This is a genomic window from Pseudomonas sp. NFPP07 (assembly GCF_900115645.1).
GTDB lineage: Bacteria > Pseudomonadota > Gammaproteobacteria > Pseudomonadales > Pseudomonadaceae > Aquipseudomonas > Aquipseudomonas chlororaphis.
Window position 1 is genome coordinate 569,286 of sequence record NZ_FOXG01000003.1, and the last position, 51,474, is coordinate 620,759.

At 57.7% G+C, this 51,474-nt stretch carries 65 protein-coding genes, 5 tRNA genes and 2 pseudogenes (1 of these 72 cut by a window edge); 37 read left to right on the forward strand and 35 right to left on the reverse strand.

The window, feature by feature from the left end; translation table 11 throughout:
* From folC to BM019_RS10765, 9 genes are all read left to right on the forward strand, one after another.
* Window positions 1-1,282 carry the 3' portion of a bifunctional tetrahydrofolate synthase/dihydrofolate synthase gene (gene folC, locus BM019_RS10725; RefSeq protein WP_092418219.1) on the forward strand. 26 nt of this gene lie to the left of the window's left edge, so the window shows 1,282 of its 1,308 coding nt (coding positions 27-1,308); its start codon lies beyond the left edge, outside the window; it ends in the stop codon at window positions 1,280-1,282.
* The gene (locus BM019_RS10730; RefSeq protein ID WP_092418220.1) at window positions 1,266-1,943 is read left to right on the forward strand and encodes an SPOR domain-containing protein; all 678 of its coding nucleotides are present in this window, start codon (window positions 1,266-1,268) and stop codon (window positions 1,941-1,943) included. Before folC ends, BM019_RS10730 begins: the two co-directional genes overlap by 17 nt.
* Before the next feature lie 98 nt (window positions 1,944-2,041).
* Window positions 2,042-2,599 carry a CvpA family protein gene (locus BM019_RS10735; RefSeq protein WP_007921975.1) on the forward strand — a complete coding sequence of 186 codons (558 nt, stop codon included), beginning with the start codon at window positions 2,042-2,044 and terminating at the stop codon, window positions 2,597-2,599.
* Between the two features lie 41 nt (window positions 2,600-2,640).
* Window positions 2,641-4,146: an amidophosphoribosyltransferase gene (purF, locus tag BM019_RS10740; protein ID WP_007921973.1), complete on the forward strand. Its 1,506-nt coding sequence runs from the start codon at window positions 2,641-2,643 to the stop codon at window positions 4,144-4,146.
* A gap of 34 nt (window positions 4,147-4,180) precedes the next feature.
* On the forward strand, window positions 4,181-5,392 hold the full coding sequence (locus BM019_RS10745; RefSeq protein WP_092418221.1) for an O-succinylhomoserine sulfhydrylase: 1,212 nt from the start codon (window positions 4,181-4,183) through the stop codon (window positions 5,390-5,392).
* Window positions 5,389-6,165 carry an SDR family oxidoreductase gene (locus BM019_RS10750; RefSeq protein ID WP_007921969.1) on the forward strand — a complete coding sequence of 259 codons (777 nt, stop codon included), beginning with the start codon at window positions 5,389-5,391 and terminating at the stop codon, window positions 6,163-6,165. The genes BM019_RS10745 and BM019_RS10750 overlap by 4 nt, the downstream gene beginning before the upstream one ends.
* Window positions 6,166-6,324: 159 nt before the next feature.
* A tRNA-Val gene (locus tag BM019_RS10755) sits at window positions 6,325-6,400 on the forward strand.
* 59 nt (window positions 6,401-6,459) lie between these two features.
* A tRNA-Asp gene (locus tag BM019_RS10760) sits at window positions 6,460-6,536 on the forward strand.
* Between the two features lie 117 nt (window positions 6,537-6,653).
* Window positions 6,654-6,730 (forward strand) — tRNA-Asp (locus tag BM019_RS10765).
* A gap of 207 nt (window positions 6,731-6,937) precedes the next feature.
* Here the strand turns inward: BM019_RS10765 and BM019_RS10770 are convergent.
* Window positions 6,938-8,221 carry an NAD(P)/FAD-dependent oxidoreductase gene (locus BM019_RS10770; RefSeq protein ID WP_092418222.1) on the reverse strand — a complete coding sequence of 428 codons (1,284 nt, stop codon included), beginning with the start codon at window positions 8,219-8,221 and terminating at the stop codon, window positions 6,938-6,940.
* Window positions 8,222-8,404: 183 nt separating this feature from the next.
* Here BM019_RS10770 and BM019_RS10775 point away from each other — a divergent pair.
* Window positions 8,405-8,481, forward strand: a tRNA-Val gene (locus tag BM019_RS10775).
* 263 nt (window positions 8,482-8,744) lie between these two features.
* Here the strand turns inward: BM019_RS10775 and BM019_RS10780 are convergent.
* Entirely contained in the window at window positions 8,745-9,218 is a 474-nt protein-coding gene (locus tag BM019_RS10780) for a hypothetical protein (protein ID WP_239691058.1), read from the reverse strand.
* Between the two features lie 316 nt (window positions 9,219-9,534).
* Here BM019_RS10780 and BM019_RS10785 point away from each other — a divergent pair, with 316 nt between their 5' ends.
* Entirely contained in the window at window positions 9,535-10,572 is a 1,038-nt protein-coding gene (locus BM019_RS10785) for a hypothetical protein (RefSeq protein WP_092418223.1), read from the forward strand.
* 41 nt (window positions 10,573-10,613) lie between these two features.
* On the opposite strand, the gene BM019_RS10790 is transcribed toward BM019_RS10785, so the two are convergent.
* From BM019_RS10790 to BM019_RS10805, 4 genes and pseudogenes are all read right to left on the reverse strand, one after another.
* The gene (locus BM019_RS10790) at window positions 10,614-11,726 is read right to left on the reverse strand and encodes an acyltransferase family protein (protein WP_092418224.1); all 1,113 of its coding nucleotides are present in this window, start codon (window positions 11,724-11,726) and stop codon (window positions 10,614-10,616) included.
* A gap of 101 nt (window positions 11,727-11,827) precedes the next feature.
* Window positions 11,828-12,256: pseudogene (locus BM019_RS10795) on the reverse strand (SOS response-associated peptidase family protein); the annotation flags it as partial.
* 248 nt (window positions 12,257-12,504) lie between these two features.
* The gene (locus BM019_RS10800; protein ID WP_204840175.1) at window positions 12,505-13,254 is read right to left on the reverse strand and encodes a hypothetical protein; all 750 of its coding nucleotides are present in this window, start codon (window positions 13,252-13,254) and stop codon (window positions 12,505-12,507) included.
* Between the two features lie 484 nt (window positions 13,255-13,738).
* On the reverse strand, window positions 13,739-15,373 hold the full coding sequence (locus BM019_RS10805) for a glycosyl hydrolase family 28-related protein (RefSeq protein ID WP_092418225.1): 1,635 nt from the start codon (window positions 15,371-15,373) through the stop codon (window positions 13,739-13,741).
* A 444-nt stretch (window positions 15,374-15,817) separates the two neighbouring features.
* On the opposite strand from BM019_RS10805, the gene BM019_RS10810 reads away from it, so the two are divergent.
* The 6 genes from BM019_RS10810 to BM019_RS10835 all read left to right on the forward strand — a co-directional run bounded on the left by BM019_RS10810 (window position 15,818) and on the right by BM019_RS10835 (window position 20,407).
* On the forward strand, window positions 15,818-16,294 hold the full coding sequence (locus BM019_RS10810; RefSeq protein WP_175510614.1) for a DUF3757 domain-containing protein: 477 nt from the start codon (window positions 15,818-15,820) through the stop codon (window positions 16,292-16,294).
* A gap of 171 nt (window positions 16,295-16,465) precedes the next feature.
* A complete protein-coding gene (locus BM019_RS10815) occupies window positions 16,466-16,828 on the forward strand; it encodes an NUDIX hydrolase (RefSeq protein ID WP_092418226.1) in 363 nt (120 codons plus the stop codon).
* Window positions 16,829-16,983: 155 nt separating this feature from the next.
* Window positions 16,984-17,334, forward strand: a complete 351-nt coding sequence (locus BM019_RS10820) for a hypothetical protein (protein ID WP_007920558.1) — start codon at window positions 16,984-16,986, stop codon at window positions 17,332-17,334.
* Window positions 17,335-17,657: 323 nt separating this feature from the next.
* Complete coding sequence (locus BM019_RS10825; RefSeq protein ID WP_062823045.1) at window positions 17,658-18,287, forward strand: lytic polysaccharide monooxygenase auxiliary activity family 9 protein; 630 nt, start codon at window positions 17,658-17,660, stop codon at window positions 18,285-18,287.
* 60 nt (window positions 18,288-18,347) lie between these two features.
* The gene (locus BM019_RS10830; RefSeq protein WP_062823044.1) at window positions 18,348-19,811 is read left to right on the forward strand and encodes a carbohydrate-binding protein; all 1,464 of its coding nucleotides are present in this window, start codon (window positions 18,348-18,350) and stop codon (window positions 19,809-19,811) included.
* A 134-nt stretch (window positions 19,812-19,945) separates the two neighbouring features.
* Window positions 19,946-20,407, forward strand: a complete 462-nt coding sequence (locus BM019_RS10835; protein WP_009043048.1) for a DUF2214 family protein — start codon at window positions 19,946-19,948, stop codon at window positions 20,405-20,407.
* Window positions 20,408-20,482: 75 nt separating this feature from the next.
* Here BM019_RS10835 and BM019_RS10840 read toward each other — a convergent pair whose 3' ends face one another.
* Together BM019_RS10840 and csrA are read right to left on the reverse strand one after the other, a co-directional pair.
* Window positions 20,483-20,731 (reverse strand): hypothetical protein, encoded by a 249-nt coding sequence (locus tag BM019_RS10840; RefSeq protein ID WP_062823043.1) that lies wholly within the window; start codon window positions 20,729-20,731, stop codon window positions 20,483-20,485.
* A gap of 345 nt (window positions 20,732-21,076) precedes the next feature.
* Entirely contained in the window at window positions 21,077-21,271 is a 195-nt protein-coding gene (gene csrA / locus BM019_RS10845; protein ID WP_007920550.1) for a carbon storage regulator CsrA, read from the reverse strand.
* Window positions 21,272-21,538: 267 nt separating this feature from the next.
* Here csrA and BM019_RS10850 point away from each other — a divergent pair, with 267 nt between their 5' ends.
* A complete protein-coding gene (locus BM019_RS10850) occupies window positions 21,539-21,895 on the forward strand; it encodes an SPOR domain-containing protein (protein ID WP_009043049.1) in 357 nt (118 codons plus the stop codon).
* Between the two features lie 103 nt (window positions 21,896-21,998).
* Here BM019_RS10850 and BM019_RS10855 read toward each other — a convergent pair whose 3' ends face one another.
* The 3 genes from BM019_RS10855 to BM019_RS10865 form a co-directional block, all read right to left on the reverse strand.
* Window positions 21,999-22,688: an endonuclease gene (locus BM019_RS10855; protein ID WP_007920548.1), complete on the reverse strand. Its 690-nt coding sequence runs from the start codon at window positions 22,686-22,688 to the stop codon at window positions 21,999-22,001.
* A 4-nt stretch (window positions 22,689-22,692) separates the two neighbouring features.
* Window positions 22,693-22,929, reverse strand: a complete 237-nt coding sequence (locus tag BM019_RS10860) for a DUF1654 domain-containing protein (RefSeq protein WP_007920547.1) — start codon at window positions 22,927-22,929, stop codon at window positions 22,693-22,695.
* Window positions 22,930-23,164: 235 nt separating this feature from the next.
* Entirely contained in the window at window positions 23,165-24,253 is a 1,089-nt protein-coding gene (locus tag BM019_RS10865) for an asparaginase (RefSeq protein ID WP_062823040.1), read from the reverse strand.
* 323 nt (window positions 24,254-24,576) lie between these two features.
* Between BM019_RS10865 and BM019_RS10870 the strand changes: the two genes are divergently transcribed.
* The 8 genes from BM019_RS10870 (at window position 24,577) to BM019_RS10905 (ending at window position 32,255) form a co-directional block, all read left to right on the forward strand.
* Window positions 24,577-25,035, forward strand: a complete 459-nt coding sequence (locus BM019_RS10870; RefSeq protein ID WP_009043051.1) for a hypothetical protein — start codon at window positions 24,577-24,579, stop codon at window positions 25,033-25,035.
* Window positions 25,036-25,280: 245 nt separating this feature from the next.
* Window positions 25,281-26,237: a sugar ABC transporter substrate-binding protein gene (locus tag BM019_RS10875; RefSeq protein WP_009043052.1), complete on the forward strand. Its 957-nt coding sequence runs from the start codon at window positions 25,281-25,283 to the stop codon at window positions 26,235-26,237.
* A 57-nt stretch (window positions 26,238-26,294) separates the two neighbouring features.
* Entirely contained in the window at window positions 26,295-27,848 is a 1,554-nt protein-coding gene (locus BM019_RS10880; RefSeq protein ID WP_053260355.1) for a sugar ABC transporter ATP-binding protein, read from the forward strand.
* Window positions 27,845-28,822: an ABC transporter permease gene (locus tag BM019_RS10885; RefSeq protein WP_007920531.1), complete on the forward strand. Its 978-nt coding sequence runs from the start codon at window positions 27,845-27,847 to the stop codon at window positions 28,820-28,822. The genes BM019_RS10880 and BM019_RS10885 overlap by 4 nt, the downstream gene beginning before the upstream one ends.
* 3 nt (window positions 28,823-28,825) lie before the next feature.
* On the forward strand, window positions 28,826-29,845 hold the full coding sequence (locus BM019_RS10890; protein WP_009043054.1) for a LacI family DNA-binding transcriptional regulator: 1,020 nt from the start codon (window positions 28,826-28,828) through the stop codon (window positions 29,843-29,845).
* A gap of 22 nt (window positions 29,846-29,867) precedes the next feature.
* A complete protein-coding gene (gene rbsK / locus BM019_RS10895; protein ID WP_092418227.1) occupies window positions 29,868-30,785 on the forward strand; it encodes a ribokinase in 918 nt (305 codons plus the stop codon).
* Complete coding sequence (gene rbsD, locus BM019_RS10900) at window positions 30,782-31,186, forward strand: D-ribose pyranase (RefSeq protein WP_092418228.1); 405 nt, start codon at window positions 30,782-30,784, stop codon at window positions 31,184-31,186. The genes rbsK and rbsD overlap by 4 nt, the downstream gene beginning before the upstream one ends.
* A 40-nt stretch (window positions 31,187-31,226) precedes the next feature.
* Window positions 31,227-32,255, forward strand: a complete 1,029-nt coding sequence (locus BM019_RS10905) for a nucleoside hydrolase (RefSeq protein WP_007920524.1) — start codon at window positions 31,227-31,229, stop codon at window positions 32,253-32,255.
* Window positions 32,256-32,289: 34 nt separating this feature from the next.
* On the opposite strand, the gene BM019_RS10910 is transcribed toward BM019_RS10905, so the two are convergent.
* Window positions 32,290-32,502 carry a hypothetical protein gene (locus BM019_RS10910; RefSeq protein WP_092418229.1) on the reverse strand — a complete coding sequence of 71 codons (213 nt, stop codon included), beginning with the start codon at window positions 32,500-32,502 and terminating at the stop codon, window positions 32,290-32,292.
* 163 nt (window positions 32,503-32,665) lie between these two features.
* Between BM019_RS10910 and BM019_RS10915 the strand changes: the two genes are divergently transcribed.
* Together BM019_RS10915 and BM019_RS10920 are read left to right on the forward strand one after the other, a co-directional pair.
* A complete protein-coding gene (locus BM019_RS10915; protein ID WP_007920522.1) occupies window positions 32,666-32,971 on the forward strand; it encodes a hypothetical protein in 306 nt (101 codons plus the stop codon).
* A gap of 161 nt (window positions 32,972-33,132) precedes the next feature.
* On the forward strand, window positions 33,133-33,444 hold the full coding sequence (locus BM019_RS10920; RefSeq protein WP_092418230.1) for an I78 family peptidase inhibitor: 312 nt from the start codon (window positions 33,133-33,135) through the stop codon (window positions 33,442-33,444).
* A gap of 73 nt (window positions 33,445-33,517) precedes the next feature.
* Here the strand turns inward: BM019_RS10920 and BM019_RS10925 are convergent, their stop codons facing one another.
* On the reverse strand, window positions 33,518-33,730 hold the full coding sequence (locus BM019_RS10925) for a cold-shock protein (protein ID WP_003179963.1): 213 nt from the start codon (window positions 33,728-33,730) through the stop codon (window positions 33,518-33,520).
* 293 nt (window positions 33,731-34,023) lie between these two features.
* Window positions 34,024-34,323, reverse strand: coding sequence for a hypothetical protein (locus BM019_RS10930; RefSeq protein WP_009043058.1), 300 nt, complete (start codon window positions 34,321-34,323; stop codon window positions 34,024-34,026).
* Window positions 34,324-34,707: 384 nt separating this feature from the next.
* Here BM019_RS10930 and thrS point away from each other — a divergent pair, with 384 nt between their 5' ends.
* From thrS to BM019_RS10975, 9 genes are all read left to right on the forward strand, one after another.
* Window positions 34,708-36,630 carry a threonine--tRNA ligase gene (thrS, locus tag BM019_RS10935; protein WP_009043059.1) on the forward strand — a complete coding sequence of 641 codons (1,923 nt, stop codon included), beginning with the start codon at window positions 34,708-34,710 and terminating at the stop codon, window positions 36,628-36,630.
* Entirely contained in the window at window positions 36,630-37,181 is a 552-nt protein-coding gene (infC, locus tag BM019_RS10940) for a translation initiation factor IF-3 (protein ID WP_169914426.1), read from the forward strand. Before thrS ends, infC begins: the two co-directional genes overlap by 1 nt.
* Before the next feature lie 60 nt (window positions 37,182-37,241).
* On the forward strand, window positions 37,242-37,436 hold the full coding sequence (gene rpmI, locus BM019_RS10945; protein WP_002553160.1) for a 50S ribosomal protein L35: 195 nt from the start codon (window positions 37,242-37,244) through the stop codon (window positions 37,434-37,436).
* A 30-nt stretch (window positions 37,437-37,466) separates the two neighbouring features.
* Window positions 37,467-37,823: a 50S ribosomal protein L20 gene (gene rplT / locus BM019_RS10950; RefSeq protein ID WP_007905879.1), complete on the forward strand. Its 357-nt coding sequence runs from the start codon at window positions 37,467-37,469 to the stop codon at window positions 37,821-37,823.
* A gap of 109 nt (window positions 37,824-37,932) precedes the next feature.
* Window positions 37,933-38,949, forward strand: coding sequence for a phenylalanine--tRNA ligase subunit alpha (gene pheS, locus BM019_RS10955; protein ID WP_007920512.1), 1,017 nt, complete (start codon window positions 37,933-37,935; stop codon window positions 38,947-38,949).
* Between the two features lie 36 nt (window positions 38,950-38,985).
* Entirely contained in the window at window positions 38,986-41,364 is a 2,379-nt protein-coding gene (gene pheT / locus BM019_RS10960) for a phenylalanine--tRNA ligase subunit beta (protein WP_092418231.1), read from the forward strand.
* Window positions 41,365-41,367: 3 nt separating this feature from the next.
* Window positions 41,368-41,670, forward strand: coding sequence for an integration host factor subunit alpha (ihfA, locus tag BM019_RS10965; protein ID WP_002553164.1), 303 nt, complete (start codon window positions 41,368-41,370; stop codon window positions 41,668-41,670).
* Complete coding sequence (locus tag BM019_RS10970) at window positions 41,651-42,007, forward strand: MerR family transcriptional regulator (protein WP_007920509.1); 357 nt, start codon at window positions 41,651-41,653, stop codon at window positions 42,005-42,007. Before ihfA ends, BM019_RS10970 begins: the two co-directional genes overlap by 20 nt.
* A gap of 91 nt (window positions 42,008-42,098) precedes the next feature.
* Window positions 42,099-42,175, forward strand: a tRNA-Pro gene (locus BM019_RS10975).
* Between the two features lie 79 nt (window positions 42,176-42,254).
* Here the strand turns inward: BM019_RS10975 and BM019_RS10980 are convergent.
* The 21 genes and pseudogenes from BM019_RS10980 to BM019_RS30770 all read right to left on the reverse strand — a co-directional run.
* Complete coding sequence (locus BM019_RS10980) at window positions 42,255-43,418, reverse strand: tyrosine-type recombinase/integrase (RefSeq protein WP_239691063.1); 1,164 nt, start codon at window positions 43,416-43,418, stop codon at window positions 42,255-42,257.
* On the reverse strand, window positions 43,304-43,693 hold the full coding sequence (locus BM019_RS31000; protein ID WP_239691059.1) for a hypothetical protein: 390 nt from the start codon (window positions 43,691-43,693) through the stop codon (window positions 43,304-43,306). Before BM019_RS31000 ends, BM019_RS10980 begins: the two co-directional genes overlap by 115 nt.
* A complete protein-coding gene (locus tag BM019_RS10985) occupies window positions 43,690-43,875 on the reverse strand; it encodes a hypothetical protein (RefSeq protein ID WP_092418233.1) in 186 nt (61 codons plus the stop codon). Before BM019_RS10985 ends, BM019_RS31000 begins: the two co-directional genes overlap by 4 nt.
* A 71-nt stretch (window positions 43,876-43,946) precedes the next feature.
* On the reverse strand, window positions 43,947-44,249 hold the full coding sequence (locus BM019_RS10990; RefSeq protein ID WP_092418234.1) for a hypothetical protein: 303 nt from the start codon (window positions 44,247-44,249) through the stop codon (window positions 43,947-43,949).
* Between the two features lie 68 nt (window positions 44,250-44,317).
* On the reverse strand, window positions 44,318-44,605 hold the full coding sequence (locus BM019_RS10995) for a hypothetical protein (RefSeq protein WP_239691060.1): 288 nt from the start codon (window positions 44,603-44,605) through the stop codon (window positions 44,318-44,320).
* A gap of 101 nt (window positions 44,606-44,706) precedes the next feature.
* A complete protein-coding gene (locus tag BM019_RS11000) occupies window positions 44,707-45,075 on the reverse strand; it encodes a phage protein NinX family protein (RefSeq protein ID WP_092418235.1) in 369 nt (122 codons plus the stop codon).
* Window positions 45,072-45,437 (reverse strand): hypothetical protein, encoded by a 366-nt coding sequence (locus BM019_RS11005; protein ID WP_092418236.1) that lies wholly within the window; start codon window positions 45,435-45,437, stop codon window positions 45,072-45,074. Before BM019_RS11005 ends, BM019_RS11000 begins: the two co-directional genes overlap by 4 nt.
* Before the next feature lie 47 nt (window positions 45,438-45,484).
* Window positions 45,485-46,375 carry a hypothetical protein gene (locus BM019_RS11010; RefSeq protein WP_092418237.1) on the reverse strand — a complete coding sequence of 297 codons (891 nt, stop codon included), beginning with the start codon at window positions 46,373-46,375 and terminating at the stop codon, window positions 45,485-45,487.
* Entirely contained in the window at window positions 46,372-46,659 is a 288-nt protein-coding gene (locus BM019_RS11015) for a hypothetical protein (RefSeq protein ID WP_092418238.1), read from the reverse strand. The genes BM019_RS11010 and BM019_RS11015 overlap by 4 nt, the downstream gene beginning before the upstream one ends.
* A gap of 165 nt (window positions 46,660-46,824) precedes the next feature.
* Window positions 46,825-47,085 (reverse strand): hypothetical protein, encoded by a 261-nt coding sequence (locus BM019_RS11020; RefSeq protein ID WP_092418239.1) that lies wholly within the window; start codon window positions 47,083-47,085, stop codon window positions 46,825-46,827.
* Window positions 47,082-47,399, reverse strand: coding sequence for a hypothetical protein (locus tag BM019_RS11025; RefSeq protein ID WP_239691061.1), 318 nt, complete (start codon window positions 47,397-47,399; stop codon window positions 47,082-47,084). Before BM019_RS11025 ends, BM019_RS11020 begins: the two co-directional genes overlap by 4 nt.
* A 9-nt stretch (window positions 47,400-47,408) precedes the next feature.
* A complete protein-coding gene (locus BM019_RS11030; protein WP_092418240.1) occupies window positions 47,409-48,203 on the reverse strand; it encodes a DNA cytosine methyltransferase in 795 nt (264 codons plus the stop codon).
* A 15-nt stretch (window positions 48,204-48,218) separates the two neighbouring features.
* Window positions 48,219-48,431, reverse strand: a complete 213-nt coding sequence (locus BM019_RS11035) for a hypothetical protein (protein ID WP_092418241.1) — start codon at window positions 48,429-48,431, stop codon at window positions 48,219-48,221.
* A complete protein-coding gene (locus BM019_RS11040; RefSeq protein WP_092418242.1) occupies window positions 48,428-49,057 on the reverse strand; it encodes a lambda exonuclease family protein in 630 nt (209 codons plus the stop codon). The genes BM019_RS11035 and BM019_RS11040 overlap by 4 nt, the downstream gene beginning before the upstream one ends.
* Entirely contained in the window at window positions 49,041-49,781 is a 741-nt protein-coding gene (gene bet / locus BM019_RS11045; protein WP_204840176.1) for a phage recombination protein Bet, read from the reverse strand. The genes BM019_RS11040 and bet overlap by 17 nt, the downstream gene beginning before the upstream one ends.
* A gap of 42 nt (window positions 49,782-49,823) precedes the next feature.
* Window positions 49,824-50,102, reverse strand: a complete 279-nt coding sequence (locus BM019_RS11050) for a hypothetical protein (protein WP_092418243.1) — start codon at window positions 50,100-50,102, stop codon at window positions 49,824-49,826.
* A gap of 156 nt (window positions 50,103-50,258) precedes the next feature.
* On the reverse strand, window positions 50,259-50,393 hold the full coding sequence (locus BM019_RS31165) for a hypothetical protein (RefSeq protein WP_275668614.1): 135 nt from the start codon (window positions 50,391-50,393) through the stop codon (window positions 50,259-50,261).
* Window positions 50,390-50,560 carry a heavy-metal-associated domain-containing protein gene (locus BM019_RS30765; protein ID WP_175510616.1) on the reverse strand — a complete coding sequence of 57 codons (171 nt, stop codon included), beginning with the start codon at window positions 50,558-50,560 and terminating at the stop codon, window positions 50,390-50,392. The genes BM019_RS31165 and BM019_RS30765 overlap by 4 nt, the downstream gene beginning before the upstream one ends.
* Window positions 50,557-50,769: a hypothetical protein gene (locus BM019_RS11055; protein ID WP_092418244.1), complete on the reverse strand. Its 213-nt coding sequence runs from the start codon at window positions 50,767-50,769 to the stop codon at window positions 50,557-50,559. Before BM019_RS11055 ends, BM019_RS30765 begins: the two co-directional genes overlap by 4 nt.
* Window positions 50,766-51,188: a hypothetical protein gene (locus tag BM019_RS11060; RefSeq protein WP_175510618.1), complete on the reverse strand. Its 423-nt coding sequence runs from the start codon at window positions 51,186-51,188 to the stop codon at window positions 50,766-50,768. The genes BM019_RS11055 and BM019_RS11060 overlap by 4 nt, the downstream gene beginning before the upstream one ends.
* 102 nt (window positions 51,189-51,290) lie before the next feature.
* Window positions 51,291-51,474 (reverse strand): annotated as a pseudogene (locus tag BM019_RS30770) (hypothetical protein); the annotation flags it as partial.

Consider the following 51,474-nt stretch of genomic DNA (forward strand, 5'->3'; position numbering starts at 1 on the left):
GCTTGCCTACCTTGAGCAGTTGCATCCGTCAGCCATCGACATGGGGCTGGAGCGCTCGCAAGAAGTAGCGTCCCGCATGGGATTGGGCAGGCTGGCGCCTCGGGTCGTCACGGTGACCGGTACCAATGGCAAGGGTTCTACCTGTGCGTTCGTGGCGTCCTTGCTGCGAGCCCAGGGGCTGAAGGTCGGTGTCTACAATTCCCCCCATCTGTTGCGCTACAACGAGCGCGTGCAGATCGATGGCGTCGAAGCCAGCGATGCCGAGCTGTGCGAGGCCTTTGTCGCGGTCGAAGCCGGGCGCGGTGAAGTTTCCCTGACCTATTTCGAGATGGGTACCCTGGCGGCCTTCTGGCTGTTCCAGCGGGCCGGTCTCGATGCCGTGGTGCTGGAAGTCGGCCTGGGTGGGCGCCTGGATGCGGTCAATCTGGTGGATGCGGATCTGGCGCTGGTCACCAGTATCGGCGTCGACCATGCCGATTACCTGGGTGACACCCGTGAATCCGTGGCCTTCGAGAAGGCCGGGATTTTCCGCCAGGGCGCGCCTGCGCTCTGCGGTGACCTGAATCCCCCTCAGCCCTTGCTGGATAAGGCGCGTGAATTGAACTGCCCGTTCTTCCTGCGCGGTCGTGATTTCGACCTGGGGATCACCGAGGCGAACTGGCAGTGGCGGGGGCTCGATGCGCGGGGCAATGCTGTCGAGCTGCGCGACTTGCCGCTGCTCGATCTGCCCATGGAGAACGCAGCGCTGGCCTTGCAGGCCTATTTGTTGCTGGGGCTGCCTTGGCAGGCCGAACGCATCGCCGAAGCCTTGCAGCGGACGCGAGTGGTCGGGCGCCTGGATCGCCGTCAGTTCGAATGGCAGGGCAAGCGTCTGAACCTGTTGCTGGATGTCGGGCACAACCCCCATGCCGCGGAGTATCTGGCCGAGCGCCTGATGCGCCGACCAGTGGCGGGCAAGCGCCTGGCGGTATTCGGCCTGTTGGCGGACAAGGATCTGGAGGGCGTGGTTGCCCGCCTGGATGCCTGTGTCGAGCATTGGGCGGTGGCGCCGCTGGATTCTGCCCGTGCGCGTCCCGTTGCGGACTTGCAGGCGGCACTGCAGAACCTTGGGGCTTCGGTAGCGTCTTATGAAAGTGTCGCCGCAGCCTTGGAAGGGCAGTGTGCGCAGGCTACGGCCGAAGACGAGATTCTGCTGTTCGGATCTTTTTATTGTGTTGCCGAGGCGCTCGAGTGGCTCGCTCGGCGCTCCACGGAGGAAGCTGCACATGGCTATGCTGGATAACGTCTACAAGCAGCGAATGGTTGGGGCCTTGGTTCTGGTGGCGTTGGCGGTGATTTTCCTGCCGATGCTGTTTTCCCGCGAAGACGAGCAGCGGCATGTCAATGTCGAGGCGCCAGCAGTGCCTCAGGCGCCTGCTGTAACCCAGGTGCAAGTCGAGCCTGTGGTGGTGCCCGAGCCGCAGGTGCTGCCACAGGAGCCGGTACCCACCGATGAAGAAGTGGCCCAGCAGGCCGCGCCTTCGATGCCGATTGCGCCAAGCGCTCCGGTTGCTCCGGCTCCAGTCCCGGTGGCACCGCCAGTCGCCGCGAGCAAGCCCGTGGCTCCACCTCCGGCGCCAGCCCCCAAGCCGGCTCCGGCCCAGCCGATTGCCGCAGCGCCAGCCAAGCCCGATGCGACCCCAAGCCGTGTCGATGCAAACGGCCTGTCGGTCAGTTGGTCGGTGCAACTGGCCAGCCTGTCCAGTCGGGAAAGCGCCGAGAACCTGCAGAAAACCCTGCGCAGCCAGGGGTACAACGCTTATATCCGTTCCGCCGATGGCAAGAACCGGGTATTCGTCGGTCCATTGATCGAGCGGGCCGAGGCAGACCGCCTGCGCGATTTGCTGAGCCGTCAGCAGAACCTCAAGGGTTTTGTCGTGCGCTTCCAGCCTGAGCGCGGTTAAGGCTATCGCCTTGATTTGCAAAGCACAGTGAATCGCAGCTTACCGACGGCCATGCGCTCTGTTAAAATGCGCCGCCTTATCCGTCTGTAGGCTGCACTGTGCCATTTACCTGGGTTGACTGGGCGATCGTTGCAATCATCGCCATCTCCGCTTTGATCAGTTTGAGCCGCGGCTTCGTCAAAGAAGCGCTGTCGCTGCTTACCTGGATCGTCGCAGGAGTCGTTGCCTGGATGTTTGGTGGCTCTCTGTCCGAATACCTCAGCGGATACATCGAGACTCCCTCGGCTCGCGTGATCGCGGGCTGTGCCATCATGTTTGTCGCCACTTTAATCGTGGGCGCAATGATCAATTATCTTATCGGCGAATTGGTTCGCGTCACCGGGCTATCCGGGACCGATCGATTCCTGGGCATGGCCTTCGGCGCGGCGCGTGGCGCGTTGCTGGTGGTCGTGGCGGTCGGGCTATTGAGCCTGGGGCCGGTACAACAGGATTCCTGGTGGCAGCAGTCGCGACTGGTGCCACAATTTCTATTGGTTGCAGACTGGTCAAAAAACCTCATATTGGGGTGGAGCAGTCAGTGGCTGGCCAGCGGTATCAGCGTACCCGCTGAAATACCGTTCAAGGAACAACTCTTACCGGCCAAAACGCCTCAGTAAGATGTGTTCAGTTCAGTTTCATTAAGTAGGGGTTGCGTCGCATGTGTGGCATCGTCGGTATCGTCGGTAAGTCGAACGTCAATCAGGCGCTGTATGACGCGCTAACCGTCCTCCAGCACCGCGGCCAGGACGCTGCCGGTATCGTGACCAGCCATGATGGCCGGTTGTTCCTGCGCAAGGACAACGGCCTGGTCCGTGACGTTTTCCATCAACGGCACATGCAGCGCTTGGTCGGTCACATGGGTATCGGCCATGTGCGGTATCCGACCGCTGGCAGCTCGACTTCGGCCGAAGCTCAACCGTTTTACGTCAACTCGCCTTACGGCATCACCCTGGCGCATAACGGTAACCTGACCAATGTTGAACAGCTGGCCAAGGAGATCTACGAATCTGACTTGCGCCACGTCAACACCAATTCCGATTCGGAAGTCCTGCTCAACGTCTTCGCTCACGAGCTGGCCCAGCGCGGCAAGCTGCAACCGACCGAAGAAGACGTGTTCGCCGCCGTGACCGACGTGCACAACCGTTGCGTTGGCGGTTATGCGGTAGTCGCCATGGTCACCGGTTATGGCATCGTTGGCTTCCGCGACCCTCACGGTATTCGCCCGATCGTTTTCGGTCAGCGTCACACCGACGAAGGCGTCGAATACATGATCGCCTCCGAAAGCGTGTCCCTGGATGTGCTGGGCTTCACCCTGATTCGCGACCTGGCGCCGGGCGAAGCGGTCTACATTACTGAAGACGGCAAGCTGCACACCCGTCAGTGCGCGACCAATCCGAAACTGACTCCATGCATTTTCGAACACGTCTACCTGGCGCGTCCGGACTCGATCATCGACGGCGTGTCGGTGTACAAGGCGCGCCTGCGCATGGGCGAGAAGCTGGCCGAGAAGATCCTGCGCGAGCGTCCGGATCACGATATCGATGTGGTCATCCCGATTCCGGATACCAGCCGTACCGCGGCGCTGGAGCTGGCGAACCACCTGGGCGTCAAGTTCCGCGAAGGCTTCGTGAAGAACCGCTACATCGGCCGGACCTTCATCATGCCGGGCCAGGCCGCGCGGAAAAAATCCGTGCGCCAGAAACTCAATGCCATCGAGCTGGAGTTCCGCGGCAAGAACGTGATGCTGGTGGATGACTCGATCGTTCGTGGCACCACCTGCAAGCAGATCATCCAGATGGCCCGTGAAGCCGGCGCGAAGAACGTCTACTTCTGCTCCGCTGCGCCTGCCGTGCGTTTCCCGAACGTGTACGGCATCGACATGCCGAGCGCTCACGAACTGATCGCGCACAATCGTTCGACTCAGGATGTGGCCGATCTGATCGGCGCCGACTGGCTGATCTACCAGGATCTGCCTGATCTGATCGAGGCGGTCGGTGGCGGCAAGATCAAGATCGAGAACTTCGACTGCGCGGTGTTCGACGGCAAATATGTCACTGGCGACGTCGATGAGGCCTACCTGAACAAGATCGAAAACGCACGTAACGATGCCTCCAAGGCCAAGACCCAGGCGGTCAGTGCGATCATCGATCTGTACAACAACTGATTTAGAGCATTAGAAGACATAAGGAGTAGGCGGCATGAGTCAGGATTGGGATGCCGGTCGGCTGGACAGCGACCTTGATGGCGTAGCTTTCGACACCCTGGCCGTGCGCGCCGGCCAACACCGTACCCCGGAAGGGGAGCACGGCGATCCGATGTTCTTCACCTCCAGCTACGTGTTCCGCACGGCCGCCGATGCGGCCGCGCGGTTCGCTGGCGAGGTGCCGGGCAATGTCTATTCCCGCTACACCAACCCGACCGTGCGGGCGTTCGAAGAGCGCATCGCCGCCCTGGAAGGCGCCGAGCAGGCGGTGGCCACGGCCACTGGCATGGCGGCGATTCTCTCGGTGGTCATGAGTTTGTGCGGCGCGGGCGACCATGTATTGGTTTCGCGCAGTGTGTTTGGCTCGACCATCAGCCTGTTCGAAAAGTATTTCAAGCGCTTCGGTATCGAGGTCGATTACGTGCCCCTGGCGGACCTGTCCGGTTGGGATGCGGCGATCAAGGCCAATACCAAGCTGCTGTTCGTTGAATCACCGTCCAACCCGCTCGCCGAACTGGTGGATATCGCCGCGTTGTCCGAAATCGCTCACGCCAAGGGCGCGATGCTGGTGGTCGACAACTGTTTCTGTACCCCGGCGTTGCAGCAGCCGCTGAAGCTGGGCGCGGACGTGGTGGTGCACTCGGCGACCAAGTTCATCGATGGCCAGGGGCGTTGCATGGGCGGTGTGGTGGCTGGCCGCAGCGAACAGATGAAAGAAGTGGTGGGTTTCCTGCGTACCGCGGGACCGACCCTGAGTCCGTTCAACGCCTGGATCTTCCTCAAGGGCCTCGAAACCCTCAACCTGCGGATGCGCGCCCATTGTGCCAATGCCCAGGCCCTGGCCGAATGGCTGGAGCAGCAGGACGGCATCGAGAAGGTGCACTACGCCGGTCTGCCAAGCCATCCGCAATACGAACTGGCCAAGCGTCAGCAACGTGGTTTCGGCGCGGTGGTGAGCTTTGAGGTCAAGGGCGGCAAGGACGGGGCCTGGCGTTTTATCGACGCCACTCGCCTGATTTCCATTACCGCCAACCTGGGCGATAGCAAGACCACCATCACTCATCCGAGCACCACCTCTCACGGCCGTCTGGCGCCGCAAGAGCGTGAAGCGGCGGGCATTCGTGACAGCCTGATTCGCATCGCTGTCGGCCTTGAGGATGTGGTGGACCTGCAAACCGACCTGGCGCGTGGGTTGGCAGCCTTGTGATCGAGTTGTCCGAACAGCAGAGCATTGCCAACGGCCGCGTCGCGCTGGTGACTGGCGCGGCACGCGGTATCGGCCTGGGCATCGCTGCCTGGCTGATCAGCGAAGGCTGGCAGGTGGTGCTGACCGATCTGGATCGGGTACGTGGCTCCCAGGTGGCCAAGGTCCTGGGTGACAGTGCCTGGTTCATTGGCATGGATGTGGCGGATGAAGCGCAGGTCGCCCTGGGTGTCGCCGAAGTGCTGGGGCAGTTCGGGCGCCTCGATGCGCTGGTGTGTAACGCAGCAGTCGCCGATCCGCGCAACATCACCCTGGAGAGCCTCGATCTGGCTTACTGGAATCGGGTGCTGGCGGTGAACCTCAGCGGTCCGATGCTCCTGGCCAAGCACTGTGCGCCGTATTTGCGTGCTCATGGCGGAGCCATCGTCAACCTGGCATCTACCCGTGCCCGGCAATCGGAACCGGACACTGAAGCCTATGCGGCGAGCAAGGGCGGTTTGCTGGCCTTGACTCATGCATTGGCCATGAGTCTGGGGCCGGAGATCCGGGTCAATGCGGTCAGCCCCGGCTGGATCGACGCTCGGGACCCGGCGGCGCGTCGGGCCGAGCCCCTGAGCGATGCCGATCATGCCCAGCATCCGGCGGGCAGGGTGGGGACGGTCGAAGATGTGGCGGCGATGGTGGCGTGGCTGTTGTCGAAGAACTCCGGTTTTGTCACTGGTCAGGAGTTCGTGGTCGACGGCGGTATGAGCAAAAAAATGATTTATCGCGACTAATGGCGTGTGGAGGGCGCAACGAGCACGGCTTGAGGTCGTCGGTGTTGTTGATTCCTTTTTCAGGCGTTGTCGTGATTTTGTCTTTTTCAGAAAAACTTCAAGCAGGGTATTGACTTAGCATCGGTATCTGCGTAAATTTCGCGGCCTCAACGAAGCAAAGGGTGATTAGCTCAGCCGGGAGAGCATCTGCCTTACAAGCAGAGGGTCGGCGGTTCGATCCCGTCATCACCCACCACTTCTTGAGTGTCTTTCGAAAGAAAGGCGGAGGCTTCCACGGAAGCATCCAACCGACGCGCAGCGGTAGTTCAGTCGGTTAGAATACCGGCCTGTCACGCCGGGGGTCGCGGGTTCGAGTCCCGTCCGCTGCGCCATATTTTCCAGATCAGGTATTCCTGCTCTGAGATTGAAAAGCCTCGAAGCCTCGAAGCCTCGAAGTCTTTCAGTCAGACGATTTAAACGGTTCACATGGGCGCAAGTCCAAGCGATACGCAGCGGTAGTTCAGTCGGTTAGAATACCGGCCTGTCACGCCGGGGGTCGCGGGTTCGAGTCCCGTCCGCTGCGCCATATCTACTTGAAGGAACACTGAACGCCTTCAAGTGACGAAGAAGCCGCAAGCTCTTCGGATCGATAGCAAAGACCCTGGTCGAAAGGCCGGGGTTTTTTGTTTTCGGGATCCGGCTTTTTCGATACTGCTCAGGCAGTCGATATTGCCTCTCTGCAAATAAAAAACCGCCTTATGGGCGGTTTTTTATTTGCAGAGAGGCAGGGTTATCAGAACCCCAGCTTGTCCCGCAGGCTGTAATACCAGGCGCCCATTGCGGTAAATGGGGTGCGCAACAGCTGGCCGCCAGGGAAGGGGTAGTGCGGCAGCTCGGCAAAGGCGTCAAAACGTTCTGCCTGGCCGCGCAGGGCCTCTGCCAGTACCTTGCCCGCCAGATGGGTGTAGGTGACGCCATGGCCGCTGCAGCCCTGGGAGTAGTAGATGTTGTCGCCCAGGCGTCCGACTTGCGGCAGACGCGACAGGGTCAGCAGGAAGTTGCCGGTCCAGGCGTAGTCGATCTTCACATCCTTGAGTTGCGGGAAGGCCTTGAGCATCTTCGGTCGGATGATGGCTTCGATATTTGCCGGGTCGCGAGCGCCGTAGACTACGCCGCCGCCAAAGATAAGGCGCTTGTCGGCGGAAAGACGGTAGTAATCCAGCAGATAGTTGCAGTCCTCGACGCAGTAGTCCTGGGGAAGCAGACTTTTTGCTAGCTCATCGCTCAATGGTTCAGTGGTGATGACCTGGGTGCCGCACGGCATTGACTTGGCGGCCAGCTCCGGCACCAGGTTGCCCAGGTAGGCGTTGCCCGCGACTATGACGAACTTGGCCCTGACCTTGCCTTGAGGGGTATGTATCACCGGATTGGCACCGCGTTCGATGCGTACCGCCGGGGACTGCTCGTAGATAACGCCACCCAGGGATTCCACGGCTGCCGCTTCACCCAGTGCCAGATTGAGTGGGTGGATATGCCCGCCGCTCATGTCGAGCATGCCGCCCTGGTACAGGTCACAAGCGACGACTTCGCGAATGCGGCGCTGATCCAGCAATTCCAGCTGGGTGTGGCCGTAGCGCTCCCACAGGCGCTTCTGCGACTCCAGGTGACCCATCTGCTTGCTGGTGATGGCGGCGAACACTCCGCCATCCTTCAGGTCGCACTGGATTTGATACTTGGCGACCCGCTCACGGATGATCCTGCCGCCTTCGAAGGCCATCTGGCCAAGCAGTTGAGCTTGCTTGGGGCCGACACTGCGTTCAATCACATCAATGTCGCGGCTATAGCTATTGACGATCTGTCCACCGTTGCGCCCGGAAGCGCCGAAGCCTACCTTGGCCGCTTCCAGGACGGTGACTTTAAAACCATTCTCAAGCAGGAACAGGGCACTGGAGAGGCCGGTGTAGCCGGCACCGATCACGCAGACATCGGTTTCCACATCATCTTGCAGCAGCGGCCGGGCTGGAGCAGCGTTGGCTGACGCCGCGTAATACGACTGTGGGTAAGGTGTGTTCGCCATCCTGCAACCTCTGTTTAATATTCTTGACGATTGCGTGGATCCTACCTGAGTTGAAAAACGCCTACCAGCCATCGAAAAATCTTCTTGGCAGGCTCAAAAAATAAAAATTCGCATATTCAGAGGGTTAGCTGCAAAAAAGGTGTTGACACCCCTCCGGAATTCCGTAGAATGCCGCCTCACAGCAGGCACGTAGCTCAGTTGGTTAGAGCACCACCTTGACATGGTGGGGGTCGTTGGTTCGAGTCCAATCGCGCCTACCAAACAAAATCCGCTCTGCTGGGCGGTCTAGAAGGGCCCACCGAAAGGTGGGCCCTTTTTTGTTGTCCGCGATTTGCAAAACCCCATCTCAACGTACTCGATCGTCTTGTCGCCGTGCCCCTCCTGGTAGTGCTTCGTCATCTTCTCGTCCGCATGCCCCAGAAGCGCCTGGCCTTCGGTTTGTAGTGAATCAGGTACGGCGATACCAGAGGGGATCGTAGGCATTCGCCGACCACTTCGCGCAGCGCGGTGCCCATGGTGATCTTCAGGTGAGCCGGTTTTTCATACCCAGGGTCTTTCCCGGCGACACAGTGAGCGTGTTTTTATCCATGTCCACAGTTGACTTGAGCCATGTGACGATATCTTCACGATGCTGAAGGCTAACCAATGCCAGGCGAATCACGCTCTTCAGCCACTGCGTCGTGGTCGCGGCGTTGATTATCGACTTCAGGCCGTCGAGCGTGTGCCGCTGTCGCTTCTTCTCCGCCTCCTTCTTTACCAGGGTCAACTCGGCGTTGTTTCGCTCGGCCAGGCCTTTGGCCACGGCGAAGGCGAAGATCTGCACCCACAGCCCGCTGTGTTTCGTGTAGGCGTTGTTACTGAGCTGGTCCAGATATTCGGCCATGGCCAGCCCGTCCATCCGCCCGATCAGTCGATCGCCGAGATCTTGCCGGTACCGTTCGAGCTTGAACTTGATTTCTTCACGGGGCGCGCCGTGTACCCCTTGTCCACCAGCCATTCGTCATGATGGAAGCGTTGCTACTGCCGATCTACAGCTGCCAGTGCGGATGCAGCCAGTGGCTGCCACCACCGCCACCGGCGGCCATGGTTCATGGAGTCCCGTGAGCCCGACTTGACCCGGAGCATTCTCAACGATTGTTAGAATCACCAACGATGGGGACCAAGGACTGATTGCTCTGGTGGCGTGTCAGGATTACGCAAAAAATTGAGACGATTGGATTAGGGCAAATCGTTAAAAATTGTCATAATACTACTGTATGGATATACATGTGCGGCCATGGAGGGCACCCACTTTTCTAGCATGAGATTGATAAATGGCAATTTATGTCGATACCCCATACATCTTTACCCCGAATCCTAATGCCGATAACGGACCTCAAATTCAGTCGATCTTGAAGGCTGGCTATCGTTGGTTGCAAATCAATGGCATTGAATGTCCAATCGGGACGACAGTGCTTTTGAACCGCGACGACAACTGGCCATATAGCGGCCAGATCATTGAGCCCGCGCCCGGGATCGATAAGGTCACGATCGATTGCAGTGGGGTTGGCCGAAACCCCGAGCTGCCATCAGATCCCAGCTACGCAGCGATTGATTATGAGGGCAACGTCCGGCCCGGCAGCTACCTGACTGCTACAGCCCACGTCAACACAACCCAGATTTTCGTTGCGGATACGACCCCTTACACGAACGGGTCATGGATTGTAATTTCGGATGCCTCCACTGACTTTGACACCTATCCGATGCCGCTGGATGGCCCGATGGAGGTCAGGCAGGTTATCTATGTCCTGGCTGATTCCTTGATCGTCAACCGGGTCATCAAGCGAGAGCACCCGGAAAACGCGATTGTCGCGCTGTGTGAACCGATCAAGAATGTGTACATCCGAAACCTGGAGTTCACCGGGGATTGCGCTGTCGGCCTACACATGCACTATGCCCAGCACTGTGTGATTGAGAACATAACTTCGACCGACTGGACTGGTCGCACTATGTTGCTGCTCGATAATGGCGGCGAGTACAACACTATTATCAACAGCTACTGCACTGGGACCGAGCCTGGTATTGAAGATGCCCAGAACACTTGGGGTGTTATGGTGGAAGGACAGGACTCAACTCGGATTGTCAACTCCGGCGGCGAAAGTTGCGGTGTTGGTCAGGGAATGAACTACTGTATTGATACTGTCTCTATTAATGCGATGGGACGCTTTAACACGGTAAACGTTGGTGTTTATACCGCGTCCATCCGTTCCGGCCTTCTTCGTCCGCAGGTCGCGTCACCAATCGTCTTGGACACGGTCATCACTGAAGACTGCGAAGACTGCTACATCGTTGAGCCAATTCCTTTCGAGTAAACCCAGGCATGCGAAAAGCCCGCTGAGCGGGCTTTTCATTATCAGCGTACTGCGATTGGCGCAATCGGTGGGCTGATCATCATGGCCAGTTTCTTTCCAAGGACGTGCGTTGGGTTCTCAACTGTTTTGTGAATAATCCAAGAGAGAATAATGGTAGCAACTATCTGTATAGCAAGAGCCAGTACAGCCCCAACACCTTGATCAATCATGATCCGCATCCCAACGATTCCAAAAGCTCCATGGCATGCGTACAAGGGGTAGCTGATGTTTGCAAGGAAGTCGAACACCGGCCCACCACTCCAGTCTCGAGCAAGCAGATAAAAGGCCGTGAACAGCGCGAATGCTGCAAAGTAAGAAACGATTACTTCGATCTGCCACCCTTCTGCAAAGCAGCTGTAGCCAAATACGCAGAGCATTCCCACGGTCAGTGCAAACAGTTTCTCCAGGCTTAAAAGTCCGCGATGATGGTAATTAAATGCAACACCAATCATCATAAAAAACACGTACTTAATTGGAAAGACTAGCGCCGCGACTACCCCTGTTTTATAGGTGTTGCTCGGATAAAAGTTGGCGGCAAGAACTGTTGCAATGCCTAGTGCGAAAAGTGGGAATAACTTCGCTTTGCTAATCATCGACCAGCACAGCAGCACAATAAGATAGAATTTAATCTCAACTTCAAGCGTCCAGACAACTCCGTCCAAAGGAACTGAGCTTCCAAACCAGTCACGGAATAATGACATCTGTATAATAACTTGTTTGGCTGTATAGGATGTGATGTATCCCATATATCTTGCTGCAATCTCAAGCGCTATCAAAGTTATTGTAAGACCAATAATATAGGTCGGCCAAATCCTGAATAGGCGACCGATAGCGAACTTGGTTTTTGCCAGTGTCTTCCCGCATAGGCTCGCGACCGATATCGGAATCACAAGTCCGCTGATTAGGAAGAACAAGGCTACGCCGAACGCCCCTACGTTCAAGCTGATCAGGGGGTTGAAAACACTAATCATCCATGCGGGGAATGGTGTTTCGGGCAGTGCCGGAAGCCCGCCGAATTCTCCTCGAATGTAATTGAACATGAGAATGTAATGCGCGATGACAACGCAGAGAGCGGCAATACCGCGCAAGGCGTTCGCAAATGCAATCCTTTGCATGAGGGAGTCCTTCAGTTTTTCAGTTGTGTATCTTCCTAGTGTTGGATTCTATACATAACAGAGGGTATAAGCTAAGGAGTTGGATCCAATTCGGATTTCGGCTAGAAAAAGTCAGATTTGTCTTGCGCGTTTCTCCTTTCGATCAGATGGACACCTTGGTTTCTCGAGTTGCCCAAGGCGCGCTCGACCTTAAGCCACTCGAATACCTCGGCAGGTTCACCCTAGTGGAGCACCAACTGCTCGGAGTGCTCCTGGGGCGTGGCCGGGTCAAACCACTCCTGGGCTAGGTCCGGCGCCAGCGCCACGGGTCGGCGGTCGTGAATGTCTACCATCCCGCCCTGGGCGTCGGCGGTGATGATCACGAATTCGTCGTGCTCGCCATGGCCTTTGTTGGCATCGGGGGAACTGGCCGATGGCGGCGCAGAGGATCGGCGAGCAATGTAGTAGGGCTGTTTCTTCGGCTCGCCTTGTCGACTCACTCAAATCATCCATCAATCGGGGCAGAGTGAGCGGCGGGGCTAGATCGCCCGTATGAGGGGGCTGTAGAAATCAGATGATGACTGCTAACTGCCGCTTGGACACGGGTGACAAGCTAAGTTTATGCGTGACATACGTCATGAGGCGGGCTACATCGCGGGTATGTGGTTTAGTCGACTCGGTGGTTTTACTGCGTCGCCACAGGCCAAACATGACGAGCTGTGAGCCCACTGGAAATGTCCGCAGCCAGAATACTGACTTCAAAATAATCTTGGCGATTTGGATCAGTGGTGCGGTTGTATTAATATTCGCAGTTCAGGTAAGTCGTGGTATAGGTGGCGCCGGCAGGTGGCGATCTATGGGATTTGACCGTTCCCACCAATGCTAATGGCATATCGTGTTGAGCGCCGGGTGCCAATTTTTCCCAGACTTCGTCATAACGCCCGGATTCAAAGAAAAAGTCTTTCCACCCTAAGGTGTGTTTGCCAAAGCGCAATTTCAGTTGCGTTGCCAGAAGTTCATCGTCATCGCAGGCCGCACGCAAGGCAAGCAAGTCGGTGGTGGTGCGCAGGTAGCTGTCGAGTTGCTGGCCTGTGGCACGAAGTCCTGTCGGGCGTTGTGATGAGTTGCCAGTGTCAGATGGTGGGGGCGGTGTAGCTGCGTTAACTGAGGCCCCTTTGCCTTTTAACCCCTGATGGAGAATCAGGAGGCGCAGTTCACGTTTACCATCGTCCAGCGTGTGCATAAAGTTACGGTCGGAGGCAGCAGCGAGGATCAGCTTCAGGCGCCTAGGTGCGTCGTAGCGACAGCCCAGAATATGCTCGGACCCTCGACTCAATCCGATATAGGCCGGCACGTGGATGGGTTCAACGCGATCCATGCGATTCTCCGTGTGCTGTTTTACAAATCGAACAGCGCTGCCGCAGTTGGGACTATCACAGAAAAGGGTAGGTATCGGCTGGTTGTTGTCATATTGCGTTTGCAGGCTGTCTACGGAATAGCGGCCCCCTAGCGCATCCACCGCAGATAACATCTTGATGCCTTTACTCATCCGCAGAAATTCCTTTTTTGGCGGTACGGAAACCCGCATCTTATCCGCAGATCATGACGACGCAACACTGTAATGAGTTTAACAACGCGACACGGGTCAATCTGATCGATCGGCAGAGCGCTGGAGGAGAGAGGACTCCTGTAGGAATATCCAACGTTAAGTTATTGATTCTTATAGGGGGATATCGCTTGTTTTATATTCTTATGAGTTGCTTTATTTTTCTTTAAAATCAATGTGTTGTAGTTATTCTTGTGGTCGCCTTGACATGGTGTGGGTCGTTGCTTCGAGTCCAATCGCACCTACCAAACAAAATCTGCTCTGCTGGGGTGTCAGCGCTGGGATCTATGAAGGATCTTTGAGGGATGGTTTTCTGTGTCTAGACGCAGAGTTATCTTTGATTCGACTTCAGCAGGACCAAGGCGGTTGGGCCTGCTGGGTAGTTCTAAATCGACTTGAAAATTTTATATCTGAGTAAATTTGGAGTTTATATTTTTGTAAATGAAGGGCGCATGGCTGTTATCGTTGCTCCAGAATCATATCCGATATCACCATTTTTAAAACCTGTGATTATGTTATTCATGGAAATGGCCTCCGTTTCCCTGCCGTAGCAATAGATTCCCCACTCACCATTTGGCGGGCAGTCGATGACAGAGTCTTTTATGATAACTTTTTGCGAATCTATGATTGCAATTGCAATAGGTGAATTGTTTTGGATTACTCTGCATGACTGAATTAATACTTGTGTTGATCCATCGATCTGTATCGAAGCATCATTTGAACCTTCGATGTCGCAATTGCTGATCATCAAGTTTTCAGCTTTTGCTAATATTCCTTGAGTTCCTGAATTTTTTATTCGTATGTTGGAGAGCGATAGACCGGTTATTTGGTTGTTGGCGGAGACGCTGCGAGCATTTATGGCTGGGCCATGACCCTTTTTCGTGGTTATGATAATATTTGAAATTACAGTATCTATGAGTGTTGTTTTGCTTTTGATTTCAATTGGTATGCTTATTGATATTGCACCGGTAACAGTTGCGTTGTAGTTGTTTATCGATAGTCCGTTTATGAAGTTTCCAGAGGAGTCATGTTCTATATCTGCATGAGATATTGCAGCCCCGGCGCTGCAGTTTGTAGCGGTGCACCCTGTTAATCCAGAAAATCTGGAGCTTTCGATGACAAAGGCAGTATCTGTGACACTATCTGCAATGCAGTTTGATGTCAGAATCTGTTCTCCTGAGATGAAAAAACCATCTGACTTTCTGGTGGGGTCAGGTCCACAGTTTATAGCGCTGCAATCGGATATTGTTGATCGGCTAGAGCGACCCGCAATAGCAAAGGCCACTCCTGAATAGTTTTTTGTATCACCGATCGTGTTTTTAACAGTGCAGTTGTGGATACTGCTGTCATTGCAGTTATATAGGACAATGCCGCAACTTCTACGGTTGTCTCCTAAAATATTGGCCCGGTTTTTTTGGTTAACATCTACAGTAAGTTCTGATATTTTGTAGCTGCTTGATCTATCGCTATAAATTGCATACTCAGCAGTGCTGTCCTTGTCCAGCGTTAGAGTAGTTCTTGATGCGCCGTTACCACGTAGGGTTATATTGTCTTTATTTAGGTGTACGGTCTTGGATATGAGGTAATTTCCATCTGGGAAATATAGAGTTCCTCCTGCTTTGTCGAGGGAGTTTAGAGCGCTATCAATGGATTCTGTATCATCTGTTATTCCGTTTCCAACTGCTCCGAACCATCTGACATTAATAAGATTTTTAGTCTGGAGTTGGCGATGCCATCGGCCAGTAGATGATAAGTTGCTTTTTATGACAAGAGCATCGTCAGCATTATCAGTTGACTGCGTATCCCAAAAAAAATGGCCACCACCTCCGTCGCCAGAAAGCGTATGGTCAATCACAAAAATCGACCGAGCTGGCGTCGGATCGAGAGTTTTAAGTGTGCCTATGTTTTTTGCGAAATTGGCATCTTTTAAGTTGTCATTTTTATAAGCAGTTGGTGTTGATCTAGCCGGGGATGACATGAGCAGAGCTGAAGTTGCAGCTAGAAGAGAAAGCAATTGTCTACGGTTTGTGGGGAGTGGTTCTTTATTTTTCTTGGAGTTCATTTTTTTTCCGAATGCATGGAGCTAGGTCAGGCATGGATTCATCATGCCATTACTTGCTAGTCTAGCTCGAATGTGTCCATGTTGGGAGAGGTGCTGATTTAGGCACATCGCTCCACTTGATAATGTGATAGAGATCAAGACGTTTGAGGCTCTGTGAGGTGTAATGATGGTAATTATCGTCTACGGAAACCATGGGGCGTTGGTTTGGCTTGCTGGTGGTGGTAGAGGCAGGGTTCATATGTCACAGCCGGAAGACGCTGCATAGCACTTAGCAAAACGAATGCCCGGGCCTGAGATGTATGCTCATTTCTGGGCAGGCCCGATGTTGGAAGCAGAATACTCTAGTGTAAGGAAAAAGATTAGTAATTTTAAGAATTGTCCTACATCCTAAGGCTGCCCCCGGCTGGTAAAAACCACGCTCTGGAAATCATGACGGAGCGAGACGTGCATAAGTCGGTATTTTGGATGTTACTGTATTCACCGCTATTTACATTCGTGCATGCCGCGCCTGGTAGCAGTTACTTCAATATCCCTGATTGGTCGGGTGACCAGGAGTCATGCCCTTCACCACGAGATATTAAGGGCGAGATAGGGGTTTTTAGCGCGCCAGCCAAGAGTGAGGGGGCTGAATGGGTCGGGGGGTTGACTGATGGTGCCATGGAAGCTGTTACCAACTTCGAGAAAAGCTATTTTGTATTGACTCACCAAGGTGTCGATAAAGTTGGCTTTATAAATAGCTGTATCTATGTAACCTCCGGTGGCCGATATTTGAATATGCATCTTGATCTCGGCGGTCATTACAAACAGGTCATGTGGATTGGAAGCTCGTTGTCATGGAAAGAGTCTCGAGACTTCTCTTCATCAACGATTCTGGAATGCACGGATACCTATAGAGATGCATGCAGTTTTTATTTGAAGTGAATGTCTCCGTCTGTATGGATGGGTTTTGTTCCAGGTTATGCCGTTGTCTTTTTGGCATCCTTAATGCTTATGCATTTCATGACATTTTTGTGACACTTTTAAGTCGGTTTTCGGTCTGTATGCACGTTCCCTGCGCAATACGGGCAGGATGTGGTCGGGTAGGGTGCAGCTATGAAGAGTAGAGCGACGGTAATTTGTGCGCACGGAGGGCAAATTCTTTTTGTCCGCAAGGATCGCGCAAAATGGTCTTTACCGGGCGGCAAGGTCGAGCCTGGGGAGTCTCCCGCTGCTGCCGCGGTACGTGAGTTGCGGGAAGAGACAGGGCTGGATGCCAGTGAGCCTCTTTACATCCTGGAGTTCGACGCCGGCAATGTACGGCATCATGTATTCGAGGTTGCCGTGGCCAATGCCGAGGATGCCCGGCCCTTGAATGAAATTGCGGCCATTGCTTGGCATGCCTATGGGGCTGCCCGTGAGCTGGATGCAACGGCTGCCACCAAGAGTATTGTGAGCTCGTTTTTACGCCGCCTTTAACCCAGGTGTTATCGATTCATGAAGAAGCCCGCCTTGCGCGGGTTTTTGTTTTTCCGGCCAGTGAGCGAAATGGTCTGCGAGTGGTTTTCTCGCAGCCGAGTGCCAATGGCTTGTCATGTGAGTGATACAGTCGCGTTTTTACGCGAGGTAGCGTGATGCGGGTGTTGATGGCGGTAATGGTCGTGGCGTTGCTGGCGGGGTGTGCCGGCTCGGCGATGAATGAGGCGCGTTCGAAGAGCCCCTACAAGGTGCTCTCGTCGGCCAAGGCGGAGCAAATCGTGGCGCAGTGTGTGCAGTTTGCCTGGCAGGACGAAGCTGTGTTCGGTGTGGATGCGTCGGCCTATCTGGAATCTGCCAAGGTGGGTGGATACACGGTCTATACCCGTTCGGCGGAGTCCTTTGCCGATATTCGGGGGCAGGCTTCGGGTACCACCGTCAATTATTACGCGGTCCAGGACAACTGGGTCGCCAAGCGTAGACTGGCCGCATTGGCGACTTGCCTGTAATTCCTTTTTGAACGCTATCCAGTAAACGGATCATGAACCCGGCTCTTGCCGGGTTTATGGTTTATTGAATATCTCCATTGTTTTTCCTGAAGGGTTGGTTGACAAGAGGCTAGTTGAATATTCATTTAGTTGCTTGTGTAAGTTATTTGCCTTTCTCCCTGTAGGTTTGCGCTGTAATTATTGGTTGATGTCCCGGCTTTGTTGAGGTGCGACAATTTGCTCGGCATTTTGTATGCGCGAATCAGTAGACAAAACACTGGTTTGGACTAGTTTAAAAGTTCTCCTCAAGAAGGAGATTTATTTAAACAAAGGAGTGAACAATAATGAATAAGCCATTAGTTCAACCGAAACACGGGCGTGTCGTATCCCCCTCCAGCCGTGGCGCTGTCGCCGTCGAGCTGGGGCTGCTCGGCACCTGGCAGGTCAATGAGATGGAAGGCGGTAAAAATTTCCCGGCCCTGGTGGGCGGACCTTTTCCGAAGCCATACGAGAGCGACGTCGCCAGCGTTGTGCCACCGGCTGATGGGTATATCCTCAGCGGCGGCAAGACCGACGAGCGTGACTGCCTCAACTTCACCAATGAAGAAATGTCGAAGAAGCTTGGGCGTTCGTTCTCCTGGCCGTTGCTCAACGTCGATCCGGGGCAGGTGTTCCAGGTCAAGTGGGAGTACACCGCTCCTCATGTGACCCGCGGTTACAGCTGGTTCATCACCAAAGATGGCTGGGACCCGAAACAGCGTATCAGTCGTGCGCAACTGGAGCCGCAGGCTTTCTTCAAGGACTTCTATACACAAGTTCCGTATGACCAGCACGGCGATGAAATGAAGGCCAAGGTCGAACATCAGGTGACACTGCCCAAGAACAAGAAAGGCCATCACGTGATTGTGCTAGCGTGGATTGTCGCCAACACTGGCAATGCGTTCTATCAGGCGTTCGACGTCGACTTCAAATAGTCGACTTCGAATAACAGCAGAAGTTGTCATTCTCTTTAAATGGTTCTGAAGGATTAGAACGTGAACAAGATCAACTTTGCAGCGGTAAAGACTCAGGCGAATGATTCGGCATCGTTGATGCCGTCGATCGCAGGCAAGAAGATTCTCATGGGCTTCTGGCACAACTGGCCGGCAGGCCCCAGTGACGGCTACCAGCAGGGGCAGTTCGCCAACCTCGACCTGGTCGATGTACCCAAGGAATACAACGTGGTGGCGGTAGCCTTCATGAAGGGCAACGGCATTCCCACCTTCAAGCCCTACAACCTGTCGGACGAGGAGTTCCGGCGCCAGGTTGGCGTGCTCAACAGCCAGGGGCGGGCGGTGTTGATTTCCCTTGGCGGTGCGGACGCTCATATCGAGTTGCACAAGGGCAACGAGCAAGCGTTGGCCCACGAAATCATCCGTCTGGTGGAAACCTATGGTTTCGACGGGCTGGACATCGACCTCGAGCAGAGTGCCATCGATTTTGCCGACAACAAGATCGTGCTGCCGGCGGCGCTCAAGCTGGTGAAGGATCACTACGCAGGCGAGGGCAAGCATTTCATCATCAGCATGGCGCCGGAGTTTCCCTACCTCGCCACCGGCGGCAAATACGTCGGTTATATCCAGGCGCTGGATGGCTACTACGATTTCATCGCGCCGCAATACTACAACCAGGGCGGCGACGGTCTGTGGGTCCAGGAAGCCAACGGCGGGCAGGGTGCCTGGATTGCCCAGAACAACGACGCGCTGAAGGAAGACTTTCTGTTTTATCTGACCGAGAGCCTGGTCACCGGTACGCGTGGCTATATCGCCATCCCTGCCGACAAGTTCGTGATCGGTCTGCCGGCCAACGTCGACGCGGCAGCGACCGGGTATGTCATCGACCCTGCGGCGGTGAGCAATGCCTTCAAGCGCCTGGATCATGCCGGATTGTCGATCAAGGGCCTGATGACCTGGTCGGTCAATTGGGATGACGGCCTCAACAAGTACGGCGTCCGTTACAACTGGGAGTTCCGTGATCGTTATGCGCCGCTGATCCATGGCGGCAGCGGCGAGGAGCGACCTTCGGCGCCGGGCAACCTGTTTTCCCCCGCACAGACAGAGAACAGCGTGACCTTGAGCTGGAGTGCTGCCCACGGTGTTCGTCCGATCGAGTTCTACACCCTGTTTCGCGATGGCAAGCCGGTGGCCCAGACGGCCTCGCTGACCTTGAAGGACGAGGGGCTGAAAACCGATACGCTGTACAGCTACTTTGTCAGCGCCACGGACGCCCAGGGCAATCAGTCGCTGCCCAGTACCAACCTGAACATCAAGACCGCCGGCGGGGTGCCTGACCCGCAATACCCGGAATGGCAGTTGAATCATCACTATCGCAAAGATGATGGTGTGACTTATCAGGGCAATCTGTATCTGTGCTTGCAAGAGCACACCTCGAATGCCGGCTGGACTCCGGATGTCGCCTTCACCCTTTGGGCCAAGGTGGCGGTTCAGCGTCGTGCGTGAACGCGGCTAGGAGCAGTACAGAGGCGCCCCGATGACGGGCGCTTTTTTATTGAGTGTCGGGCAAGGCAAAGCTGCGGGTTATGGGCTAATACTCACAGGCCGTTTTTTGTCATCCGTCAATGGAGAGTGGAGCGATGCTCATGCACTGGTTTCTCGCGGCCGTACACCTGTTGGCCTTTGCTGTCGCCTTTGCGGCGGTGCTCAATCGCGGTACAGCGTTGCGCCGCGTGGTCACTGAGGGGGCGGACGTGCGCCGGGCTCTGCTGGCCGACAATGGCTGGGGGCTGGCCGCCGCGGTGTTGTTGATCACCGGCTTGCTGCGCGCCTTCGCTGGTTACGAAAAAGGCACGGATTACTACCTGCACCAGCCGCTGTTTCATATCAAGATGACCTTGTTCGTCATCATCCTGTTGCTCGAAATATGGCCAATGGTTGTGCTGATCAAATGGCGAATCGCCCTGGGGCGCGGGGCGTCGATCGATACCGGCCGCGCCACGCTGTTTGCACGCATCAGCCACCTGCAGGCGCTGCTGATTGTGCTGATAGTAGTGGCGGCCAGTGGCATGGCGCGTGGGGTCATGCTCGGCCAGTCATGAGGTGGGGAAAGAGCAACGAATCGCGTGTCCTCGGGCTCGCTGCGAGCTGTTGCGTGTCATCGAGCACCGCGCGTTCTAGCAGAGTTGGCTGAAAGCCTTGCTGATGGTGGCTCGGTTGGTTTTGAACTCGGCCTGCTGCACGGGAATGATGCCGAACTCGTCGCTGACGATAGCCAGCACGCGGTGCAGGTAGTCGACGTTGGCCTCGGAGCGGAAGGTGAATATTCCGCGTTTGACTTCGTAGAGCCCCTCCGTCGAGCAGGCGGCAATGGTCCGTATCGCATTCAGGTCGTTGGTGATCAGAAGGTAAGCGAACTCTTGCATATGACCACTCCTTGTTCGTAAAGCATCTGCCGATGGCAAGGGGGGGCCTCGGCGGGTTCGCGGAGGCGGTAGCTCTTGAAATTACTCCTCCTGCTCATTGCCACGCTACTGAGTATTTATACAAAAACGAAGGAGGGCTTTCTCCCGGCCGAGTCGTATCGACCGATTGCCGGGATGGAGCGCTATCAGTGAAGGGCTTGGGTAGTGCGCTTTTGCCAGGGCTGGCGCTGGCGGCCAGAACTTCGCCGCTGCCATTTGAAGAGGGGTGGGTGTTGCGGGGAATCAATCAACGACGACGCTGCGCCAGCCATTGTGATGAGACAAAGGGCTGGCTGCTCATGACGCTCAAGGTGTTTCGCGTTTGTCCGGGGCGGTGAGGCCGGCTTGGATCCGTTGGTAGATTTCTTCGCGATGGACTGCGACGTCTTTCGGGGCATTGATGCCGATCCGGACTTGCTGGCCGCTAACGCCCAGAATGGTGATCGTGATGTCGTCACCGATATTTATGCTTTCACCGACCTTGCGGGTGAGTATCAGCATGATCTTCTCCTTGATTGCTTAGTAGGGCACCTGATTCAGACAGTGCAGATGTCGGTAGTAGTGCGTATAGATTACTGCGAAGTACCACTGTGTGGGTGCCTCTTTCTGACGCGCAGACGCTGTATTAATTCCCGAGGTGCAACTATACAGAGGCGATAAATATCATTCTCCTTGTTTCGCGCTGATTTTGTGGCGTTTGTATAGGGGATTGGGGTGCTAAAATCGCCGCCTCAGACTTTCAAGGGGTAGGTTGTGCGCACAGTAGCGATGATGATGGCGGTCCTGGCATTGGCGGGATGCGGTGAAGGCAAGCATGTCGAGGAGGACAAGAAGGTGGCGCCGGTTGTCCAGGCACAGCCGCCGCAGGCCGCCACGAAACCGCAATGGGATGTGCTGGTCGCCGGCACCCTGCCTCAGGCGACGAGCGATCTGGCCGGCTGGCTGATCGAACACGGGATCATTTCCTATGTTGTCGTCGAAGATGGCAAGGATCGGGTGCTGATCGGCCCGTTCGATTCCCAGGCCGAAGCCGAAGCCAAGAAAACCGAGCTGGTCGAGAAGCTGACCAAGGCCAAGAAGCGCAATATCGAACCGCAGGTGATCGAGCACCGCGTCGCGCAATAAGCCGTTCTTTTGGGTGCCGGGTCAAGGCCAGTCTTGCCGGCGCTCAATCATCCTTGAGGGGGCCATCCATGCCCCAGACGTTAATCGGCAACCCGGACGGATATCAGCCGCAGGCCTTCAGGTTGACCGGGCCGACGAACTCGTTGCCACGCCCCATCACACAAGCCACGCTCTGATTGCGCTGGCGCTCCCAGGGTTGTACCGGATAGGTCTTGTTCCAGGCTTCGTACAACTGGCGGTCCTGTTTCGACAGGCGCAGGTTGTACTGCTTGCTCATATAGAAATAGGTCCGGGCGATCATGCCGCGAATGGATGGGCGCGGCATGACCTTCTTGGCCTTGAAGTCGACCTGAGTCAGGCACGAACCGTACTGGCCGGACCGCGCCGGCAGCCAGCCGAAGCTGAAGTTGTTACGGTCGCCATTGACCTCGCCGATGCTCGGCACCAGGTTGTGCAGGTCGGCTTCGGCGCGTTGATAAATCGGGTCGTGGCGTGTGCAGTTCTTGCGCCCGCCTTGCTGCCAGCATTGACGCTGATGGCCGATCTGCCAGGCGGGAACGATGTGCTCCCATTCGATGCGCGCGGCGCGATTGGCGTTTTTGCGGGGGACATAGCCGCAGGCGGCGAGGTTGACCCGATTGCCGCTGTACTTGCAGCCACAGTAGAACTCGGTGGATTGCGGGGCGTACAGCTTCCAGGCGATTTTCTTCGCTTCGTTGAAGGTACGGGGCGCATCGGCGTGGGCATTCAGGGCAACGCAAAACAGCAGTACAGCAAAACAGCGGGCAATCATCGACTCAGTCTTCCTTCGGCACGACCCAGAAAATCTGCACACCGCCGTCATCGCGATAGGCGAGGGTGACGTTGTCGTTTTCGGCGATTTCTTCGAGCAGGCGCTCCCACTCGTCGACCGCTTCGTCGGGCTGACGGAAGATCAGGGCGGCCTTGGCTTTTTGTGCGTTGGGCGAGTTGATGATTTTCTGAACGCGCAAACCGAGGCGTTCATAAGAGCTTGGTGGTGCTGCGGCGGGCACGGAACATTCCTTATTAGGCTGTATGCGCGTACAGTATTTTACTGTAGGAAATTTCGCAACCGCTTAAAATTCAAGAGGTTCTTCTGACAGCAATATCCGCGGATTACTGCAAAACGAATGAGTTTTTTATCTGCGGGATAAAGAAGAGGGCAGGCCAACCGGGGCGGAGCACTCGCCCAGGGCGGGCGAGTGCGGGGTAGAGCGGTGCCCGACCAGAGCAGGTCGGGCGGGCCAATCAGTATTCCCAGAACATCCGCTGCAGTTCCTTGCTGTCCTGGGTCTTGGTCAGGGCGACCATGGCCAGGATGCGGGCTTTCTGCGGGTTCAGGTCGTTGGCCACGACCCAGTCGTATTTGTCGTCAGGCTGTTCCGCGTTGCGCAGTACGAAGCCGCCGGCATTGACGTGGGACGAACGAATGATCTGTACGCCATTCTTGCGCAGCTCCTGCAGGGCCGGCACTACGCGGGAAGACACCGAGCCATTGCCGGTACCGGCGTGGATGATGGCTTTGGCGCCGGACTGGGCCAGGGCCTTGTAGGCGGTGTCGCTGACGTTGCCATAGCCATAGGCGATTTCGACGTCAGGCAGGCTCTTGATGGTCTTGATGTCGAATTCCGAATCCAGGGTGTGACGCTTGGCCGGCAGGCGGAACCAGTAGGATTTGCCTTCCACCACCATGCCCAGCGGGCCCCATGGGCTCTTGAAGGCTTCGGTCTTGATATTGATCATTTTGCTGACGTCGCGACCCGACTGGATCTCGTCGTTCATGGTGACCAGCACGCCCTTGCCATGGGCTTCCTTGCTGCCGGCGACGGCGACGGCGTTGTACAGGTTGAGCATGCCGTCGGCGGACATGGCGGTGCCCGGACGCATGGAGCCGACCACTACGATGGGCTTGTCGGTCTTTTCCACCAGGTTCAGGAAGTACGCGGTTTCTTCCAGGGTGTCGGTGCCATGGGTGATGACGATGCCATCGACGTCCTTGCTGTCTGCCAGTTCGGCAACGCGGCGGCCCAGTTGCAGCAGGTTTTCGTTGGTGATGCTTTCAGAGGCGATCTGCATGACCTGTTCGCCACGCACATTGGCGACCTGGCTCAGCTCGGGGATCCCGGCGATCAACTGCTCGATGCCGACTTTGGCGGCCTGGTAGGTGGCGCTGTTGGCGGCACTGGCGCCAGCGCCGGCAATGGTGCCGCCGGTAGCGAGCACGACCACGTTGGCCAGCTTCTGTTGGGTTTCGACTTCCTTGGCCTGCAATGCAGTCGGAAGGAGCAAGAGGAGGGCCAAAGCGCCCGGAACAAGGGTGTTGAAAGCAGATTTCATTATTTTCTCTCTAGTAGTGAGACGGTGCTGGTGCAGGTTCATCTAGATACACCCGAGACAGATCTGAATGCCGCGGGCGAAAGGGAACAGCAGGATCTGTACCAGTCGGACTTTGGTCGCAAAACTCTTTTAACTTAATGATTTATATCAACTTATTTTTATTTGTCGGATTCGGTGGCCGTTTCGTTGTCCGGTTTTCCGAATGCTCGGAAGATTTACGTTCGGTTGTCCGACAGTTCTGGTTAGCCTGAGGAAAAGGCTGAATTAAAGAGAAGGCCCTTGCAGCCGATGCCCTTCAAGGATCGTTTCTTTATGGAGCTCACATGTCTATTTCTGTCGGTTTTCCCGCTGCCGGGGCCATCACCATCAACGGTAAATCACCGGCCACTATCGAGGCTCTGAGCCAGGGTGCCGCCGATAGCGCTGCGCAAGCCCTGGGGATCGATGAAGAGGGCAAGCTGCGAGTGGCATCCGCTTCCGAGGCAGAGAAGGCCGAGAAGGCAGAAACCCAAGGCTCTGAAGGGGACAATCAAAGCCTGGTGGTGAAAATGCTGCTCAAGCGCATGAAAGAACTGCAGGCCCAATTGCAGGAGCAACAGCAGCAGTTGGCCGCTGCCCAGGCGGCGAGCTACCCGACCCCTGAAGCCAAGGCGACGGTCGTGATGGCGATTCAAGGCCAGCTCGCCGATACCAGCGGTGCATTGCAGGAAGTGGTGGGGAAGCTGGTCAAGGAACTGAGCAAGGACGCTTCGTCAGGCGCACTGGTCAGTACCACCGCATGATTGTGTGATGTCGTACGGGGCTCCTGTCCTGGCGTTCCGGGCGGCTCATGGGCTTGGTTTGCCCGTTGACAAATAGCGGCAGGGTTCGCATAGTTCGTTTTACGCAAACGTTTGCGCAGGCCCTGGGCGATAAAAGTCATACACCTCTCAGGTTCGCTTCAAGCCGCGTTAATCGGGTCTGAAGGTCGTCGAGCGTACTCCGGCGCAAGCGTTGCTCACAATAATCATAAGATCGGAGTGAACCCATGAAGCTGCCATTCGCTGGACGTCTTCTCGCTGTCGCTGTTCTGGCTGCCGCATCCGCTACGCTTCCCCTTTCTTCGGCATTCGCCGAGACCCCGGAAAAACCCAAGGTCGCCCTGGTCATGAAATCCCTGGCCAACGAGTTTTTCCTCACCATGGAAGACGGCGCCAAGGCGTATCAAAAAGACCATGCCGCCGATTTCGACCTGGTTTCCAACGGCATCAAGGATGAAACCGACACCGCCAACCAGATCCGTATCGTCGAGCAGATGATCGTTTCCAAGGTCAACGCGCTGGTGATCGCCCCGGCGGACTCCAAGGCCATGGTGCCGGTGATCAAGAAGGCGGTGGACGCCGGTATCACCGTGATCAACATCGACAACCAGCTGGATCCGGCCGTACTCAAAAGCAAAAACATCAGCGTGCCTTTTGTCGGCCCCGACAACCGCAAGGGCGCGCGTCTGGTGGGCGAGTACCTGGCCAAGGATCTGAAGGCCGGGGACGAAGTCGGCATCATCGAAGGCGTGTCGACCACCACCAACGCCCAGCAGCGCACCGCAGGCTTCAAGGATGCGATGGAGGCCGCGCAGATCAAGGTGGTCTCGCTGCAATCCGGTGACTGGGAAATCGATGCCGGCAACCGCGTCGCCGCCGCCATGCTCAGCGAATACCCGAACCTCAAGGCGCTGCTGGCCGGCAACGACAGCATGGCCGTCGGTGCCGTCTCGGCGGTGCGCGCGGCCGGCAAGGCCGGCAAGGTCAAGGTGGTCGGCTACGACAACATCAATGCCATCAAGCCGATGCTCAAGGACGGTCGCGTGCTGGCGACCGCCGACCAGTTCGCCGCCAAGCAGGCGGTCTTCGGTATCGAGACGGCGCTGAAGATCCTCAAGGGCGAGAAGGTGGACGGTGGCGCCAATGGCGTGATCGAAACTCCGGTTGAGCTGGTCACCCAGTAATCTTTCTGGCGGCGCAACGGCGCCCGCCTGAACAGGCGGGCGCATGGAGAGTTTCTTATGTCAGTTTCCGCTGTGAACGCTGTCCTTTCGGTCAGCGGTATCGGCAAGACCTATGCGCAACCGGTATTGACCGGCATCGACCTGACGCTGATGCGTGGGGAAGTGCTGGCGCTGACCGGGGAAAACGGCGCGGGCAAAAGCACCCTGTCGAAAATCATTGGCGGCCTGGTGACCCCGACCACCGGCGAGATGCGCTTCAACGGTCAGGCTTACCGTCCCGGCAGTCGCACCCAGGCCGAAGAGCTGGGCATCCGCATGGTCATGCAGGAACTCAACCTGTTGCCGACTCTATCGGTGGCCGAGAACCTGTTCCTCGATAACCTGCCCAGCCGCGGTGGCTGGATCAGCCGCAAACAGTTGCGCAAGGCGGCGATCGAGGCCATGGCCCAGGTCGGCCTGGAGGCGATCGACCCCGATACCCTGGTCGGCGAACTGGGGATTGGCCACCAGCAGATGGTGGAGATCGCGCGCAACCTGATCGGCGACTGCCATGTGCTGATCCTCGACGAGCCGACCGCGATGCTCACGGCCCGCGAAGTCGAGTTGCTCTTCGAGCAGATCACCCGTCTACAGGCCCGTGGTGTGGCCATCATCTATATCTCCCATCGCCTGGAAGAACTGGCCCGGGTCGCGCAGCGCATTGCGGTGCTGCGGGACGGTTGCCTGGTCTGTGTCGAGCCGATGGCCAATTACAACAGTGAGCAATTGGTCAACCTGATGGTGGGGCGCGAGCTGGGCGAACACATCGATCTCGGCCCGCGCAAGATTGGCGCGCCGGCCCTGACGGTCAGTGGCCTGAGCCGTTCGGACAAGGTTCTGGACGTGTCTTTCGAGGTGCGCAGCGGTGAGATCTTCGGTATTTCCGGGTTGATCGGGGCGGGGCGCACCGAACTGCTGCGACTGATCTTCGGCGCCGACAAGGCTGACAGCGGTACGGTGGCCCTGGGTTATCCGGCGCAGGTGGCGAATATCCGTTCGCCGGTCGATGCAGTGGCCCACGGCATCGCCCTGATCACCGAGGACCGCAAGGGTGAAGGCCTGCTGCTGACGCAATCCATCAGCGCCAATATCGCCCTGGGCAACATGCCGGAGATCTCTAGTGGCGGCCTGGTCAATGGTCGTGACGAATCGGCATTGGCGCAGCGGCAGATCGATGCCATGCGCATTCGCAGTTCGGGGCCCGCGCAGCTGGTATCCGAACTGTCCGGGGGCAATCAGCAGAAGGTAGTCATCGGCCGCTGGCTGGAGCGCGATTGCGCGGTGCTGCTGTTCGACGAGCCGACCCGGGGCATCGATGTCGGCGCCAAATTCGATATTTATGGCCTGCTTGGCGAACTGACCCGCCAGGGCAAGGCGCTGGTGGTGGTCTCCAGCGATCTGCGGGAGCTGATGCTGATCTGCGACCGGATTGGCGTGCTGTCCGCCGGGCGCCTGATCGATACCTTCGAGCGCGACAGCTGGACCCAGGATGAACTGCTTGCCGCCGCTTTCGCCGGCTATCAAAAACGTGATGCGTTGCTCAACGAAGCGGCGCCTAGGGACCTCCCATGAAAACTGCATCTTCGGCCGGCAAACGTGGCGGCAACTATTACGGCCTGGGTACCTACCTGGGGCTGGCCGGTGCCTTGCTGGCAATGATTGCGCTGTTCTCGACACTGAGCAGCCACTTTCTTTCCTACGACACCTTCAGCACCCTGGCCAACCAGATCCCGGACCTGATGGTGCTGGCGGTGGGCATGACCTTTGTCCTGATCATCGGCGGCATCGATTTGTCCGTCGGCTCGGTGCTGGCCCTGGCGGCCTCCACCGTCAGCGTGGCGATTCTCGGCTGGGGCTGGAGCGTGATTCCGGCGGCATTGCTGGGCATGGGCTGCGCGGCATTGGCCGGAACCATCACCGGCTCGATCACTGTCGCCTGGCGCATTCCTTCGTTCATCGTCTCCCTCGGCGTGCTGGAAATGGCACGTGGCGTGGCTTACCAGATGACCGGATCGCGCACGGCCTATATCGGTGATGCCTTCGCCTGGTTGTCGAACCCGATCGCCTTTGGCATCTCGCCATCGTTCATCATCGCCTTGCTGATCATCTTCATCGCCCAGGCGGTGCTGACGCGCACGGTGTTCGGCCGCTACCTGATCGGCATCGGCACCAACGAAGAAGCGGTGCGCCTGGCGGGCATCAATCCCAAGCCCTACAAGATCCTGGTGTTCAGCCTGATGGGGCTGCTGGCGGGCATCGCCGCGCTGTTCCAGATTTCCCGCCTGGAGGCGGCGGACCCGAATGCCGGCTCCGGCCTGGAGCTGCAAGTGATCGCGGCGGTGGTGATCGGCGGTACCAGCCTGATGGGCGGACGCGGGTCGGTGATCAGCACCTTTTTCGGGGTGTTGATTATCTCGGTGCTGGCCGCGGGGCTGGCGCAGATCGGCGCGACCGAGCCGACCAAACGCATCATCACCGGCGCGGTCATCGTGATTGCGGTGGTGCTGGATACTTATCGCAGCCAGCGCGCAAGCCGGCGGAGCTGAGTCATGGCAACGATCAAAGATGTGGCGGCGCTCGCAGGGATTTCCTACACCACGGTTTCCCACGTGCTGAACAAGACGCGTCCGGTCAGCGAGGAAGTGCGGATCAAGGTCGAGGCGGCGATCCAGCAGCTCGACTACGTACCCAGCGCCGTGGCGCGCTCGCTGAAGGCCAAGACCACGGCGACCATCGGCCTGTTGGTGCCCAACAGCCTCAACCCGTATTTCGCCGAGCTGGCCCGGGGGATCGAGGATTATTGCGAGCGCAACGGCTACTGCGTGATTCTCTGCAACTCCGACGACGACCCGGAAAAACAGCGCAGCTACCTGCGGGTGCTGTTGGAAAAACGCATCGACGGCCTGATTGTGACCTCGGCCGGTGGCGACGGCGGGCTGGCCAAGGGCCTGGCCGCCGTGCGCACGCCGATGGTGATCGTCGACCGCGGGCTGGAAGGGGTGGATGCGGACCTGGTGCGTATCGACCACGAATACGGCGCGTACCTGGCGACCCGTCATCTGCTCGAGTTGGGCCATCGCGATATCGCCTGCATCGGCGGCCCGGACTACACCAGCGTGGCGCAGCTACGTCTGGCGGGGTTCCAGCGGGCGTTGCGCGAAGCCGGCGTGGAGGTGCCTGCGCAGCGCATCCTGCAGAGCGACTTCACCAGCACCGGCGGTTATCACGCGGCGGCCCAGTTGCTGGAGCGCAACCCGCCCAGCGCGATTTTTGCCAGCAACGACATGATGGGCATCGGTGTGTTGCGCGCGGCGGCGGAGCGCAATATCCGGGTGCCGAGCGAACTATCGGTGATCGGCTTCGACGACATCCAGATGAGCCGTTATGTGTATCCGGCGCTGACTACAGTTGGCCAGTCGATCCTGCAGCTGGGCGAGCAGGCGGCGGAGCTGTTGTTGCGCCGCATTGCCACCCCAGGATTGCCGACCGACCAGCGTATCGTCACCCCAAGCATTGTCCTGCGCGAGTCGACGGCGCCCGTGGCCGGCGCATTCGCCGAGTACCGTTGAATCGAATTGTGAGTATCGATGTATGCCAGCAAAAGTAGTGGTAGTAGGCAGCCTCAATATGGACCTGGTCACCCGGGCCGAGCGGTTGCCGCGTGCCGGTGAAACCCTGATCGGCCAGTCGTTCGCCACGGTTTCCGGTGGCAAGGGGGCGAATCAGGCGGTAGCGGCAGCCCGCCTGGGCGCCCAGGTGTCGATGATCGGTTGCGTCGGTGATGATGCCTACGGCGAGCAATTGCGCTCGGCGTTGCTTGCCGAACGGATCGATTGCCAGGCCGTCACCGCTGTCTCGGGCTCCAGTGGGGTTGCGTTGATCGTGGTGGACGACAGCAGCCAGAACGCAATCGTGATCGTGGCCGGTGGCAACGGTCAGCTCACGCCAGAAGTGGTCAGCGGCTTCGACAAGGTGCTGCGGGCTGCCGACGTAATCATCTGCCAGCTCGAAGTGCCGCTGCCCACGGTGGGGCATAGCCTCAAGCGCGGCCGTGAACTGGGCAAGACAGTGATCCTCAATCCCGCGCCGGCCAGTGGCCCTCTGCCGGCGGATTGGTACGCGTTCATCGACTATCTGATTCCCAACGAAAGCGAGGCCGCGGCCCTCAGCGGCTTGCCAGTGGATTCCCTGGCGAGCGCCGAAGCCGCGGCCGCCCGCTTGATCGCCGCCGGGGCCGGTAAGGTCATCATCACGCTCGGCGCCCAGGGCTCGCTGTTCGCCAATGGCACGAGCTTCGAGCATTTTCCGGCGCCCAAGGTCAAGGCGGTCGACACCACGGCCGCCGGCGATACCTTCGTCGGTGGTTTTGCCGCCGCCCTGGCCGCCGGCAAGAGCGAGGCCGAGGCGATTCGTTTCGGTCAGGTCGCGGCAGCGCTGTCGGTGACCCGCCCAGGTGCGCAACCTTCCATTCCCACGTTGTCCGACGTACAGGCGTTCTCTCCCGCATGAAAAAAACACCCTTGCTCAATGTCGCCCTGTCGCGACTGATTGCCTCCCTGGGGCACGGCGATATCGTGGTCATCGGCGATGCCGGCCTGCCGGTGCCGCCGGGCGTCGAATTGATCGACCTGGCCTTGACCCAGGGTATTCCGGATTTTCTCAGCACCTTGCAGGTGGTGCTGTGCGAGATGCAGGTGGAAGGCCATGTGCTGGCGCAGGAGATCCTGGATCGACAATCCCCGACCCTGCAAGCGCTCGAGGCGTTGAGCGCCGAGGGGGCGCTGGGCGCGCGCAGGCTGTTGAGCCACGATGAGTTCAAGGTGCTCAGCCGCCAGGCGCGGGCGATCGTTCGCACGGGGGAGTGTCAGCCTTATTGCAACATCGCTTTGATTGCCGGGGTGACGTTCTGAGCGTTGCCTCTCTCTGTTCAACCACGCAAAGGAGTGCGCCATGCACCGCTATGCTCAGCTACTGAAACACCTGATCCGGAGTGTTCTGCTCGTGTCCCTGTTCACTGCTACCAGCGCCCATGCGGCAGAAAAAATCGATCTGATCATCGATACCGATCCGGGTGCCGATGATGTGGTTGCGTTGCTGTTCGCCCTGGCGTCGCCGGAAGAGCTGCAAATCCGCGCGCTGACCACGGTGGCCGGCAACGTGCGCCTGGACAAGACCTCGCGCAATGCGCGCCTGGCCCGTGAGTGGGCGGGGCGCGAAGAGGTGCCGGTGTACGCCGGCGCGCCTAAGCCGCTGCTGCGCACGCCGATCTATGCCGAGAATATTCACGGCAAGGAAGGCATTTCCGGGGTCACGGTGCATGAGCCGAAAAAGGGCCTGGCCGAGGGCAGTGCGATCAATTACCTGATCGACACCCTGCGCGCCGCCAAGCCCCACAGCATCACCATCGCCATGCTGGGGCCGCAGACCAACCTGGCGCTGGCGCTGATCCAGGCACCGGATATTACTCAAGGCATCAAGGAAGTGGTGGTCATGGGCGGGGCGCATTTCAACGGCGGCAATATCACCCCGGTGGCGGAGTTCAATCTGTTCGCCGACCCGCAGGCCGCCGAGGTGGTGCTCAAGAGCGGCGTGAAGCTGACTTACCTGCCGCTGGACGTTACTCACAAGGTGCTGACCAGCGATGCGCGCCTGCAGAAGATCGCGGCCTTGAACAACAATGCCAGCAAGGTGGTGGGCGATATCCTCAACGAATACGTCAAGGGTGACATGGAACACTACGGCATCCCGGGTGGCCCGGTGCATGACGCGACCGTCGTTGCCTACCTGCTCAAGCCCGAACTGTTCAGCGGGCGCCAGGCCAACATGGTGATCGACAGCCGTGAGGGCCCAACCTTCGGCCAGACCATCGTCGATTGGTACGACGGCCTGAAGCAGGAGAAGAACGTGTTCTGGGTGGAGAATGGCGATGCCCAGGGTTTCTTCGATCTGCTGACCGAGCGTCTGGCTCGCCTGAAGTAAGTGCTATTCCCGGCAGGTGCCAGCCTGTCGGGCGTTACGCCTTCCCTGTATTCGGCGTGCCCGAGTGCTCGCCGGGATACTTCTCGAATATCTGCTCGATGAATGTCTGGGCCGCTTCGGTGCCCAGCTCCCTGATCAGCAAGTCGATGCCGATGATCGCCAGCTCTTCGGGGCTGCCGGGGCTGTAGGAACAATGGCCTTCAGGCCATTTGGCTTTGATGTCGGCGTCGATCGTCACGGTGGCCATGGAAGTCTCGCGAGCTCGGAAAGGATAGGGCCGGACAGGCGCTTGTCGAGGGCTTCCGGTCTTGTAGAGTTAAACACCTTGGCGGGCTTTTCGCACTCCGACTTAGGCATGAGGGGAGGGCTGTGCGACACTTGGTCATTGTCTGTTTTCAAAGGGTGCCAGTGTGCAGATCGATTTGAACAATCCTGATGCCTTGACCTTCGAGGCGGTGCGCCAGTTGCTGGCGTCGGCCAGTGACGATGTGCATACCCAACTGCGAGTGACCAAGGCGGGCATTGCCTATATCTCGTCGGGCGTGGTCGGTGGCGCGGACATCGACGGCCTGCTGTTCAGGCTGGAGACCTGGGCCGCCGGTTCCGGTTATGTCGGGCGGGTAGCGGCCAGCGATGAGGTCTGGGTGACGCAGATTTTTAACGCGTTGAAACAGAACTGGCCGAAGCCACCATTCGATTACATCGATATTTACTGAGGCTGTTCATATCCGGTCACGATTGCTGCATGAAAACGTGGCCGTACCTGATGCAGACTTGCCCGCTGCCTGGCCAAGAGGCCATTGGCCAGTCCGTTTGTGAAACCAATAGTCAGAGCGGTTGTCGCACTATCTCTGCTTATTTTTGAAAAGGAGGCTTCATGCCTTGGAAGCTCGCGTCATTCGGTACCTTGTTGGTTGCAGTCGTTTTGACGGGGTGCAGCACTTCTTCGCCGGATAAGGATCCGGTAGCGACCGAGAGCGGCCATAGCCGCTGTGAGGCTAAGGCGGCCGAATTCGCCATCGGCAAAAAAGCTTCGCCTGAGCTGCTGGAACAGGCGCGTACTCGCGCAGGTGCGCAGAACGCCCGTATTCTCAAGCCGAATGACATGATCACCCTGGAATACCGCTCCGATCGGCTGAACCTAAACACCGATACCAATCTGGTGGTCACCCGGGTCAACTGCGGCTGATCGCGTCAGCGCTTTTGCACCTTGCATAAAAAACCCCGTCACATGGACGGGGTTTTTTTAGCTCGCTGAGAAATTACTCAGGACGAACTTGTGCAGCTTGCATACCCTTTTGGCCTTTCTCAGCCACGAAGGAAACGGTCTGGCCTTCTTTCAGGCTTTTGAAACCGTCGCTTTCAATAGCTTTGAAGTGTACGAACAGGTCGTCACCGCCACCTTGAGGAGTGATGAAGCCGAAGCCTTTTTCATCGTTGAACCATTTTACGGTGCCGGTTTGGCGATTAGACATGGTGTATCTCCAAGAAACATATATTTTCAGTAGTACTGTGCTGCTCAGGCCAACTGGGCACACCGGGCTATCATAGTCGAAATGTTCGACTTGGGAGCCCCCCGGACGTGCCGATTCCCAGGTGCTTGAGTCCGTTTTGTTGCTCCGATCGGCTGAAGGCCCCGGTTTAAGGGGCTTTCGCTGAAAATATTCGGTGATAAAAAAAGCCGTAAAAGCTGCGTAAATTGTGAAAAAAGGCCGGTTTTCAGATCGCATCGAACCTGATTCAAGGCCCTCTCTCGCGCTTTAAAGGCTTATTTCACCACCCGGCAAGCGGCAATAGCGTCTAGGGCCTTGGTTCTCAGCGCCGGATCCGGTTGAGTCTGCTTGCTCATGAGCTGTTTGATTTCATCGGTAGTGAATTTCTCATTGAGCTTGTCCGCACCACAGGCGCAGTGCTTTTCCGCACTTTTCACATCAACGCTCTGGCTGGCGGCAGCCGTGCAATCCTTCATGTATTCGGCACGTACCCCGGCTGGCCAGGCGGCTTGCGCGCTCAGTGGCAGCAGCAGGGCGAAAGGGGCGGCAAGGGCGAATAGTTGGGTGAGGCGCATGAGTCGAGCTCTCCTGGGATTGGTACAAGAATGGCGATTCTCGGTGTATTTGAGACCTTGCGTACACACCAAGTTCACTTTCTCGAAAGAAAGCGCGGATACGCTGGTCCCGGTGGGAAGTACGGCGCGATGACCGTTCATCTGTGCTAGCATGCCCGGCTTGGGTGTTTTCAGGCTCTGGGCGAGTTTCAATCCCACCGCGGTCTATGCCTCTATTTTTCTGATTTGAACTCCAGTCACTCTGGTTCGTTTTACCGGTTGGCCGCAAGGCTCCTGCCACTGTGAGGCAGGCGTTCGTCACGAACGGCCTGGATCGAACCGCGTACTGGCTCATCCCAACCCACGTGACCTTTGGTAGGGGTCACCACTAGGAGAGGAGGCGCCATGCCCACTATTACTCTTCCCGACGGCAGTCAACGTTCATTCGATCATCCGGTTTCCGTAGCCGAGGTCGCCGCATCCATTGGTGCAGGTCTGGCCAAGGCCACCGTGGCCGGCAAGGTCAATGGCAAATTGGTCGACGCCTGCGATCTGATCGACAGCGACGCGACCCTGCAAATCATCACGCCAAAGGATGAAGAGGGGCTGGAGATCATTCGCCACTCTTGCGCTCACCTGGTTGGCCACGCGGTCAAGCAGCTGTATCCGACAGCGAAGATGGTTATCGGTCCGGTGATCGATGAAGGCTTCTATTACGATATCGCCTACGAGCGTCCTTTCACCCCGGACGACCTGGCGGCCATCGAGCAGCGCATGCAGCAGCTGATCGAGAAAGATTACGACGTCATCAAGAAGGTCACTCCGCGCGCCGAAGTGATCGAAGTGTTCAAGGCTCGCGGCGAAGACTACAAGCTGCGTCTGGTCGAGGACATGCCGAACGAACAGGCCATGGGCCTGTACTACCACGAAGAATACGTCGACATGTGCCGTGGTCCGCACGTGCCGAATACTCGCTTCCTCAAGTCCTTCAAACTGACCAAGCTGTCCGGCGCCTACTGGCGCGGCGATGCCAAGAACGAGCAACTGCAGCGCGTCTATGGCACTGCCTGGGCGGACAAGAAGCAGCTGGCGGCTTATATCCAGCGTATCGAAGAAGCCGAGAAGCGCGACCATCGCAAGATCGGCAAGCGTTTGGGCCTGTTCCATACCCAGGAAGAAGCGCCGGGCATGGTGTTCTGGCATCCGAACGGCTGGACCCTGTACCAGGTGCTCGAGCAGTACATGCGCAAGGTGCAGCGCGACAATGGCTACTTGGAGATCAAGACTCCGCAGGTGGTCGATCGCAGCCTGTGGGAGAAATCCGGGCACTGGGCCAACTACGCCGAAAACATGTTCACCACCGAGTCGGAAAGCCGCGACTACGCCATCAAGCCGATGAACTGCCCGTGCCACGTGCAGGTATTCAATCAGGGCCTGAAGAGCTACCGCGAGCTGCCGATGCGTCTGGCCGAGTTCGGTGCCTGCCACCGTAACGAGCCGTCCGGTGCATTGCACGGCATCATGCGTGTGCGTGCCTTCACCCAGGACGATGCGCATATCTTCTGCACCGAAGAGCAGATGCAGGCTGAATCCGCGGCATTCATCAAGCTGACCATGGATGTTTATGCCGACTTCGGCTTCAAGGACATCGAAATGAAGCTTTCCACTCGCCCTGAAAAGCGTGTGGGTTCCGACGAGCTGTGGGATCGCGCTGAAAATGCCTTGGCCGCCGCGCTTGATAGCGCCGGGCTGCCGTATGACCTGCAACCGGGCGAAGGGGCGTTCTACGGTCCGAAAATCGAGTTCTCGCTGAAAGACTGCCTGGGTCGTGTCTGGCAGTGTGGTACCCTGCAGCTCGATTTCAACCTGCCGATCCGTCTGGGTGCCGAGTACGTTTCCGAAGATAACAGCCGTAAGCATCCGGTGATGTTGCACCGGGCGATCCTCGGCTCCTTCGAGCGTTTCGTCGGTATTCTGATCGAGCATTACGAAGGGGCATTCCCTGCGTGGCTGGCTCCGACCCAGGCCGTAGTGATGAATATCACTGATAAACAGGCAGATTTTGCCCTCGAAGTGGAAAAAACCCTCAACCAAAGCGGATTTCGTGCCAAGTCCGACTTGAGAAATGAAAAGATCGGCTTTAAAATCCGCGAGCATACTTTGCTCAAGGTTCCCTATCTCTTGGTTATTGGAGATCGGGAAGTCGAGACGCAGACTGTCGCTGTGCGTACCCGTGAAGGTGCTGACCTGGGCTCCATGCCCGTCGCCCAATTCTCGGAGTTCCTTGCACAAGCGGTTTCCCGGCGTGGTCGCCCAGATTCGGAGTAATTATTATTAAGCGTGAAATGAGACAAGATAAACGAGCTGCACCGAAAGCCCCGATCAACGAGAATATCTCGGCACGCGAGGTTCGGTTAATTGGCGCTGACGGCGAGCAGATTGGCATCGTCTCGATTGATGAAGCGCTTCGTATTGCTGAAGAAGCCAAGCTTGATCTGGTGGAAATCTCCGCCGACGCAGTCCCACCGGTTTGCCGCGTGATGGACTACGGCAAGTCGATCTTCGAGAAGAAGAAGCAGATTGCCGCGGCGAAGAAGAACCAGAAGCAGATTCAGGTAAAAGAAATCAAGTTTCGTCCAGGGACGGAGGAAGGGGATTACCAGGTAAAACTGCGCAACCTGGTACGTTTCCTGAGTGACGGGGACAGGGCCAAGGTATCCTTGCGATTCCGCGGCCGTGAGATGGCCCACCAGGAGCTGGGGATGGAACTCCTCAAGCGGGTTGAAGCTGACCTGCAAGAGTACGGTTCGGTCGAACAGCATCCTAAGATGGAAGGACGCCAGCTGATCATGGTCATCGCCCCGAAAAAGAAGAAGTAATCAACAGGGCACGGCAGGCCTTCTGATTATGTTTATCAACTGAATGCGGAGTATCCGAACATGCCAAAGATGAAAACCAAAAGTGGTGCTGCTAAGCGGTTTCTGAAAACTGCTAACGGTATCAAGCACAAGCACGCTTTCAAGAGCCACATCCTGACCAAAATGTCGACCAAGCGTAAGCGTCAACTGCGCGGTAGCAGCTTGCTGCATCCGTCTGACGTGGCAAAAGTCGAGCGCATGCTGCGCCTTCGTTAATTTTTGGATCAAGAATAGAGGAAGTAACTCATGGCTCGTGTAAAGCGTGGCGTCATTGCCCGTAAACGTCACAAAAAAATTCTGAAACTTGCTAAAGGCTACTACGGCGCGCGCTCCCGCGTATTCCGTGTTGCCAAGCAAGCGGTAATCAAGGCAGGCCAATACGCCTACCGCGACCGTCGTCAGAAAAAACGTCAGTTCCGCGCTCTGTGGATCGCTCGTATCAACGCTGGTGCTCGTATCAACGGTCTGTCCTACAGCCGTTTCATCGCCGGCCTGAAAAAAGCGTCCATCGAGATCGACCGTAAGGTTCTGGCTGATCTGGCAGTGAACGAAAAAGCGGCGTTTGCTGCGATTGTCGAGAAAGCTAAAGCCACTCTGGCTTAAGTACCCCCGACAGTCACCCGGGCTCACCTCTGTGGGCCCAGGTGTTAAACGTCATAAATAGGGGAAGAGCCTACAAGCTCTTCCCCTATTTTGTATCTGGAGTCTGTACATGGAAAACCTGGATGCGCTGGTCTCTCAAGCACTAGAGGCTGTGCAAAGCGCTGAAGACATCAATGCCCTGGAGCAAATCCGGGTTCAGTACCTTGGCAAGAAGGGTGAATTGACTCAGGTGATGAAGACCCTGGGGAATTTGCCGGCAGAGGAGCGCCCGCAGGTCGGCGCCCTGATCAACGTTGCCAAGGAGCGTGTTACAGAGGCTCTCAATACGCGTAAGGCTTTGTTTGAAGAAGCCGAGCTGGCTGCCAAACTGTCCGCCGAGTCCATCGATGTGACCCTGCCTGGCCGTGGCCAGGTCTCCGGCGGTTTGCATCCTGTGACCCGGACTCTGGAACGTATTGAACAGTTCTTCACTCATATCGGCTACGGCATCGCCGAAGGCCCTGAGGTCGAAGACGACTATCACAACTTCGAGGCGCTCAACATCCCAGGCCACCACCCGGCCCGTTCGATGCATGACACCTTCTATTTCAATGCGAACATGTTGTTGCGCACCCATACCTCTCCGGTACAGGTCCGCACCATGGAATCGCAGCAGCCGCCGATCCGCATCGTCTGCCCAGGCCGTGTGTACCGTAGCGACTCCGATATCACCCACTCGCCGATGTTCCATCAGGTCGAAGGCCTGCTGATCGATCGCGACATCAATTTCGCCGACCTCAAAGGGACCATCGAAGAGTTCCTGCGGGTGTTCTTCGAAAAAGAACTGGCAGTGCGCTTCCGTCCTTCGTACTTCCCGTTCACCGAGCCGTCCGCTGAAGTCGACATGGAATGTGTGATGTGCAGCGGCAAGGGCTGCCGTGTCTGCAAGCAGACTGGATGGCTGGAAGTCATGGGCTGCGGCATGGTTCACCCGAACGTGCTGCGCATGTCCGGGATCGATCCGGAAGAGTTCCAGGGTTTTGCCTTTGGCATGGGCGCCGAGCGTCTGGCCATGCTGCGTTACGGCGTGAATGACTTGCGCCTGTTCTTCGACAACGACTTGCGGTTCCTCGCGCAATTTCGCTAGGTCGCACGCCCGTAACGAATCTTTCAGGAGAGCAGGATGAAATTCAGTGAACAATGGCTGCGCGGCTGGGTAAGCCCGCAGGTAAGTCGCGATGAGCTGGTTGCTCGTCTGTCGATGGCCGGTCTTGAGGTCGATAGCGTAACGCCGGCCGCCGGGGTTTTCAGTGGCGTGGTGGTGGGCGAGGTGCTGAGCACCGAGCAACACCCTGATGCTGACAAACTGCGTGTTTGCCAGGTCAGCAATGGTGCGGAAACCTTCCAGGTCGTGTGCGGTGCGCCAAACGTGCGTCCGGGCCTGAAGATCCCTTTCGCCATGATCGGCGCGGAGCTGCCTGGCGACTTCAAGATCAAGAAGGCCAAGCTGCGCGGTGTCGAATCGAACGGCATGCTGTGCTCCCAGGCAGAACTGCAGGTGGGAGAGGGCAATGACGGTCTGATGGAATTGCCGGCCGATGCGCCGGTAGGCAAGGATTTCCGTGAGTACCTGGAACTGGACGATGCCAGCATTGAAGTCGACCTGACTCCTAACCGCGGTGACTGCCTGTCGCTGGCGGGGCTCGCCCGTGAAGTCGGCGCGCTCTATGCCGCACCAGTCACCCGTCCGGTGGTGCTATCCGTCGCGCCTGCGCACGATGAGGTGCGTCCGGTTGAAGTGCTGGCGCCCGCAGCGTGTCCGCGTTATCTGGGTCGGGTTATCCGTAATGTTGATCTGTCCAAGCCAACCCCGCTGTGGATGGTCGAGCGTCTGCGTCGCGCTGATGTACGCAGCATCGATGCGGCCGTAGACATCACCAACTACGTGATGCTGGAACTGGGGCAACCGCTGCATGCTTTTGACCTCGCCGAAATCAACGGTGGCATCCGTGTGCGGATGGCCGAAGAGGGCGAGAAGCTGGTCTTGCTTGACGGTCAGGAAGTAGTCCTGCGCAGCGATACCCTGGTTATCGCCGACCATACCCGTGCCCTGGCGATTGCCGGTGTCATGGGCGGCGAGCACAGCGGTGTAGCGGCAACTACCCGCGACGTTTTCCTGGAAAGTGCCTTCTTCGACCAGATCGCTGTCGCTGGTAAAGCCCGTTCCTATGGCCTGCACACCGACGCCTCGCATCGCTACGAGCGTGGTGTGGACTGGCAATTGGCCCGTGAAGCCATGGAGCGCGCCACCGGCTTGCTGCTGGAGATTACTGGTGGCGAAGCTGGCCCGATCATTGAAGCCGTCAGCGAGCAGCACCTGCCGTCGATCGCTCCGGTCACTTTGCGCGCCGAGCGCATCACCCAGATGCTGGGCATGGAAATCGAAGCGGCAGAAGTCGAGCGTCTGCTCGGTGCTCTGGGTCTGAAGATTTCCGCCGATGGAGCAGGGCAGTGGCGCGTTGAAGTGCCAAGCCATCGCTTCGACATCAGCCTGGAAGTCGATCTGATCGAAGAACTGGCTCGCCTGTACGGCTACAACCGCCTACCGGTTCGCTACCCTCAGGCGCGCCTGGCTCCACAAGCCAAGGCCGAAGCTCGTAGCGATCTGCCTGAGCTGCGTCGTTTGCTGGTGGCCCGCGGTTATCAGGAAGCTATTACTTACAGCTTCATCGATCCGAAACAGTTCGAGTTGTTTAATCCGGGAGTCGAGCCGCTGTTGCTGGCCAACCCGATTTCCAACGACATGGCTGCCATGCGTTCCTCGCTGTGGCCAGGGCTGGTCAAGGCGCTTCAGCACAACCTGAACCGCCAGCAGGACCGTGTCCGTCTGTTTGAGAGCGGCCTGCGTTTCGTCGGTCAACTGGAAGGCTTGAAGCAAGAGCCGATGCTGGCCGGCGTGGTATGCGGTACTCGTCTGCCGGAAGGCTGGGCACAAGGTCGCGATGTCGTGGACTTCTTCGACGTCAAGGCCGACGTGGAAGCGGTGCTGGGTTTTGCCGGTGCACTCGATGCGTTCACTTTCGTGCCTGGTAAGCACCCTGCGTTGCACCCGGGTCAAACCGCGCGCATCGAGCGTGAAGGTCGTCTGGTTGGTTATATTGGCGCTATCCACCCTGAGTTGTCGAAAACCCTCGGTCTCGACCGTCCGGTCTTCGTTTTCGAGCTGGTTCTGGCCGAAGTAGCCTCGGGAAAAATGCCTGAATTCCGTGAGTTGTCGCGCTTTCCTGAAGTGCGTCGTGACCTGGCCTTGCTGGCTGATCGCGATGTTGCTGCCAGTGCGGTACAGGATGTAATCCGTGAGAATGCAGGCGAATGGCTGACAGACCTCAGGTTGTTTGACGTGTACCAGGGTAAAGGCATTGATCCTCATAGAAAAAGCCTTGCAGTTGGCTTGACCTGGCAGCATCCATCGCGCACTCTTAATGACGATGAGGTGAACTCCACGACGCAAAATATCCTCACCTCGCTCGAACAAAGGTTGAACGCCACGTTAAGGAAGTGACGTATGGGGGCTCTGACGAAAGCTGAAATGGCCGAACGTCTCTACGAAGAGCTGGGCCTGAATAAACGTGAGGCCAAGGAATTGGTCGAGCTGTTTTTTGAGGAAATCAGGCACGCTCTCGAAGATAACGAACAGGTCAAACTGTCCGGTTTCGGTAACTTCGATCTTCGGGATAAACGCCAGCGACCTGGCCGCAACCCGAAGACGGGTGAAGAAATCCCGATCACGGCACGCCGTGTGGTCACCTTTCGTCCAGGGCAGAAGTTGAAGGCCCGAGTTGAGGCTTATGCTGGAACCAAGTCATAACGACGAGCTCCCGGTCATTCCGGGCAAGCGCTACTTCACCATTGGTGAAGTCAGCGAGCTCTGTGCGGTCAAACCGCATGTGCTGCGTTATTGGGAGCAGGAGTTTCCTCAACTCAACCCCGTCAAGCGCCGCGGAAATCGCCGGTATTATCAGCGCCAGGATGTGCTGATGATCCGGCAGATCCGCGCGCTGCTGTATGATCAGGGGTTCACCATCGGTGGAGCGCGCCTGCGCCTTTCCGGTGATGAAGCCAAAGACGACACCACCCAGTACAAGCAATTGATCCGTCAGATGATCTCCGAACTGGAGGACGTTCTGGTGGTACTCAAGAAATGATTTTCAGCTTTTAAAATACTTCCAAATTTCAAAAGCTTGCGATATATTCTTGAGCGCTTCGTTAAGAAGCAAACCCAGTAACACGCCTAGTCGGGGCGTAGCGCAGTCCGGTAGCGCACTAGCATGGGGTGCTAGGGGTCGAGTGTTCGAATCACTCCGTCCCGACCATATAATTCAATGACTTGGGCCAATGTTCGCAGCATTGGCCTTTTTCATGTGCGTGACATTTGCGTGACTTCTCGTTTTTTCACGCCTGCTTCCTCTTCAAAATTGTCAGTACCGGTCCACGTGAATCGGTAGCTGATACCATGTTCGCAGCTTCGATCAAATGCCCGAGCTCGGCACCTGAGTAATGACTGGTGATGCTGCCGTTCTTGTGGCCAAGAAGCGCCTTGCGGTCTTCTTCGGTTACACCTGCTGCGCGCAGCCGGCGGCCAAACGTATGTTTAAGGTCATGGATCCTGATGGATGCATACCCAGGGTGAGCGGGGCGAAGGTTTTCCTCCTGCCAGAGTTTCGCCGCTCTCACCCGCGCTTTCTTCCAGGCTGAGTCGTTCATGCGGTGCATCGCGGTACCGTTGTAAGGAAAAACCCATTCCTTGCTCAGGCCTCGCTGCTGCTCAATAATCGATTTCGCCACGCTATTGAGCACAACCAGGCGCTCATCACCATTTTTCACCCCGGACCGTTCATGCCGGCCGCCGAAATCAGCTGGTATCAGGAAAACACTAGTCCCCAGCTCCGGAACATGAATTTCCCAATCCCACCTCAATTTGCAGACCTCCTGCTCCCGCGTGCCGGTGTTCACCTTGAACAACGCCATCGTTTGTAGGTGAGCCGGCAACTCCCCGAAAAGAATCGACTGCTCCGGCCAAGACATTGGGTACGGTTTTCGGCTCGACTTCTTCTCTTCCAGCTTCGTGAGCATCGGCACGCTATCCAGCCACGGCCTCCGCTCATCGTCTCGCCACTTCCTGGCACATAACGATAAAACCCTAACCACGCGCTCGATCGAGATATTCACGGTTCGGTTGCTTACCCCTTTTTTCACTTTCCCGTTCTCGAGCTTCTTTGTCGACAGCCGATCCTTTATGAATGGCGCCAGGGCCTGATCATCAATGTGGGTCAGCGGCATGTCGCCTATGAATTGGTCTAGTTGCGAAAGGTGGTGTGCCGAAAGCTTGATTGATGGCTGGTCCTTGAACTCCAACAGGAAGCGAGTCGCCGCCTCCCGCCAGATTCTTACCTTCTTTACGCCGTACACCTTCTGTTGCCGGATCTGCTCCAGCCGGTAAATCAGGTAGCGCTCCGCTTCTTCCCGGTCACCAGTTCCAGTGCTTTCGTAAAGTCGTTCTCCGTTGATTTTCTTGTCGATATGCCAGATACCTTTCCTTTGGGAGAGGCCTGTAATCGATTTTCGCGCCATGATTTATCTCCTTTCAGGCGCTCGCTGCGGGGCAATTGTTGCTCCGTAGCGCGCTTTTTTTCAATTGCCTTGGCTTCGACATAGGCTGTTGCCCAGTCGTCCAGCTCCTGGCGGTCGAAGCCGACGCCGCGCTCGCCAATGGGAAATTCGTGAACATAAGGGCGGACTTCAGCGTCAAACACTGCCCGGCACATGCCGAGATATGCTGGTGCTTGCTTCGCCCGGATGAAGCGCGGTAGAAGCGCTAGCCCAGCACTCATAACTTCCTCCCTTCCTCGCGATGAGCCTTGTTCCAGCCGTCAATCCACCGCTGCTTGGAGTGGGGAGACGTGTCGTTTTCCGTTTCGAACGGGTTTTGCTTGAGGCCTACCCCTTTAAGGAAGGCCGCGTAGCCCTGCTCGAACGGGTTGATCTTCTGGCCATGCAGCTCAGCAGTTGCCATGGGTGTGCTCCATGCCGCCCACGGCGGCAGGCTTGTGAAAGTTGAGTGGTTATTTCTGTGGGGGGCTCGACCTATTCGGTCCGAAAGACTTCGCCGCATACCGAGCGCATCTCGTCTCGGTTTTTTGCCGGGGCGCGTCCAAACCATTCCTCAGCGATATTTGCCAGATCCTCTCTGGCGCCTGACCACCCTTCACCGCGGCGTAGCGCGATCACTCGCACTTGGTCGCCAAGACTGCTGCAGTTGCGGAGCTTTGTTCTTGAGCAGATGAAAATTCCCATGAGGGCATCCTCGCCCGCGAGCGGCGGGCCTATCTGAAAGTTGAGTGTGATTTGCAGAAAGGTCTTGCAGACGCCGGCGTTGCGCCGGTCCATGGTTTCAGCGTTCGCCCGGCCCGTTGTCCTGGCTATCCGTCGACTGCAACACGGGCTGTGGCGAACTCCTATTGCTGGATCAGCTCCGCGGGAACTTCGAAAAAGCCGAGCCGGCCCTTGAGCGGGGTGAACGGCAGCGGCTTTGGATCGCGCAGAAGGAATCCTTTCTGACCCATGTACCAGGGCGAGCCGCTGGTATCGACGCTATCAACCAGCTCAACCGAACCGATGATGCCGCCGCGTTGCAGCTCTTCGAAGGCAGGCATGTCGAACGGCGTGTCGTGAATTCCCTGCGCGATGCAGAAGTCGATCGCCGCCACCCACTCGCGCACCGTCATACCCTTGGCGGCGTGCACCAGGAACCGCCCGCGGAACTTCGTGTGCCAGCTGCGGTTCTCGATGTCCTTGCCGCCGTGGACGATCAGCCAGGCCTAGGGCTGGCGAATGCTCAAGGCCTTCATGGCATCAGCTCCTTGGGCACGCTGACCACCTCGCCGAGCTTGGCGGCGACGATGGCGCGGCAAATCGCTAATTCTGGTGTTCCCGCTTCAACCTCAGGGGTTTGCGGCTCGTCATCCGCCATCACGTGTGCTCGCCAATCACCTACGTACAAGGGGCTCAACTCGATCCGATACCGCTTGATCAAGTAGCTCAACCATACCCATCCCGTAGTTGGGTCGAATTTACACGTGGCGGAATCGCCGAGATAAACGAACGTGTATTCAGCGATTCCCGTGCAATAAACCTTCGGATCACGCCCATCAGCTTTCGCCACCGCCCAATCCAGCGCCGGCCCAATCAGCTCGGCGGTCTTCACTTCGATCATGGCGCAACCTGCTTGCGGTAACCCGCGTTGTACAGTGCCTCGCAGTAGCCGCGCTCGAGAGGGCCAGTGCTATCGCCCTTTTCCTCGAACAGGATCGACACCATGCGGTCTATGCAAGCCTTCCGCTCTTCCGCCGCGATCTGCTCGGGCGTGCGGATGGGGCGGAAGAACGACGGCTCAGCACAGCCTGCCCAGCATCCATTTTCGTAGGTGAAGAGTGCGGTATGGCTGCCGTTGTAATTCGGCTTTACCGCGAAGACTTCGACCTTCTGCCATTCATGCACGCGCTTGTGCTCACACACCGTTCCAACCGGCGGCAGGCCTTCGCCGCTCCAGGTCTGGATTTCATTTTCTACAGGCATGACTTGTCCTTTCGGCTTGATGCCGAGTTGAGAGAGTTGAAGGGGGATTACAGGCTGGGGTTGAGGCGGGCTACTTCGTCGAGGCAGGCGTCTGCAATTTCGTACAGTCGTGCTTCACTGTAGGTCAGCGGAACAAAGTCATCTTCTGACATGGTCCCAACGCCCCAGGCGCTCCATACCCTGGTGCAGTCGTAGGTGTCGCCGCCGATGGCCTGGGCGATGATATCTCGCAGCGCAACGCGCTCAGGCAGCACCACCGCTACCGGCGCGGGCTGCTCGGTGTAGAGCGGCACGGGCTTTCCGGCCATGCCAGAAATCATCTCCACCACTCTTGTGGAGCGTGACCATATCCGGATATCCCCATTATCGGCAAACACCGCGTATGCCACTGGATCAACCCCAGAAACAGGACGCTTGACGCTGGGTTGCCAACCATCTGCGCCGTAAGTTCCGATAATCCCGAGTATGTGTCGTCCATGCGGAAGATTTTCTAATGCTTCTACGGGCTGATCAGTGCCCAAATCAACATACCCGCCAGCGCCAATGTCGAGATACGCCACCGGCTCGCCCTGGGCGGCTTTCAGCGCGTCCAGTTCTTCGGTCAGCCTAGATATCTCGGTGCAGAGCTCGGTCTGTCCGTTCTTGCGGTCGATAGCCAGCTGGGTCAGCCTCTCCACCTCGGCCTGCAACCGGGTGACGTGTGGTTCCCATGCGTTGCATGCGGCGTTCCATCCACTCGTCTCGCCCAGGGCGTACTGCGAGAACACACTGTCCCAAGACTTACGCTGTGGCAGCACTTCCGGCTCCACGCCAGCAGCCGGCACAGCTCTGAGCGCATCGGCGATATCAGGCATGTAGGCAGCAACTTTTTTGTGTTGGTTGTTGGTCATGCACACCAAAACCTCACGCGGCATGCTGACCATTTCGTTATTGCTCATGGCTTCGCTCCAATGCAGCCTGCCGGGCAGGCGCCGCAGCAGGCGCCGCAGCAGGTGGGCTTCAGGGTGGGGTTGAGGGCGGCGTCGATCTCACGTATCAGCTCGCGCACGCTTATCTTTGCAGGGCTTTCAAGATGTGGAAGCGTTGCCTTGATGGTGGCCAACAACCCTTCCAGCTCATCCACCCGCTGATCCGCCACGGTCAGGCGCTGCTGTAGGGCCGCGACTATCGCGATAAGGTCTGAGTCCAGCTGGTCGGCCTGGTCTTTCTCTGCACTGTTCATTACTGGTCCTCCCGCGCGCGCAGCTCGGCCATGGCCGCCTGGCGCTGCTTGCTGCATTTGTCGTGGTTGCCATGGGCGCGCGAGTGGTTACAGATGCGCACATGACGTTGAGATCGAGCGGCTTCATGGGTCGCCCGCGGATTGTGGTCTTGCGGCGGAGGGTGGTCATTCTTCCCTCCAGTAGGTCACGCCGTCGTTGCAGGCCCACCCGGTCTTCCCGGGCGTATAGGTGGTGACCATCGCGCCCTGGCCACTTGAGGTGAATCCGTAGCCGGTTGAGGTCGTGCCCGAGATTTCCTCGATCTTCTTGCATTCATGGGCCTGGGCGAATGCCTTCCACTGCCTGTTTTCCTCGATGGCCGCCCACGCAGCCACGGCCATGAGTCCGATACCTGCTGCGATAATCAGGTATTCCTTGGCGATCATGATCCCTCCTTGAGCAAGTCGATGATGACCTTGATGCCGGCGGCCACGCTTGATGGCTGAGCTGTGGCGTAGGTGGTTAGGTCGCGGACGATCTTCGCCGCCACGGCCGGGTTGCGTATGGAGCTGCCGGCGGCGCGGGCCACCTCCAGGGCGTAGCGCTTGCCCTCCAGGAACATGACTTTGTTGATAGGGCCAGTAATGACGATCTCCGGAAGCGGCGGATTGGCCAGGACTGGCGGGATCAGCTTTGGCGCAGGCGCAGGGGCCCGGCCGGCGAACGCTTCTTCAAGCGCGCGGAATGTGAGCGGGTTCATGTTGGTTACTCATTCAGAAAGGATGGTGAATGCTGTTGCTGCCACTCTCGGAACCTGTCCATTGCCAAGGGCTTTAATTCGGTCCAGCCGGAAGGCCACCCCATCAGCCATTCGACCCACTCCGGGTTCAATGGGCCACCGACGACCTGGGGCAGGCACTCGCCTGATTTGCTGCCAGTCCTTTCCATTCGGCTCTTCCCTGGGTGTCTGTAATCGCGCCTGACAGGTGTCGGCCATAGCTTGACTGCTGCGCTCAGACCCCAGCCGGCGCTCTTGCTGCTGCCTGGTTGGTTGTGATTGCCATGTACCGTTATCGTGGGCCACAGCCCAGCAACGTTCGCGTTGATGGGGCGCTCCGCAGTCGGATGCTGAAACAATGCACCACTCCGCGTCATACCCCATTTCGGCAAGGTCACCGAGGACCAGTGCAAGTCCTCTTCCCACAAGCAGAGGTGAGTTTTCCACGTAGACGAATCGAGGTCGTACCTCGCCGACGATTCGCGCCATTTCACGCCAGAGCCCGGAGCGGGCGCCGTCGATGCCATCGCCATTCCCGGCAACTGATATGTCCTGACACGGGAATCCGCCAGAAACCACGTCAACAAGGCCGCGCCATGGTCTTCCGTTAAAACTGCACACGTCAGACCAAATTGGGAAAGGCGGGAAGGCTCCATCGTTTTGTCGTTGCGCCAGAACTTGTGCGGCGTAGGCATCACGCTCAACGGCGCAGACGGTACGCCACCCAAGGAGGTGGCCGCCGAGTATTCCGCCACCAGCGCCTGCGAAAAGAGCCAGCTCATTCATGCGATCTCCATGGGGTCAGTCGTTGCGGGTCACGCCCGCCAGGTCGCCGTCGCGCAGGACAGCCGTCTCTTTCAGTTCCAGCAGGATGGCCGCGGCGTGCTCGCGGTTGAGGGCGTAGAGGTACACGCTGAATGTGCCCTCTACGGTGGTGAAGTCGACGGGGAACAGGCGCCAGGTCCGGCCCTGCTCGATGACTACGGCGTCAAGGGTCAGGTGGTTGCTGATCATGCTGCACTCCTCATCCGCTCCCGCATTTCCTTCTCAAGGTCGGCCAGCTCTTCCAGAAAGGCCGTAATTTCGGCTTCCATCTCGGCGATGCGCTTGTCGTCGCGCTCGAATCGGAAGCAGGCGTACTGCAGTTCTTCAGGCATGCGATCGTCAAAACTGACAAAGTCGACCCAGGCACGCCCGGTGCAGGCCATCTGTGCGAGCATTTGCCACTCGTACTGGCTGTCGTGGCGCCCGGCCTGGATCACTGAAATGTGGGTGGCCGTATGCGGGCATTTGATTTCGATCAAGCCGTCGGTGCCGACAACGCCGTCAGGTGATGCCGCGAACCCAGCAATAACCGGATGTGCGATCAGACCCACTTCCTGAATCATCAGGCCTTTGTTGATCTCGTAGGCTGATTTGGCCACAGGCTCCAGCTCAGTGCCGCGCTGTACTGCCAGGTTGCGGGATAGGTCTGGCCCGCTCTGATTGCCCGTCAGGCGCTCACAGAGCAGGTCCATCATGTAGTTGCGGCGGGTGGCCGATGGCTCTTTGCCGCGACCCTTGGTCATCACGTCCTTGACCTTGCTGGCTGTCACCTTGCCCAGGCGAGCCCGAATCCACTCATCACTCCCCTGTTGCATCTGGCACCTCCTCAAAATCAGCGTCGACAGGCTCGGACAAGTCTTTTTTGCGCTCGTCCTTGGCCTTGGTGAGTGCCGCCCGCTCGGTCGGAAGATCTTTCCAGGCTACCGTGAAGGCCGCTTGAAGCTCTTCCATCGATTGGGCGTTACGGATGGTCTCGATTGCCGGCCCAGCGTCCACAGATGGAGGTGTAGCGTCATTGGTGACGATCCGTTCGGCCTCGTCTTGGTCATAGATGCCAGCAAAGCCGAACGCCAAGCGTGCGCACTGGATCATGGCCTTGTGGCGCAGCATGCGGCGCGGGTGTGACTGCCAAGGCTGCGTACCGCGCTTACATTCGGCCATGTACTCGGTGGCGCTGATCGCGTGCCCACGGTCCTTGCGGTAGATCTTGCAGGTGCATTCGGTGCCATCCTTGTCCATCGAGAATTCCATGCCGTCAAAGGCTGGGTTCTCGTTGATGATCCTGGCCCAGCCGTCAACGCCGACGACCGGAACGATGCCGCCCTTGTCCGGGAAGGCGTAAATCTCTTTCGTCCACGGGTTGAGGCCGTACTGGTCAGCGACGATCATCAGCGCCTGCATTTGTGCGTCGGTGACGGTGCCCTTGAACGCGGTGGCCTTTAGGGTCGCCATCATCTCTTGAGGGTCAACGCCGAAACGCTCGGCCATTCGCCCGGAAAGGGTCTTTGGTTTGATTGTGGCTACGCTGGTTGCGGACATGACTGTTCTCCGCGCCACCGGAGAGGGGCGCTGTGAAGGGGGTTATTGGGTGGCTTTGGCAATGGCTGCAGCGTTACGCTTGTAGCGTTCAGTGCCGATGTAGCCTGCTTTAAAGCACAAAGCTGCGTGCGTTTCTTGAAGCTCTGCCAGAAGGTCCGGCGCGGCGGCGATCAGCTTGGCATCTGCTTCCTCATACACGAAGTCAACGACCTGCTCTTGGTCTTCGTTGAAGTCGATTGCCCAGCCGCGCTGACCGACCCAACCCTGACCGCCAGTCTTGCGAGCGATCCAAGGACCAGGCGTGTGCTTTTTTTCCGTCATGACAGTTCCTTGCTGCGACGTGCGCAGCGCTTGAAGGGGTGGCTTAGGAAGTGATGCGATCGGCGAGGGCGCCCAGCAGCATCAGGAATGTACAAAGGAGAAGGGTGATTGCAGATCCGCGCCAGTAGGCGATCCTCCTGGCTTGCTGGAGAGACCTCACTTCACCACCCCTGCACAGTGCGGAACCTGCGGAATCTCAGGCCGATGCTCGACTGCAAAGGAAAACCCCCAGATCCCGGCGCCGCAGAAGAGAAGCCATGCAGCGGCTTTGATGAATTCGCGCGCGGTCATGGCCGAACCCTCACTGCGATCCGGCCGCCCTTGATCACTTCAGCAAGCTTCGGAGGGATAGCGGAGACAGGGAGGTCACGTGGAAGCCCTGCGCCGAGGATGGCCAGGGTGCGCTCGATCTGCTCGAGCTGTTCGTCGATCAAGGTCTTTACGGGTGAAGTGGTCATGCTGACCTCCGTAGGTAAGCGCTTCGTTCGGTGAACTTGGTGTCGAGCTCGTCTCGGTAGCGGTTTGCTGTTCGTGAGTCGATCAGCTCTGCGAACTCGGCCAACTCGATCATGCCCATGACGAAGGTTCGGTCTTGAGCGGGGTTGTGAGTGCGGCTGATCTTCGAGATCTCGTATTCGATCCCTGATGAGGCTTTGACGTCGTTCACAGTTCGTTATCCTCGGCGATGGCGATCAGGGCGTCGTCGGCCAGCGGCTCAAGAAGCGCCTCGGCGATCTCGCCAAACACCCCAAAGCGATGGCTGCTGTAACCAAGCAGGTCGACAATTGAAGTGGGGTTCTTGCAGCCGCAGCGAGCCTCGATGAGCAGGGCACCCAAGGCCGGGCTACTGACCTGGCAATCAGCGAGACGACTGTTTGCGAACTGGTCCAACGCAAGCTCGAATTGCTTCGCCGTGACTCCTTGGCGCTGGCGGAATCGGCGCTGGAACGAAACGTCCCCGCCATTGCACAGCGTCTCGGTCGCGTCGTAGATCCAGTCGGCCCGCGCGTTCTCCCGCGGGCTTTCACTCACCGGAGGCGGCAAGCGTTCGTCATACTCAAACTGTGCTTCGCGTAGTGCGCTCATTATCGCCTCCGTCGGCGGCTGGTGATGGGTGCGAGCGGCCGGCGCTTCCCGGCACGCGTCAGGTCTGGCTGATCAAGCCCCGCGACTCGCTCGCATGGCTGGTTACGCCTTGACGAATTTGTTGTTGCCGTCGAGCCGGTAAGCAACATCAGATTCGATGCCGTCTTCGCCGACATAGGCGATGTGGGTGCGGTAGCGTTCTGTCTTGCTGCACCACTTGCGGATGCGCAACTCGGATTTCGCCCCCCCGGTCAGGGTCGAGTCGTCGCCCCCGGTCAGGGTCGAG

Bases quoted from the DNA above. Each gene is read 5' to 3' on its own strand.
- BM019_RS10730 (WP_092418220.1), top strand. From the start codon at position 1,266: ATGGCTATGCTGGATAACGTCTACAAGCAGCGAATGGTTGGGGCCTTG.
- purF (WP_007921973.1), top strand. From the start codon at position 2,641: ATGTGTGGCATCGTCGGTATCGTCGGTAAGTCGAACGTCAATCAGGCG.
- BM019_RS10745 (WP_092418221.1), top strand. From the start codon at position 4,181: ATGAGTCAGGATTGGGATGCCGGTCGGCTGGACAGCGACCTTGATGGC.
- BM019_RS10770 (WP_092418222.1), bottom strand. From the start codon at position 8,221: ATGGCGAACACACCTTACCCACAGTCGTATTACGCGGCGTCAGCCAAC.
- BM019_RS10780 (WP_239691058.1), bottom strand. From the start codon at position 9,218: ATGGCTGGTGGACAAGGGGTACACGGCGCGCCCCGTGAAGAAATCAAG.
- BM019_RS10785 (WP_092418223.1), top strand. From the start codon at position 9,535: ATGGCAATTTATGTCGATACCCCATACATCTTTACCCCGAATCCTAAT.
- BM019_RS10790 (WP_092418224.1), bottom strand. From the start codon at position 11,726: ATGCAAAGGATTGCATTTGCGAACGCCTTGCGCGGTATTGCCGCTCTC.
- BM019_RS10800 (WP_204840175.1), bottom strand. From the start codon at position 13,254: ATGAGTAAAGGCATCAAGATGTTATCTGCGGTGGATGCGCTAGGGGGC.
- BM019_RS10805 (WP_092418225.1), bottom strand. From the start codon at position 15,373: ATGAACTCCAAGAAAAATAAAGAACCACTCCCCACAAACCGTAGACAA.
- BM019_RS10815 (WP_092418226.1), top strand. From the start codon at position 16,466: ATGAAGAGTAGAGCGACGGTAATTTGTGCGCACGGAGGGCAAATTCTT.
- BM019_RS10820 (WP_007920558.1), top strand. From the start codon at position 16,984: ATGCGGGTGTTGATGGCGGTAATGGTCGTGGCGTTGCTGGCGGGGTGT.
- BM019_RS10825 (WP_062823045.1), top strand. From the start codon at position 17,658: ATGAATAAGCCATTAGTTCAACCGAAACACGGGCGTGTCGTATCCCCC.
- BM019_RS10835 (WP_009043048.1), top strand. From the start codon at position 19,946: ATGCTCATGCACTGGTTTCTCGCGGCCGTACACCTGTTGGCCTTTGCT.
- BM019_RS10840 (WP_062823043.1), bottom strand. From the start codon at position 20,731: ATGCAAGAGTTCGCTTACCTTCTGATCACCAACGACCTGAATGCGATA.
- csrA (WP_007920550.1), bottom strand. From the start codon at position 21,271: ATGCTGATACTCACCCGCAAGGTCGGTGAAAGCATAAATATCGGTGAC.
- BM019_RS10850 (WP_009043049.1), top strand. From the start codon at position 21,539: ATGATGATGGCGGTCCTGGCATTGGCGGGATGCGGTGAAGGCAAGCAT.
- BM019_RS10855 (WP_007920548.1), bottom strand. From the start codon at position 22,688: ATGATTGCCCGCTGTTTTGCTGTACTGCTGTTTTGCGTTGCCCTGAAT.
- BM019_RS10865 (WP_062823040.1), bottom strand. From the start codon at position 24,253: ATGAAATCTGCTTTCAACACCCTTGTTCCGGGCGCTTTGGCCCTCCTC.
- BM019_RS10870 (WP_009043051.1), top strand. From the start codon at position 24,577: ATGTCTATTTCTGTCGGTTTTCCCGCTGCCGGGGCCATCACCATCAAC.
- BM019_RS10875 (WP_009043052.1), top strand. From the start codon at position 25,281: ATGAAGCTGCCATTCGCTGGACGTCTTCTCGCTGTCGCTGTTCTGGCT.
- BM019_RS10880 (WP_053260355.1), top strand. From the start codon at position 26,295: ATGTCAGTTTCCGCTGTGAACGCTGTCCTTTCGGTCAGCGGTATCGGC.
- BM019_RS10885 (WP_007920531.1), top strand. From the start codon at position 27,845: ATGAAAACTGCATCTTCGGCCGGCAAACGTGGCGGCAACTATTACGGC.
- BM019_RS10890 (WP_009043054.1), top strand. From the start codon at position 28,826: ATGGCAACGATCAAAGATGTGGCGGCGCTCGCAGGGATTTCCTACACC.
- rbsK (WP_092418227.1), top strand. From the start codon at position 29,868: ATGCCAGCAAAAGTAGTGGTAGTAGGCAGCCTCAATATGGACCTGGTC.
- rbsD (WP_092418228.1), top strand. From the start codon at position 30,782: ATGAAAAAAACACCCTTGCTCAATGTCGCCCTGTCGCGACTGATTGCC.
- BM019_RS10905 (WP_007920524.1), top strand. From the start codon at position 31,227: ATGCACCGCTATGCTCAGCTACTGAAACACCTGATCCGGAGTGTTCTG.
- BM019_RS10910 (WP_092418229.1), bottom strand. From the start codon at position 32,502: ATGGCCACCGTGACGATCGACGCCGACATCAAAGCCAAATGGCCTGAA.
- BM019_RS10920 (WP_092418230.1), top strand. From the start codon at position 33,133: ATGCCTTGGAAGCTCGCGTCATTCGGTACCTTGTTGGTTGCAGTCGTT.
- BM019_RS10925 (WP_003179963.1), bottom strand. From the start codon at position 33,730: ATGTCTAATCGCCAAACCGGCACCGTAAAATGGTTCAACGATGAAAAA.
- BM019_RS10930 (WP_009043058.1), bottom strand. From the start codon at position 34,323: ATGCGCCTCACCCAACTATTCGCCCTTGCCGCCCCTTTCGCCCTGCTG.
- thrS (WP_009043059.1), top strand. From the start codon at position 34,708: ATGCCCACTATTACTCTTCCCGACGGCAGTCAACGTTCATTCGATCAT.
- rpmI (WP_002553160.1), top strand. From the start codon at position 37,242: ATGCCAAAGATGAAAACCAAAAGTGGTGCTGCTAAGCGGTTTCTGAAA.
- rplT (WP_007905879.1), top strand. From the start codon at position 37,467: ATGGCTCGTGTAAAGCGTGGCGTCATTGCCCGTAAACGTCACAAAAAA.
- pheS (WP_007920512.1), top strand. From the start codon at position 37,933: ATGGAAAACCTGGATGCGCTGGTCTCTCAAGCACTAGAGGCTGTGCAA.
- pheT (WP_092418231.1), top strand. From the start codon at position 38,986: ATGAAATTCAGTGAACAATGGCTGCGCGGCTGGGTAAGCCCGCAGGTA.
- ihfA (WP_002553164.1), top strand. From the start codon at position 41,368: ATGGGGGCTCTGACGAAAGCTGAAATGGCCGAACGTCTCTACGAAGAG.
- BM019_RS10970 (WP_007920509.1), top strand. From the start codon at position 41,651: ATGCTGGAACCAAGTCATAACGACGAGCTCCCGGTCATTCCGGGCAAG.
- BM019_RS31000 (WP_239691059.1), bottom strand. From the start codon at position 43,693: ATGAGTGCTGGGCTAGCGCTTCTACCGCGCTTCATCCGGGCGAAGCAA.
- BM019_RS10985 (WP_092418233.1), bottom strand. From the start codon at position 43,875: ATGGCAACTGCTGAGCTGCATGGCCAGAAGATCAACCCGTTCGAGCAG.
- BM019_RS10990 (WP_092418234.1), bottom strand. From the start codon at position 44,249: ATGGACCGGCGCAACGCCGGCGTCTGCAAGACCTTTCTGCAAATCACA.
- BM019_RS11000 (WP_092418235.1), bottom strand. From the start codon at position 45,075: ATGATCGAAGTGAAGACCGCCGAGCTGATTGGGCCGGCGCTGGATTGG.
- BM019_RS11005 (WP_092418236.1), bottom strand. From the start codon at position 45,437: ATGCCTGTAGAAAATGAAATCCAGACCTGGAGCGGCGAAGGCCTGCCG.
- BM019_RS11010 (WP_092418237.1), bottom strand. From the start codon at position 46,375: ATGAGCAATAACGAAATGGTCAGCATGCCGCGTGAGGTTTTGGTGTGC.
- BM019_RS11015 (WP_092418238.1), bottom strand. From the start codon at position 46,659: ATGAACAGTGCAGAGAAAGACCAGGCCGACCAGCTGGACTCAGACCTT.
- BM019_RS11020 (WP_092418239.1), bottom strand. From the start codon at position 47,085: ATGATCGCCAAGGAATACCTGATTATCGCAGCAGGTATCGGACTCATG.
- BM019_RS11025 (WP_239691061.1), bottom strand. From the start codon at position 47,399: ATGAACCCGCTCACATTCCGCGCGCTTGAAGAAGCGTTCGCCGGCCGG.
- BM019_RS11030 (WP_092418240.1), bottom strand. From the start codon at position 48,203: ATGAATGAGCTGGCTCTTTTCGCAGGCGCTGGTGGCGGAATACTCGGC.
- BM019_RS11035 (WP_092418241.1), bottom strand. From the start codon at position 48,431: ATGATCAGCAACCACCTGACCCTTGACGCCGTAGTCATCGAGCAGGGC.
- BM019_RS11040 (WP_092418242.1), bottom strand. From the start codon at position 49,057: ATGCAACAGGGGAGTGATGAGTGGATTCGGGCTCGCCTGGGCAAGGTG.
- bet (WP_204840176.1), bottom strand. From the start codon at position 49,781: ATGTCCGCAACCAGCGTAGCCACAATCAAACCAAAGACCCTTTCCGGG.
- BM019_RS11050 (WP_092418243.1), bottom strand. From the start codon at position 50,102: ATGACGGAAAAAAAGCACACGCCTGGTCCTTGGATCGCTCGCAAGACT.
- BM019_RS31165 (WP_275668614.1), bottom strand. From the start codon at position 50,393: ATGACCGCGCGCGAATTCATCAAAGCCGCTGCATGGCTTCTCTTCTGC.
- BM019_RS30765 (WP_175510616.1), bottom strand. From the start codon at position 50,560: ATGACCACTTCACCCGTAAAGACCTTGATCGACGAACAGCTCGAGCAG.
- BM019_RS11060 (WP_175510618.1), bottom strand. From the start codon at position 51,188: ATGAGCGCACTACGCGAAGCACAGTTTGAGTATGACGAACGCTTGCCG.